Genomic DNA, 57,671 nt, shown 5'->3' with positions numbered 1-57,671 from the left:
TTCTATCAGTTTTTCTTTATTCTCTTTAATATAACCGATGATCTTTTGATCTTTCCGGATATTGGCAATATCGTTATCCGATAATTTATTTCTATCACCCTTTAAAATCAGTTTCCCATTATCCTTAATTAAAGAAAAATTCAGCTTTCCTAACGTCTCGATAAACTCTTTTACTTCCATTTTATAACTTTTGTTTATATAGAAAAGAGGATATACTATAATTTTTGTTATTTAGAATTCCATAATATCATCCGATGAAGCCTCCTCCTCTCTTAAGAAGCTGTCCAGTTCCTGATAACTGATCTCCCCGCCGAGTCCGTAATCAGACGGGGTATGCACGCCACCGCGTGTGACCATCTCCGTGCAATGGTCTATCAGCGCCATTAAATGAATCAGGTACCGGTTGCTTAACCGCTCTACCGTTGCCCGGTCATATTGTGCATTGCTGTAGCTCCAACCCAGCACAAGCTGTCCTTTCCTGATCATCCCATTCACTACCAGCTTCTCTTCCGGCTCATATCGTTCGCTTACCTCTCTTCCAATACCTTCTACCGCCTGTCGTAATACCAGCTCACCAGATGTAGCCTCGGTCGATATATTGTCCATCTGCCCCAGGTAATTAAATACAATATCCCAGGGTTGACGGCCGCTTAAAGCAATTTCTTCGCGCAGGTATTTCAATACGCCATAACCCATACCCCGGTCAGGGATTCGCCGAAGGTCTTCTTTAACTCCTTTGATCAGGTCAGCATGATCCAGGCCTTCACCCTTGCGTAGTACCACCGGATATATATTCGTAAACCAGCCCACTGTTCTGCTTACTTCCACACGCATCTGTTCAGCCATCCCCGGCAACTCTTCCCGGCCATGACCTTCCAGTCCGATCGTCAACTCCTGTTGCCCGCTCCATTCGCTTAACGTCAGCAACAAAGCCGAAAGCAACAAATCGTTGATCTCCGTATGATAAGCACCTGCGCTTTCCTGCAACAGGCGCCGCGTCCAGTCTGCAGCCAGTATTACCCGGCAACCGCCAACATCAGTCCCATTCGCCGGGCCGGACATTTCACGATCCACCGGCAATGACCGGTATTTATCTGTTATCTGTTTCCAATACTCCAACTGTGCAGTCACACCTGTGCTATTTCCATACACCTCCAGGGCACCGTACCATTCCCGGTATGAACTTCCCTTGCGGCCCGGCTGCATTGATGTCTTACCGCTTAACAGTTCCCGCAGATCTTCTACCAGCACCCGCCACGATACTCCATCCACGACCAGGTGATGGCATATCAGCAGCAAACGGTTATGCGCCTCATAACCCGGCAGCAGCAGCAGCACCGCCCTGAAAACAATGCCTTCATTGATCGACAGGCTACGCTGGTAGCTATCCCCGCAAGCCCGGATCGCTTTTTCCAGCCCGGGGCTTTCTACCGTCCGAAGGTCTGCTACTTCCACTACCCCTTTCCGGTTGCCGTAGCGCTGTTCCCATTTACCATTGTCATTCCTTGTATATTCAAATCGTAAAGCATCGTGATGGTCTGTTATCCCACCGATCGCTTCCCCCAGCTGTTCTGCACTTACCCACTTACTTACCTCCAGCAACATTCCCTGGTTAAAATGCGACACCTCTGCGTGGTCTCTACCGAGGTACCATTGCTGTATCGGCAATAACCCGCTTGTACCTTCCAGCTTACCCTGCTCGCCGGCTGAGGTTTCCCGGTCAGAACGCTCCCGCATTATCTGCGACAACAAGCCCACAGATTGATACGTGAATATATCTTTCGGACGAAGATCATAACCCAGCTTCCTTAAGCGGCTAACCACCTGAATGGTGATGATCGAGTCTCCGCCCAGTTCAAAAAAATTATCGTTTATGCCTATCTGCTTTACCCGCAGCAAATTCTGCCACACGGCTACAAGATGTTCTTCCAGTTCATTGCGCGGCCCGGCATATTCTTCCCCTTCCGGTATACCTGCTTCAACCTGTGGCAACGCCCTTCTGTCAACTTTCCCGTTTGATGCCAGGGGTAACTGCTCCAGCTCTATATATGCGGATGGCACCATGTATTCAGGTAAATGTTGCCGCAGCCAGTCCGACAACAACTCACGGTTCAGCCTGTTCGCCGGTACCACATAGCAAACCAGCCGCCGGTGACCAGCCGCATCCTCCTGCACTACCACCACACTCTGTTTCACCTGGCCGCTGCGGAGAACCGCTTCCTCTATCTCCCCCGGTTCGATACGAAAGCCACGAAGCTTTATCTGTCCATCTGAACGTCCAATAAATTCGATAATACCTTCCGGTAACCAGCGGCCCAGGTCACCTGTGCGGTACAATCTTTCACCCGGCTTAAAGGGATGGGCTATAAACTTTTCCGCTGTCAACGCTTCATTATTCAAATAACCGCGGGCCAGGCCTTTGCCGCCTATGCAAATTTCTCCCACCACTCCTGCCGGCATCAGCCTGTTCCTGCTATCCAGCACATACACTTCCACATTGTCGATCCCTTTCCCTAATGGTAATATCGTACCTTCTCTGTCGGCGCCAGCTATATATACCATGGCCGTCACGGTAGTTTCCGTTGGTCCATAGGCGTTATAAAAATCAACATAATCCCTCCACTGCTTCGCCAGCTCCCGGCGACAGGCCTCTCCACCCAGTACCAACCGCCTTAAGCCACCATAACATCCCGGTTGCAATAGCTCCAGGAAGCCTGGCGTGACATCAAGATGGGTAATCTGCTGTTCCACCAGAAACCGCTCCAACCCTTCCTTGTCAAGTAACAGCGACCGGGCAGGCATAACAACCACAGCGCCGTTGCACAACCCAAGAAACAGCGTTTCCACAGACGCATCAAAACAATAATTGGCAAATTGCAGCACCCGTTCATCATTGCCCATGCGGTATTGCCGGCTGCCCCCTTTGATGAGATTGAATAATCCTTTATGCTCTACCAGCACGCCCTTCGGCCGACCCGTAGAACCTGATGTATAGATCACGTACGCCAGATTGTTTCCGCTCACTGATCGCGGTAACCGGCCGCTCTCCTCTTTGGCAATCTCCACCCATTCTCCTTCTATGTTTATTATCGTTACATCTTCTTTTACTATTTGTGATATCTTTTCACGGTTTTGTGTATCCGTTAGCAATACTTTCATTCCCGTATCTGCAATCATGTACCCGATGCGGTCCTCCGGATACTCCGGATCTATCGGAACATAAGCGCCTCCCGACTTTAGTATGCCCAGTATTCCAACGATCATTTCCAAACCCCGCTCCAGGCAAATCCCTACGAGACTCTCTTCGCGTACACCCAACCTGCGCAGATAATGAGCCAACCGGTTCGACCGCTCCGCCAGCTCCCCATAGTTCAGTTGCAATCCTTCATACACAACTGCTACACGGGTCCGGTATCGGGCTTCCACCTCTTCCAGCAAATCCAATATCGTTTGCTCATCCCCGTACTCATAGCGTTCTCCCTGGCATTTCTCCAATAACATCCGCCGCTCTTCCACATTAAAAATTTCAAGGTCAGACAGTCGCTTCGCCGTGCCTCCTGCTATCTGTTTCAACACTTCCACAAAATGACGACCTATTCCCTCAACATATTGTTCTTCCAATAAGTTTGCATTATAGGTAACCTGTATGCTTTTACCTCCTCCCACTATCGTCAGGCTCAACGGATAGTTCGTCTGCTCTTTGATCTCCACATTGCCCATCCGAAGCTGCCGCTGACGGCCGGGTTTTGCCTCCTCGCTAATCGGATAATTTTCAAATACCAGCAAGCTGTCGAACAACTCTCCCTGCACCTCACTCCAGTGCCGGATCTGCGACAATGACACATACTGATACTCCCGGCTGCGGATCTGATCTGTCTGCAATCGCTGTAACCATGTCCCTATCTGCTCTTCCTCATTAACCTCCACATGCAGGGGCAGCGTATTGATGTATAAGCCCACCCGGCGCTCAACACCCGGTAAATCTTCAGGGCGGCCCGATACCGTTACGCCGTACGTCACTTTCGACTGACCCGTATACCGGTGCAGCAGGTACGCCCATACTCCCTGCACCAGCGTATTGAGCGTCAGCCGCTGACGACTACAATACAATTCCAGTTCCTTTAACTCCACTTCACCAAGCCGTATCTTATTCTCCTTATAGATACCCATCCCCTTGTTCCGCTCAGCTCCCACTGCGATGAAGGGCAGCAAGCTGCCGCTTTCCATTCCTTTCAAATATCCCCGCCAATAAGCCTCCGCCGATCCTTTGTCCTTGTGTTCTATATAACGGATATAATCTTCATATTTATCTTCGTTCAATGGTTCCGGTTCTTCTCCCCGCTGCAGTTGTTCGTATGTGCGGTGAAGCTCCTCCATCAACAATGGCAGCGACCACCCGTCGAGCAGGATGTGATGATGCCGCCACAACATCCGGTAGCGATGTTCATCCATGCGCACCAGCGTCCATCGCATCAGCGGCCACCGGCTCAAATCAAAGCCACGCCGGCGTTCCTCTTCGAGGTATGCCTGCACGCTTAGATCCTGCTCTTCTTTGCTCAATTCCCGGTAGTCCAGTTCTTCCACTTCCACCTGTGCCTCACGACATACACCCTGCACCGGCACACTGAAACGGTCATGGAAAAACACACTGCGCAATATGCTGTGGCTATCCACGATCCGCTGCCAGCTGCGGCGGAACAGGTCTGCTTTCACATCACTCAGATCGCAGTTGAATACTTCCAAATATGCGCCGGTTCCCTCCTCGTATAAATTATGGAATAGCATTCCCTCCTGTAAACCGCTTAACCGGTACAGCCGCAGAATGCCTGGTTCTTCACTTAAAAAACGGTCAAGTTCCTGGTAACTGACCTCTTCACCGAGTCCAAAATCAGACGGAGTATGTACGCCTCCGCGTATAGCCATCTGCGTACAATGGTCAATCAGTGCCTTTAAATGAGCTACGTACCGGTTGCTTAACTGCTCTATAGTTTCGCGCTCAAAGTGTGCGCTGTTGTAACTCCAGTATAAAACCAGTTCACTGTTCCGCACCAACCCATTCACTCCCAGCTTATCGGGCGACCTATATTGTTCACTTATTGGTCTTCCAATGCCTTCCGCCGCCTGCCGTAACACCAGCTCACCGGATGTAGCGTCCGTCGACATATTGTCCATCTGACCCAGGTAATTAAATACTATATCCCAGGGTTGACGGCCGCTTAAGGCAACTTCTTCGCGCAGGTATTTCAATACGCCATAACCCATACCCCGGTCAGGTATTCGACGAAGGTCTTCCTTTACGCCTTTGATAACATCCGGAAGGTCCGATCCCGACCCTTTGCGCAATACTACAGGATACATGTTCGTAAACCAGCCCACTGTTTTGTTTACTTCTACCCGATCCTGTTCAGCCATCCCCGGCAGTTCCTCCCGGCCATGACCTTCCAGACCGATCGTCAGCTCCTGTTGTCCGCTCCATTCGCTCAGCGTCATCAGCAAAGCCGATAGCAGCAGGTCATTGATCTCAGTATGATAAGCTCCTGCGCTTTCCTGCAACAGGCGCCGCGTCCAGTCCGCGGCCAGCACTACCCGGCAACTGCCTGCTTCTCCACTAACTGAACCGGATACCTGCCGGTCTGCCGGCAATGAGTGATAATTATCCGTTATCTGCTTCCAATACTCCAACTGTGCAGTCACACCTGTGCTATTTCCATACACCCCGAGTGCGTTATACCATTCCCGGTACGAACTACCCTTGCGACCCGGCTGCATTGACGCCTTACCGCTTAACAGCTCCCGCAGATCTTCTACCAGCACCCGCCACGATACTCCATCCACGACGAGGTGATGACATACCAGCAGCAGCCGGTTATGCGCCTCATAGCCTGGCAGCAGCAACAACACTGCTCTGAACACAATACCTTCTGTTATCGACAGGCTGCGCTGCCTGCTATCCCCGCAAGCCCGGATCGCTTTTTCCAGCCCGGGGCTTTCTACCATCCGAAGGTCTGCGACTTCCAGAACCCCTTCCCGGTTGCCGTAACGCTGCTCCCATTTCCCGTTCTCCTTTTTCGTATATTCAAATCGTAAAGCATCATGATGATCTGTTAGTTTCCGAATCGCTTCCCCCAGCTGTTCAACACTTACTCCCTTACTTATCTCCAGCAACATTCCCTGGTTAAAATGCGACACCTCTGCATGGTCTCCACTTAGGTACCATTGCTGTATCGGCAATAACCCGCTTGTACCTTCCAGCTTGCCCTGCTCGCCGGCTGAGGTTTCCCGGTCAGAACGTTCCCGCATTATCTGCGACAACAAGCCCACAGATTGCCAGGTGAACATATCTTTCGGACGAAGATCATAACCCAGCTTACGTAGGCGGCTCACCACCTGGATGGTGATGATCGAATCTCCGCCCAGTTCAAAAAAATTATCGTTTATGCCTACCTGCTTTACGCCCAGCAGGTCCTGCCAGATGGTAACCAGCTGTGCTTCCACTGCATTGCGTGGCCCTTCATACGCATCTCCGTGCTGTTGTCCCAGGTCTGCTTCCGGCAATGACTTCCTGTTTACTTTGCCATTCGAGGTCAACGGCAACTGATCCAGTTCCATATACGCCGCCGGCAGCATGTACTCTGGCAGGTGTTGCCGCAGGTATCCGGTCAACGACTCCCGGTCAAAACTGCCTGCCGGAACCACATAACATACCAGCCGCCGGTTGCCGGTTACATCCTCACGTACCACCACCACGCATTGCTTCACCGCTCCACTTCTGTGCACCACATGCTCTATCTCTCCCAGCTCTATCCGGTAACCACGGATCTTCACCTGCTCGTCCTTCCTTCCAAGATACTCTATCTCTCCTCCGGGCAGCCGCCTCCCCACGTCTCCGGTACGGTATAACCGCTCCCCGTTACGGAACGGATGGGGTATGAATCTTTCTGCCGTCAGTTCACGCCGGTTCAGGTATCCGCGGGCAAGACCCGCCCCTCCTACATATAATTCACCGCGTACTCCATAGGGTGTCAGACGGCCCTGCTCATCCAGAATAAGCAAATGAAGCGTGGGTATCGGGTGACCTATAATACTGATCCTGTTATTTATTTGCGCCAATCCAATCTCCTGGTAGGTTACATGAACCGTCGTTTCGGTAATTCCATACATGTTGATCAACCGGCAACTGTCTCCATACAACTCATACCATGGCCTTAACCTGGCGGGATGAAGCGCCTCTCCGCCGAATATTACATACCGCACAGCAATCTTCGGCGCCTTCGCCGTCAGGTATTCCTGCAGTACGTAAAAGGCAGAGGGCGTTTGGTTCAATATCGTTACCGATTCTTTCAACAGCAATTCTCCAAAGCCGGCACTGTCACGAGCCACTTCTTTGGGTACAACTACCAGACGGCCTCCGTAAAACAAGGCCCCGTACATCTCCCATACCGAAAAATCAAAGCAAAAAGAATGGAACATTGTCCATACGTCATTTTCGGTAAAGACAAATAAAGGCTTATCGTTTTTGAACAACCGGACAACATTGTAATGAGTCACCAGCACGCCCTTCGGCCGGCCTGTTGAGCCTGATGTGTAGATCACGTACGCCACATTATCGCCCTTCACCGATTGCGGCACCCGGCCACTCTCTTCCTTGGCGATCTCCGCCCATTCGCTTTCTATGTCTATTATCCTTACATCTTCACTTACTATTTGTAATATCTTTTCACGGTTTTTCGTATCCGTTAGCAATACGTTCATTCCTGCATCTGTTACCATATAACCGATCCGGTCTGCAGGATAATCCGGGTCTACCGGAACATAGGCGCCTCCGGCCTTCAATATGCCCAGTATCCCAATGATCATCTCCAGGCCCCGCTCCAGGCAGATCCCCACCAGGCTCTCTTCCCGAACACCCAACTTTTTTAGATAATGACCCAACCGGTTCGACCGCTCCGCCAGCTCTCCATAGCTCAGCTGCAATCCCTCATGCACAACCGCAATCCTTTCCCGGTGCAGAGAGGCTGATTCCTCCAACATATCCAGTATCGTTCCGCTTACTTCGTAAACATCATCCGCTCCACTGAACGCCTGCAATTTCTTTTCCTCTTCTTCTCCGATCATCACGTAGTCATCTATCCGTTTAGCGGGATCTTTAACGATCGCCTCCAGCAACCGCTCATAATGTGTGATCATCCGGCGGATCGTTTCCTCTTCATATAAATCACTGCAATAATTGATCGCCCCGCTCAAGCCATCTTTTCCTTCCCTGACCTCCACATTCATATCGTATATTGACGTATCATGCCTGAATGACCCGGGCGACACTTCTACCTCTCCTAACCGCAGCCGGCCACCGCCTGGCGCATTCTGCAACACAAACATCACCTGGAACAATGGCGAACGGCTCGTGTCCCGTTCCTTCACCAGCAGCTCCACCACTTTGGCAAATGGCACCTGCTGGTGATCATACGCCCCTAATGTGCGGCCCCGTACCTGTTCCAGCAACTCAGTAAACTGCGGGTTGTTATCCATATCGCTGCGAATAACCAGCGTATTGACAAAAAATCCTATCAGCCCTTCCAGTTCCTGGTGCTGCCGGCCCGCTACCACTGTACCAACTGAGATATCTGCCTGACCACTGTAGCGATGCAACAATACCTGAAAGGCCGACAATAGCGTCATGAACATCGTTGCCCCCTGCTGTTGCGACAGCCGGTTCAATTCTTCCTGCAGCTTGCCGCTCAGCCTGAACCCGACCACCCCGCCCCGCTTGCTTTGAACTAACGGTCGCGGATAATCTGTTGGCAATTCCGTCACGGCAGCACCCCGCAGCTCTTTCTCCCAATAATCCAATTGCTCCTGCAACACGGCGCCCTGCAAATAGGCCCGCTGCCACATCGCATAATCTGCATATTGTACAGGCAATGGAGGCAGCTTCGCCACTTCGCCCGCTTCGTAGCTGCGGTAAAACGCCTGCAGCTCCTCGCGCAGGATCCCCTGCGACCAACCATCCGACGCTATATGATGCACTACTACCAATAATATATGTTCCTGCTCTTCCAGCGCCACCAGGTGCGCACGCAATGCATGATCTTTCGACAAATCAAATTGACGACCCGATAAATCTGCCAGCAATGACTCTAATTTTTTCTCTCCATTCGGCTTCCATGCAAGCTCATTCAACGCCCACTGCTCTTTTTCCATTACACGCTGCCAGCCCCGCCCTTCTTCTTCCCATATCACCGTGCGTAACACTTCATGACGGTTCACGATCTGCCCGAACGCGTAACGCAGTGCTTCCACATTCAACATGCCCTTCAACCGCCACGCCCACGATATATGATATTGCTCACTGCCTTCCAGCTGATCGATAAACCATAACCGCTCCTGACCAAACGACAGCGCTGTTCGTTCATTCTCCTTCCTGTTATACGGCCTGATCTCCTGTTCCACTGCAGAACCATGATATTGGCTATCGCTTAACAAGGTTCTTATAGGATCTCCATATTTTTTTAATTGTGCAATAAAATCTGCTTCAACAGGTTTTTTAGGGTCTGCTTTATACTTGAGCTTATCCCCATCGAGAAAGAGGAATATACCTTTCCTTCTTGCGCTTTTAATAACTTCAATTGCTTCACTTAAAACAGGTGAGTTCATCGTGGTAATGTTATTTTATATTTTCCCTGAGGACAATAAATTATAACTCGTACACTTCGGATCCGGCATTGTCCGAAGCGTCCCCGGTCAAATGCAGGGCTTCTATATAGGAGGATAATCCGGCTATGTTGCTGAGTTGAAATATTATCTTTAATGGCACGTTCAGTTCAAAATTCTTTTTAATACCTGATGCCAGCCTGGTGGCCAGCAATGAGTCTCCGCCCAGTTCAAAAAAATTATCGTGTATACCTACCTGCTTTACGCCCAGCAGTTCCTGCCAGATGGTAACCAGCTGTGCTTCCACCGCATTGCGTGGCCCTTCATACGAATCTCCATGCTGTTGTCCCAGCTCTGCTTCCGGCAATGACTTCCTGTTTACTTTGCCATTCGGGGTCAACGGCAACTGATCCAGCTCCATATACGCCGCCGGCAGCATGTACTCCGGCAGGTGTTGCCGCAGATATCCGGTCAACGACTCCCGGTCAAAACTGCCGGCCGGAACCACATAACATACCAGCCGCCGGTTGCCGGTTACATCCTCACGTACCACCACCACGCATTGCTTCACCGCTCCACTCCTGTGCACCACATGCTCTATCTCTCCCAACTCTATCCGGTAACCCCGGATCTTCACCTGCTCGTCCTTCCTTCCAAGATACTCTATCTCTCCTCCGGGCAGCCGCCTCCCCACGTCACCGGTACGGTATAACCGCTCCCCGTTACGGAACGGATGGGGGATGAATCTTTCTGCCGTCAGATCTCTCCGGTTCAGGTATCCACGGGCAAGACCCGCCCCTCCTACATATAATTCACCGCGTACTCCATAGGGGGTCAGACGGCCCTGCTCATCCAGAATAAGCAAATGAAGCGTGGGTATCGGGTGACCTATAATACTGATCCGGTTATTTATTTGCGCCAATCCAATCTCCTGGTAGGTTACATGAACCGTCGTTTCGGTAATTCCATACATGTTGATCAACCGGCAACTGTCTCCATACAACTCATACCATGGCCTTAACCTGGCGGGATGAAGCGCCTCCCCGCCGAATATTACATACCGCACAGCAATCTTCGGCGCCTTCGCCGTCAGGTATTCCTGCAATACGTAAAAGGCAGAGGGCGTTTGGTTCAATATCGTTACCGATTCTTTCAACAACAATTCCCCAAAGCCGGCACTGTCACGGGCCACTTCTTTGGGTACAACTACCAGACGGCCTCCGTAAAACAAGGCCCCGTACATCTCCCATACCGAAAAATCAAAGCAAAAAGAATGGAACATTGTCCACACGTCATTTTCGGTAAATACAAATAAAGGCTTATCGTTTTTGAACAACCGGACAACATTGTAATGAGTCACCAGCACGCCCTTTGGCCGGCCTGTTGAGCCTGATGTGTAGATCACGTACGCCACATTATCGCCCTTCACTGATTGCGGCACCCGGCCACTCTCTTCTTTGGCGATCTCCGCCCATTCGCTTTCTATGTCTATTATCCTTACATCTTCACTTACTATTTGCAATATCTTTTCACGGTTTTTCGTATCCGTTAGCAATACGTTCATTCCTGCATCTGTTACCATATAACCGATCCGGTCCGCAGGATAATCCGGGTCTACCGGAACATAGGCCCCTCCGGCCTTCAGTATGCCCAGTATCCCAATGATCATCTCCAGACCCCGTTCCAGGCAGATCCCCACCAGGCTCTCTTCCTGAACACCCAACTTTTTTAGATAATGACCCAGCCGGTTCGACCGCTCCGCCAGCTCTCCATAGCTCAGCTGCAATCCTTCATGCACAACTGCAATCCTTTCCCGGTGCAGAGAGGCCGATTCCTCCAATATATCCAGTATCGTTCCGCTTACTTCGTAATCGTATTCTTCTCTCTGATACGATTCCATTTGCATCCGTCGTTCTTCCGCATTAAGAATATCCAGGTCAGAAACCTGCTTCGCCGCTCCTCCTGTCACCTGCTTCAACACCTGCACAAAATGGCCGCTTATGTCTTCAACATACCCGCCTTCCAGTATATCGGAGTTGTATATAAACTGTATGTTCTGACCTCCTTCCAAAACTGTTATGCTTAACGGATAGTTCGTCCGGTCTTTGATCTCCACATTCCCCATCCGAAGCGCCCGCCGGCCTGATTTCACTTTCTCACTTACCGGATAATTTTCAAACACCAGCAAGCTGTCGAACAGCTCTCCCTGCACCTCAGTCCAGCGGCGGATCTGCGGTAATGATACGTACTGATATTCCCGGCTGCGGATCTGATCTGCCTGCAACCGCTGTAGCCATGTCGCTATCTGCTCCGCTTCATTAACTTCCACATGCAGGGGCAGCGCATTGATGTATAAACCAACCCGGCGTTCCACTCCCGGCATATCCTCAGGACGGCCTGATACCGTTACGCCGTACGTCACTTTCGACTGACCCGTGTACCGGTGCAGCAGGTACGCCCATACCCCCTGCACCAGCGTATTGACCGTCAGCCGTTCACGACTACAATATTGTTCTACCTGCAGAAGTTCTTCCTTACTCAATCGCACTGCCGTTCTATTGTACTTTCCCTTCCCTTTGTTCCGCTCAGCTTCCGCTGCGATGAAGGGCAGCAAGCTGCCGGTTTCTATTCCTTTCAAATAACCCCGCCAGTACGCCTCAGCCGACCCTTTATCTTTGCGTTCTATATAACAGATATAATCTTCATATTTATCTTCGTTCAATGGTTCCGGTTCTTCTCCCCGTTGCAGTTGTTCGTATGTGCTGTGAAGCTCCTCCATCAACAATGGCAGCGACCAACCGTCGAGCAATATGTGATGATGTCGCCATAACATCCGGTAGCGATGTTCATCCATGCGTACCAGCGTCCATCGCATCAGCGGCCACCGGCTCAGGTCAAAGCCACGCCGGCGTTCCTCTTCGAGGTATGCCTGTACGCTTAGATCCTGCTCTTCTTTGCTCAATTCCCGGTAGTCCAGTTCCTCCACTTCCACCCGTACCTCACGACATACACCCTGCACCGGCACACTGAAACGGTCATGGAAAAACACACTGCGCAGTATGCTGTGGCTATCTACTATCCGTTGCCAGCTACGGCGGAACAGGTTTACTTTCACATCACTCAAATCGCAGCTGAACACTTCCATATATGCGCCGGTTCCCTCCTCGTATAAACTATGAAATAGCATTCCCTCTTGTAAACCGCTTAACCGGTACAGCCGCAGAATGCCTGGTTCTTCACTTGAAAAACGGTCAAGTTCCTGGTAGCTGACCTCTTCACCGAGTCCATAATCAGACGGGGTATGTACGCCTCCGCGTATAGCCATCTGCGTGCAATGGACAATCAGGGCCTTTAAATGAGCCACGTACCGGTTGCTTAACTGCTCTATTGTTTCGCGCTCAAAGTGTGCGCTGTTGTAACTCCAGTATAAGATCAGTTCACTGTTCCGCACCAACCCATTCACTCCCAGCTTATCGGGCGACTTATATTGTTCGCTTTTTGTTCTTCCAATACCTTCTGCCGCCTGCCGTAACACCAGCTCACCGGATGTAGCCTCTGTCGACATATTGTCCATTTGGCCCAGGTAATTAAATACTATATCCCAGGGTTGACGGCCGCTTAAGGCAACTTCTTCGCGCAGGTATTTCAATACGCCATAACCCATGCCCCGGTCGGGTATTCGACGAAGGTCTTCCTTTACGCCTTTAATCAGGTCAGCATGATCTAAGCCTTCACCCTTGCGTAGTACGACCGGATACATATTTGTAAACCAGCCCACCGTCCTGCTCACGTCGACCAGTAGTTGATCGTTCAATCCCGGCAATTCCTCCCGGCCATGACCTTCCAGACCGATCGTCAGCTCCTGTTGTCCGCTCCATTCGCTTAACGTCAAAAGCAAAGCCGACAGCAACAGGTCATTGATCTCCGTATGATAAGCTCCTGCGCTTTCCTGCAACAGGCGCCGCGTCCAGTCCGCGGCCAGCACTACCCGGCAACTGCCTGCTTCTCCACTAACTGAACCGGATACCTGCCGGTCTGCCGGCAAGGGCTGGTATTTATCAATCACTTTTTTCCAATAGTTTAACTGTGCAGTCACCTCTGCACTTTTTCCATACGCTTCCAGGGCGCTGTACCATTCACGATATGAACTACCCTTGCGGCCCGGCTGCATTGACGCCTTACCGCTTAACAGTTCCCGCAAATCTTCTACCAGCACCCGCCACGATACTCCATCCACGACCAGGTGATGGCATACCAACAGTAACCGGTTATACTCCACATAGCCCGGCAGCAGCAACAGCACCGCCCTGAAAACAATACCTTCATTGATCGACAGGCTACGCTGGTAGCTATCTCCGCATGCTCTGATTGTTCTTTCCAGCTCCGGACTTTCCACGAACCGAAAGTCTGCTACATCCAGAACCCCTTGCCGGCTGCCGTAGCGCTGTTCCCATTTCCCATTGTCATTCCTTGTATATTCAAATCGTAAAGCATCATGATGATTTGTTAATTCCCGGATCGCTTCCCCCAGTTGCTCTGCACTTACCCCCTTACTTACCTCCAGCAACATTCCCTGATTAAAATGCGACACCTCTGCATGGTCTCCACTCAGGTACCATTGCTGTATCGGCAATAACCCGCTTGTACCTTCCAGCTTGCCCTGCTCCCCGGCTGACGACTCCCGGTCAGAACGTTCCTGCATCATCTCTGATAAAACCCTTATGCGTTGGTGCAGGAAAATATCTTTTGGACGAAGTTCGTATCCCAGCTTCCTTAAGCGACTCACCACCTGGATGGCGATGATCGAGTCTCCGCCCAATCCAAAAAAATTATCGTTTATACCTACCTGCTTTACTCCCAGCAGGTCCTGCAAGATAGTTGTCAGTTGCTTTTCCAGTTCATTCCGAGGCTCTTCATACCCCTCTGCAGGCAGTTGTTCCGGCTCTACCGCCGGCAGCGACTTCCTGTCTACTTTCCCGCCCGATGTCAGCGGCAACTGCTCCAGCTCTACATAAGCCGAAGGCATCATGTACTCAGGCAGGTGTTGCCGCAGATAGTTCAACAATGACTCACGGTTCAGGGTGTTCGCCGGCACCACATAACACACCAGCCGCCGGTGACCAGCTGCATCCGCCTGCACCACCACCACACTTTGCTTCACCTGGCCGCTGCGATTAACTGCATCTTCGATCTCACCCAGCTCTATCCGATAACCACGTAGCTTCACCTGACTGTCTGAACGGCCAAAATATTCAATCACTCCTTCCGGTAACCAGCGACCCAGGTCGCCTGTGCGGTATAACCGCTCTCCCTGTTTAAAGGGATGGGCGATAAACTTTTCCGCCGTCAGCGCTTCATTATTCAAATAACCACGGGCCAGGCCTTTGCCGCCTATGCATATTTCCCCTATTACTCCCACCGGTACCAGCCGGTGATTGTTATCCAGCACATACACGTCTACACTGTCGATCACTTTGCCTATGGGCAACATCGGCGCTTCCTTATTGGCAACAACTTTATATAACGTGGTCATCACGGTAGCTTCCGTTGGTCCATAGGCATTATAGAAATCAGCATGCTCCATCCAACGCTCCGCCAGCTCCCGCCGGCAGGCCTCTGCGCCCGAGACCACCCGTTTTATACCTCCATAACGCCCGGGACGAAGCAATTCCAGAAAACCGGCTGTCGCCTCCAGATGGGTAATTTCCTGTTCCATCAGGAACCGCTCCAGCCCTTCCTTGTCAAGTAACAGCGACCGGGTTGGCATCACCAGCGCAGCACCATTGCATAACGTCACAAACAGCACCAACACAGATGGATCAAAACAATAATTGAAAAATTGCAGCACCCGTTCGTCATTGCCCATGCGGTATTGACGGGGAAGCTGTTTAATAAGATTGAATAATCCTCCGTGCTCCACCAGCACCCCTTTGGGGCGGCCTGTAGAACCCGATGTGTAGATCACATACGCCAGATTATTCCCTTTCACCGATCGAGGTACCCGGCAGCTCTCTTCCCTGCTAATCTCCGCCCATTCTCCTGCTATGTCTATTATCTTTACATCTTCATTTACTAATTGCGATATCTTTTCACGGTTTTGTGTATCCGTTAGCAATACTTTCATTCCCGTATCTGCAATCATGTACCCGATCCGGTCCTGTGGATACTCCGGATCTACCGGCACATAGGCGCCTCCTGACTTTAATATCCCCAATATCCCGATGATCATCTCTACACCCCGCTCCAGGCAGATGCCTACGAGACGCTCTTCGCGAACACCCAACCTGCGCAGGTAATGAGCCAGCCGGTTCGACCGCTCCGCCAGCTCCCCATAGTTCAGTTGCAATCCTTCATACACAACTGCTACATGGGTCCGGTACCGGGTTTCTGCCTCTTCCAATAAATCCAATATCGTTTGGCCGTTCCCGTACTCATGGCGTTCTCCCTGGTACTCCTCCAACAACATCCGCCGCTCTTCTGCATTAATAGTATCCAGGTCCGAAAGCAGTATACTGCTATCCTGCACACAAGCCGATAAAATTTTCACGTAACGCTGTAGCAAAGAACTACCCACCTGCCGATGGTCCTCGTCAGCCCGCCATTCAAGCCGCAAGCGCACGCTTTTGATCCTGTCTAAAACAAATAAAAAGATATCGCTTCGCCTATCGAGGGTAGAACGGAATGCAGGCCCTGCGCACTGCTCCATACCATAAAAATCGCCTCCCCCCTCTATCCGCTTCAGCATATTGAATGTAGCCTGGAATAAATGGTTCAAACCGCTTTTATTCTTCTTCCCCAATTCCCTTCTCAATTCATCATAAGGAATGCTGTTTTCAGCAGCAAGAATAAGCTCTTTATGTACAGTTTGAAGAAGATTGCCGATCTTATCTTCTTCATTCAACTCTAATATGTTCACCTGCCTATCGGCAAACAGGCCAATAACGCCATAATTCTGCCCTCTCCCTTTTCCCCGACCGTTTACAATATTTCCCACGCAGATCTTTTGCTGCCGTGAGTATTTATGCAATAAGATAAAATAGGCGAGTTGAAAAACGGAAGAATAAAGCACTCTGTTCCTTAAAGCGAAAGTTTTAATATCCTCTATCAGGTCTGCAGGAATGTCGAACTCTTCAACATATAAGCGGGATGCCGTGGTGGCGCTATAGAGTCCCAGATCAAGAGCCGGCAAATCACCGGATAGCTTATCAAGCCACCAGGCCTTCCTGGCATTATGCTCAGGTAATTTTGCAATACTATCCGCTTCGGTTGAAAAATTAATATATTGTTTGGGCAAGGAAGAAGGCATGCTACGCTCCAAGCCCTGAAAAGAATTATAATAGCCTACCAATTCACTCCAGAATATGCGGTTCGATACGCCATCTGTTACGATATGGTTGATGGAAGAAATGAGAATGACCCTATCTGAAAACTTCAACACCTTGAATTTTATCAGCGGCCCCGTTTCCAGGTTAAATTCAAAATTCGAAATCCTGAACACTTCGCCGTCTATGAAGTCACCCATATCAGAACCCGCCTCCTCAAAATCTTCATATTCGAAAATATCATCTATAGACATTTCCTCCTGAACAACCTGGCACAATTTATCATTGTATATGGTAAAATTAGTTCTAAGGGAAGAATGTCTTTGTACTACGGCCATAAGCGCATGTTTCAATGCAGCCACATTCAGCTCGCCCTTATAAGATTTTGCCCGGTAAAGATTCCAGCACGAATTATTGAAAATGGCATCAAACCAGATCCCTTCCTGCTGAACAGTTGCCGGAAACATCTTTATTTGTTCGGTCATCATAATGCTATTTTTTTAGCAGCGGCCTATAATTATTTATTGATAACTGCGTTGAAATGATCTCCATTATTTCAACGGGATAATTATAAATAAAGAAGTGCTTTCCCGGCATTTGTCTGAAATCCACTTTATATATCGTCTCTTCCTGCCATAAATAAATATCCCGCATCTCCATATCTTCTTCCGTGCCTGTAATAACCGTGAAAGGTATACGCATAGGGTCTTTCTTCTGATAAACATAACTTTCACTCATTTTGAAATCGGCACGCAATACCGGCTCAAAGTATTCGAGCAGCTCTTCATTTTGCAGAAATAAATTAATACTATCCGTTTCATTATACTCCTTAATTACTTCGAAAAACTCCGTTCTTCCAAGCGCATGCTTCGGGTCAGCGCCTCTCGATGTTGCCGAGGGCCCCGTAGTGCCGGTGATAAATATCCGAAGAGGACGCTTATGCCCACATTCAAGGATCTTTCCGGTTAACAGCCATGCCAACAGGCCGCCGAGGCTATGACCATACAAAGCGTATTCTCCCTCATTCAACCTGTCACTGATCCTGTTGTAAAGGTCAGCTACCAATTCATGTGGGTCTACAATCAATGGCTCGTGTACCCGACGTCCCCTTCCCGGATATTCGAGGGGTATCACATTTAAAAAAGGAGGCGCCGCTGCCTCCATTTTTCGATACGAAAATTTATTGCCTCCCGCAAAGGGCAGACAAAAAAGATTGATCTTACTATTCACACTGGTATAAATGTATTTTTATCAAACCTGAAGATCTCTTCCCTGATACCAATCTTTTCTCCGGTGAAAATGATCCTGCCGGCATTGGTATTCTCCCTGGAAAGAAAATAATTGTGCTTGTTCATTTTTTTATAGCTCATGCTGGAGTCTGTATTCTTCAGACTGTCATTCTTCGTATTTGGAATGGCGTTATTATACTTCGGATCTTTTATTGATTCATAATTTAATCCGAACAGATGAAGCCGTTTAAGTATATCCAGGTCCTGGTAACCCATTGGCAGAAATGATTCGTCATAGCCGCCTATTTTAAGGAAATAGTCTTTTCGCAATCCGATACGGCCGAAACTTCCATCGCGGTAAACGCCACTGAACTGATGCAAAAGGAGAGTATTGCCGAATCTGTCAAATTGCTCCAGCACGAATGCCCCGCCTCTTTTACCGGTATAATTGTCACAATCCAGGTTCACCACTACTTCTCCATTTGAAAAATAATGTGCTGTATTTTTAGCGATTGAAGCATGCCAGGAAACCAGGGATTCTGTATATAAATAATGTAAATAACCCGACTCCAGCTCTTTGCTGAAATTAGACAGAACCCATTCTTTAAGCCCATCTTTACTTCCAAAATCGACCAGAATAAATTCTATGTCATTTTTATCCGTCAGATTATCGGATAAATTAACAGGTAATGTCTGTGATATCTGGTGAAACCTGTTCTTACAGGTAATGCAAAAAGAAACCTTCTTCATAAAGCTACATTTGAGTGGGCACCAATATCCCTCTCTTCTCAAACAATCTAACCCTTGGCCGGATATCAGGAGTTGTTGATTCAGAACCGGTTTGCTGTGCGGCCATCGCCACGGCAAGTTGAGTTATCACAGCCGCAATACGCCCGGGCCGTCTAAAGGCCTTTAAGATATACTCATCTTCACCGGTTAAAACTTCTTCTTTTACCCGGCGGCTATGCATGTCGGGATAAACAAAAACTGTATACACATTTCCTTCAGCAGGACTGGCTTCAAGGATTGTTTTCATGACACTGATACTACGGTTTCTGTAAACAGTAAAAATCCGGCCCTTCGGGTGAAGCTGTACGTTTTCATCCGCATCAACACCCGAAACCGCCGGGGAAGTCTGCATTTCGTCGAAATACAGGAAACACTTCTCCAGGTTTAGTTTGAACAATTCATATTCATGTAATGCTTCAATCATATTCAACTCTTCTGCGCTGAAGATTTGTTTATATCTATCCAGGCATTCTATAAACCTTCCCTTTTCACAAAAAACTTCAAACGCGGGAATTTCAAAAGCCCCCCCTTTCCCTTCGATGACATCTTTTATTGTAAAAACAGTGAAATTGAAATAATGCAACATGTTCCTCTTATCTATCCCGGATAATTGCATACAGATAAAAGGGTAGATGCGAACATGCCTGTCAATATCGTTATGCCCGCCGGGAAGCACAGTTTCGAGGGAGAAATATTTTTCTGAAAGAAGATATAAGGACCGTAAAAGTGGAGTTCTACACCCGGCCGGTACAGCTTTCCCCATCTCAATATGTTTTGATAAAATGGAGAGCAGGCTGATCAACAAAGACTCGTGTTTTTCGATAAGCAGATTATTACCGGTTTCCGCACCCGCCAATTTGAAAATCCTCAGTCTCATGCTCACCACTTCAACATACGAAAGTACAGCTTCGATTGTTGAAGGGCCTTTACCGGTTGCCATTAATTCTGACAGGCTTTGAAAACAGGAATGCGCGATAGGATCTGTAAGATCAAGGACCGGTACTGTTAAATGGATCAGGGAATTGTTACCAAAACACCGGCCGAGTTCATGAAAGGCAAGACAGTATGCATATTGCAGATGAATAAAAGATATTTCATCCCGGATGCAGCCATCGACCCAGAACATTCCCTCCTTATAAACGCGCAATTCGCGTATTGCTTTTCCGATAAGCATATTGATCTTGTCCAGCACATCCGTTTGTCCGGTAGCATAATAAAGAGCAACAAGCCCTCTTAAAAGTGCGGCCTTTTCGATCGCAGAAGCCCGGCCGGAAAATGCATTTTCATACTGCTTCTCTGCCGTCGACAAAGCAACAGTCAAATGATATTTGTTCCCGTTTGCTTTATCGAGCTCTAACAACATCGGCATTAGTCCGGCATCCGACGGGAGATCCGTTTCATTTAATTCCCTCCAAATGGTTTCAAGGGCCTGATCAATATTCAAATCCTGTAGTATCATTGCCAAGTTTCTCCTTAACTGATTGTGCCAGTATCTTTCCAACAAAATCTCCGTAAAGTAACCCCTGATCGGTCAGTTCCAGCTCTTCCCTGTTACCGGTAATATATCCCTTGCTTACAAGTTCGTTTATCACATCAGGGATCAATTCAAAATAATCAAAACCGAATTTGTTGATAAATTCTTTTTTTCTATAAGAACGCAGCCTGGCGCCACATAGCAACAATTCCCTTACGATCATATCTTTAAAAGTCAGGGCATATGTTCGGTATACAGGCAGGCTGTTATTGTTGATCTTATCGTAGTATAGCTTTGTGTTATTCATGTTCTGATAGCTCAGCGTTCCGATCTTGCCGAATGAGGATGCACCATATGCGATGAGGTCCTGCCCTCTCCAGGTATTCTCTGCATATATATTCAGGTCTTCATCTCTGGTAAAAGCAAATGTGCTCCACTGTTTGTATCCGGCCCCATTTATTTTTTCCAACGCTCTTTTCATGAAAGCGACCTCTTCCCCGGCCGAAGGAAGCTTTATCTCGGAGCCATGCACCCCTTTTTTGAAAAACATCGTGTTTGCATAGGCCTTCATTTTATAAATGGTAAGCATACCCACCTGTTGCCCGAGAGCAGTGTCTACCGATTTTTCCCACGAATCCATATACTCGCCGGCCAATCCGCTCAACAGGTCGATATTCATTTTGAATCCGCCTTCCTCCTGCACCATTTTGATGGAATTTATTGCCTGTTCAGCAGTATGCTTCCTGCTGCTCATCTGTATAATCTCATCACTAAATGATTGAACACCCATGCTGATCCTGTTCACCCCGCTTTCTTTGTACCATTTTAGTTTGTTCTTACTGAATGTTCCCGGCTCAGCTTCAAAAGAAAACTCAGGGTTTTCCATCCGGTGATATTTATGAAGTGTTTCAATAAGCTTTTTAAACTGAGGTTCTGTGAGCACGGAAGGTGTACCTCCGCCGATGTAAATTGACTTCACCTCTCTATTGCTTAATCCAAATGTTTCACTCACCAATTTTATCTCTTTGCATAGATTATCCACATACTCATTTACCTGGTCCTTTGATTTTATAAGCTCCTTCATGTAAAAACAATAATCGCAGATCTGAATGCAAAAGGGAATATGGATATAAATGTTCACATATTCAGGGCCCGATAACCTGTAATTATTTTCATTGGTCCAATATTTATAAAAAGGATAGTTGGTATAGAACTCCTCTCTGGTGGGAGATTCCGTTTTACCATTTATATTTAGCATGATATCCTGAACATCAGACAGCGGTTCGTTTGGAAGAATAACATCTTTCATCGCTTTTGCATTTGATTGTATAAAATAGGTAATTGCCGCAATAACTCTTCGAGGCAGGAGTCGTAATCAGTTGCCTCGGTATCTATTATTATCTCAGGAAATACAGGTGGTTCAAACACATCGGTAATCCCCGTAAAATTAGAAACGGTTTTTCGCCTCGCTTGTTTGTATAATCCCTTTACATCCCTTTTTTCACATTCTTCGATGGAGCATTTTACATACACTTCGATAAATTGAAAGCCACTTAGCCTTTCTCTGGCATCAGCCCTGTCGTCCCTGTATGGAGAAATGGCTGCGATTATAGGAACAATGTCCTCTTCCGCAAACAACCTGGCTATTTCGGCGATACGCCTCACATTTTCCTTCCTGTCTTCTCTGGTAAACCCCAGATCTGCATTGATACCTTTTCGCAATACGTCGCCGTCGAGCAGGTAAGCGCGGATACCGTGGCTTAAGAGATGCTGCCTTAATCCGGTAGCCAATGTCGTCTTTCCGGCTCCGGACAATCCGGTCAGCCAGATCACGCATTTTTTATCCATATTGTTGTTATTATTTTTGATGGACTTAGTTGAAATACTCCTTCCAACGCGTTCCTGAAAAAGCCTGTTTCAGATCGTTGAAGTTCTCAATCACTTCTTCCATAGGGAAGATGATCTGCTTTTTTAATATTGTTTCTGCATTCTTTTTCTCCAGGTTCAAAAACCGGAAGATCCTGCCCATTTCATTTACCCTGTCTTCGACAAGATCTTCATACGTGACTTCAATGACATCATGTCCCTGATATATGGAGGTAACTGATTGCTCACAGGTTTCAATCTTATTGAAATAATTACGGCATTCCTCAATACCAAGATTCAAAACCGTTTTATTACGTTCTGCTGCCGACCAGTGCATCCATTCGCTGGTTGCATAAGCTGTTTTAAGGGAAACCAGTGTATGTAGTTTGTTCCTGCGTGTGAGATGGATAATTTTCAGATCCTTATCTTCCACCAGGAACTGCCTCGCTTTTTCAAACCTGGCAAACATTTCACCGGGCGAACTATGCCACCTGATAAACTCATCGAGTTTACGGAACTTCATTTTCATTTTTTCTGTGGCCAGTTCCGTATTCACCAGCTTGGTGAAATAATCTTCCGTCAGGTGGTCATAAAATAATTTAAATCCTGCCAGCGTTTTTCCCTCTGGTAAATGGTCGTATATTTTTTCCTTCAAATAAACTACGGGATCTTCGAGCACCTTTTTCAGCTCATGCTCCGGCAGCCTGTCAAGATTAAAAAGCTCTCCATATATCTTGATCTTCTCATGAGCGCTCAAAAGTGACATTAAAAGATTGGACCCGGTTCTGGCTGTACTTAAAATAAAAAACCTTCCACCAGGTGTATCCACATGATTGTTCATACAATTAAATTTTTTCGGAGGCTAAACAGTTATTCAGGTATTGGTCAATGCAGGCGGCGGCAAGATCATGAGGAGCATTATCAGGAACCGTTTCGCATAACGCTTTTATGCGACCGAAATATTGTTGATAGCTATCGTTGATCCGACGGATAGCATTCCGAAGCGCCTCTCCCGATATCCTGTTAACAGGTATATGAATGCCCACTCCTAATTCCTCTATCGTATTGGCCGTTATTTGTTGTTCGGGGATCCCGGGAATAACGATTACGGGTGTTAATGTGTACATCGCCTCCTGGATGCTGGCCATTCCGCCGCGTGTAATAAAAACGGTGCTTTTTTTCAGTATATCGACCTGGTCGCAGAACGCCACTACATTGATAAATGATGGCAAGGGACCGAATTGCCGGGGATCGATATTTCGCCCGATGGCGATCACAGTTTCCATCCCTAATTTTTTTACAACTTCAATGATCAATGCAAATATGGAAAGGTCTTTATTTAATACCGTGCCCATTGATACATAGATCAGCCCTTTTTGAGGCCGGCACGTTTGAACTTCGAGCGGAAATCCTATGAATTTATACCGATCGTCGAGTAAATGTTTTTCAGGTTGAAAACCCTGCAAAATAAAAGACAGGTTCAATGCTTCTTTGTTCACGTAAACATCCCATATATCGGGTAGGCCTTCGGGATCAAACTTCTTACATATTCCCTGCAATTTCCTGTATAGTTCCAAAACATCATTAATATGCCCTGAAGGAGATTCCGTGGATGATTTCATTTTTCTGAAAAAGGGCAGCATGATCCTTTCATCCATGATAAATGTTGTAAATAGACCAACGGCAGGCAGCTCAAAACGCCTGGCTATCCATTTGCCCCAGGTTGCCAGATGTGAATGGAGAATAAAATCGGGCTTTTCTCTTTCCACCTCATCACATAAAAAATCAAATAAGGCAATAGCGGTATCGGTCAGTATCTCAGCAAATTGAAAATAAGAGGTTCCTTCATCGATCCTATTGGTATCGTACCCTTTTTCATAATCGGGGTAAGCCCTGAACCTGAGCCCATGATGAACCTTCGACTGAAATGCCTCTGTATTGTAGTAAATGATCTCAAATTTTTCTTTAGGCAGCTTATCAATGACAGGCGTCAATGTTTTTGTAACACTTATAGAAGGCAGGCTGAAAAAAAGACCTTTTCGCATAGTCCCTGTCCTATTTAATAGTTTCGGTAGCGTTGGCTTTTCCGGTTTTAGTCATGATGAATTCTGCGAGGCTGTTCAGATTACTGAACAGTTTTGAATTGATTTCATTGTCTTCAAAACTAATATTGAACCTGTTTTCGATACGAACGATAAAATTCACGATCACTATGGAATCAAGACCTATTCCGTCTTCATACAGCGAAGTATCATCTTCTATTTCTTCTATCGGAATATTGACATTAAGATCTTCCACAATGATCTTTTTTAGCTTAAGCTTTATTTCATCCATAATTTCAGAATGCATAATTATCAGTTTATAATTTTTAGCCAGCTTGCTTCTGTCGGGCTTACCGTTTCCAAGCCTGGGCATTTTTGAAATAAAGTAGAATTCATCGGGAATTAAATGGCGGGGCATCTCAGACACACAGGCTTTTTGGGCAGTTTCTTCATTTAGTTTTTGCCCTTTGATCAATTCACAGAGGGCAATCAGCGTTGTTCCGGACATGGTGCTTTCATTACCCGTCACTGTTATTACCTGATTTATCTGAGGAAAAATGCGGCTAAGAAGCCCCTCTATTTCCTGTAAAGGGATCAGGAATCCGTTTCTGTTGATACAGTAATCGATGCGGCCAATTATTTTATAGCAGGCATTCCCCATGTCAACACCGAGGTCGCGTGTGCTGTACCAACCATCATTTGAAGAGGCGGCAGGAATTGCGATGCCCTTCTTATCTATATAATAGTTGAATCCTGCATTATGCTTCACCAGCATTTCTCCCTCCCTTTCGTGGCCCTGCACTTTTACCTGCACACCATTCAAAGGCTGGATAATATCTGCGAGATCGTTTTCCAAAGGAAGCCGGTCTACAGGTGTTGTACCAATTACACCCATTTCAGTACACCCATATAAGTTGATCAAAGTCCCGTATTTTTCCCTGAATTGCAATATAGTCTCAATATTCAGCCTTTCTCCTGCGCTTATGAACCGCCCGGTGCTTTTGAAATTTTTATTAATGGCAAGCACCATTCTGCAAAGGGTGGGTGTAATAAATGTAAGATCAGGCTGCACATCGCTAATGGTTTCGATCAACCTGATCACATTACTCTTATTGATAAGCGAAATATCTGCACCTGTGAGCAAAGCAGGCAAAAGCCCTGCACCGAGCCCATACATATGATTTACCGGCACAGGCACCAGCACTTTTGTATCGCTTGCTAACCGGAACCTTTCAATACAATTTTTAGCATTATGGAGTAAATCAGCAGACCGGAAGCAAACATATTTGGCAGTACCGGATGTTCCGGAGGATGAAAAAACTACAGAACCAGATCCGGCTGCAACCCTTCCCGGTTCATCTGTAAAGCCCGTATTATTGGTGATTTCCCCGAAATCAGGCAGTGTATCTGTTGATGGACCTTCTTTCTTCATACGCAGCACCCTATCACAAAAAGCAGGTACTGCTGAACCAGCAGCCTGTTGGGGAAGAAGGAAAAAATTAATGTCCTTTAGCAGAAGATACAAGATCACCAGCACACCATTTACAGAATTGGAAAGGTCAACGGCTATACAATAAGTATCCTTCGCGCCATGATCGAAAAAATAACGATCCAGTTCTTCCATTTTAGCCGGCAGATCAGCATAACTTATCCTGGAAAGGCCTTCACTGATGAAGCGCTCTTTGCTTAATTCTGGTAACAAATCCTTCAACTGTTTCATAACCTGGCTATCGACTCCTGGTTAAAAAATTCAACGATATGCCCTATATGCCGTTCACCAATCCAGTAATCATAACTTTTACGCCACAACGAGGCATGTTGTACATTTAAAAGATTGGAAATATCCCTGTCGAGAACCAGCCTGACCGAAATATTCAACTTTTTAATCTCATTCCCGTTATTCAGCATTTTAAATACCCTGCCAATGGGTAAATCTTTTTGAATGAGCATTGCATATTCCTCTGGTGTCAGTTCCCCTTTTTTGAAATAGCTCTCGCAATAAAGGGCCGGCCTATCGGGAAAAGTAAAGAAGAGCTTAACTATTCTTCGTAAAGTACTTCGATCCTCTGACTGATCATCAGACTGTGACTCTACAGCAACCTTAAGATTCATCCCCTTTACTTCTTCCAAAAAGAATGTAGTGGAATCTTTCAGATTGATAAGGTCATTGATCACGACATTATAGTCGATCAATCGCCCATCAAATCCGTTAGGATCCCTGGTGACATTGTTCATAATATAAAGTGAGGGTAAAGCTGTCGCTACTGCCTGTAACAGGCAAGATTCGGTTTAAAAAATTTCTGCATAGGAAGTCGCAGAATCTGAAGCTTTAATAAACTAAAATTATTGATTTAGAAAATAACGGCCAATATGCTTAACCGTATTTCTTATTCGGTTACTACGAAAACTTAGTCATGAAACACACAGCACAATCATTTCTAATCGAATATAATATTTATTTTTTTTAGTTTCTTTAACCTAACATTAAAATTGATAACTGTGCAAAAAACGGCCATAACTGTGTCGATTTGATGAATAAGTGCGTTATTCATCACGTTATTCCGCATAACCATTTATGATAGCTCAGGCAGAGCATTAAAGAAACAACGAAACGATTTGCACCCGGGCTTCGGGGCATTCAGCGTTAGTTGGAGTTACACAAAAAGGGTACCGATATGTGACCTATGATTTACCCTGCCACGTTATCCTGATCCGATTCATCTTTTGGTTCCCAAAGTTCAATAATGTTCCCTTCGGGGTCAAGCACATGGATGAATTTGCCATAATCATATTCAGCAATTTCATCAACAATGGTCACGTTGTTCTTTTTTAGTTCATCCACAAGCTCAACAAGGTTTTCAACCCGGTAATTGATCATAAATGGCCTGGTCGACGGATTGAAATATTTGGTATCCTGCGGAAACGTGCACCAGGCTGTGGATCCTTTTTTCGACGGATCATCGGCCTGCCGCCACTCAAACGTTACGCCATATTCACTGGTAGGCAATCCCAGGTTTTTTGTGTACCATTCGTTCATACCTTTCGGATTATCGCATTTAAAAAATACGCCGCCAAGGCCCGTTACTTTTTTCATAATAGTCAAAATTTGTTATTACCTATGCGCATGCAGTATTTAACTTAGGAATATTTTAAGTATAAGCGCCGCATAAGCGATATTACGAAATTCATTGAACCATTCATCATGATTTCCCCTGTTTTATTTTAGGTAGCCCGAAGCGGAGAATCACTTGCATTGACCTTATTTTTTACCGGCCGGAATTTGGCGTGTTGTTAACAGGAGTATGCCTTGTTCGGCATACTCCTGTTGAAGCCGGTTATCTATCCAATAACTTTATAACTTTTGCCAGTCTGCGCACCCAGAACGCTTTTAATATATGCCTGGGTTACCCTATGCATGGTTACAGGAATGCGCCCGGGAAAAAATGGAAAATAAGCAGGAGATTCTTCAACCACATCAGGGCCTACAGAGTTGATCCGGACTTCATTTTTAAGTTCTATTGAAGCGCCGCGTACAAATCCATCTATTGCTGAATTAACGGCACTGAGCGATGCCCCCAATACAACAGGGTCTTCTCCAAGACTCCCGGAAGTTAATGTGAAAGAACCATTCGGATTAATAAAGTGTTGCCCGATCAGTACAAGGTTCACCTGCCCCATCAGCTTACTGTTTACACTTATTCTGAATTGGGCATCGGTCATTGTTTGCAGGGGGCCAAAGTGGCCATCTCCTGCTACGCAAACCAGTGCATCAAAAGGCCCTGCCTGTTCGTACATCGCTTTGATCGAATCAGGGTTGTTCATATCAACCTGCAGATCGCCGCTTTTAGTTCCTGCTTTAATGATCTGGTGATCCTTTTCCAATGCCTTTGCTACGTGTTTACCAATGGTGCCCGTAGCTCCAATGAGTATGATCTTCATTTTGTAAATTTTGTTGCCAAAACTATCCCATTACTTTACTTTTGGCAAGTAGTTACCTTTTTGTCAAGTAATGACCAAAAGGTTGTAATTATGAATCCTGTTGAAATATGGAAACAAAAAAAATTCAAAATAATTTTCATGGAGCAGAGGAATGCCCTATAACCGCCACCATCGAAGTAATCGGGGGAAAATGGAAACCACCGATCATTTGGCTGTTGTTGAAAGGACCCATGCGTTTTGGAGAACTAAGCAAAACAATGCCGGATATTGCACTTAAAGTATTGTCGAGGCAATTAAAAGAACTGGAGGCAGATGGCATTATCGTTCGTAAAGTTTATCCTGAAGTTCCCCCAAGAGTTGAATATTCGTTGAGTGAAAAAGGTGCTTCCCTTAAGGATGTGATGTTCTTATTATCGGATTGGAGCAGAAAGCATATTATGGGGAAGAAAGAAGTAAAGATGTAGCCTGCAAACTTATCCTCCATTGATATGGCGACTTATTTTCAGTTATCGCATTCATACGCAACGTAACCCCTTATTTTCAAAAGTTAACCTGCCAGCTATTCAACATACAATTAACGAATTATCGTAATCCAATTAATACTAAGAAACAGTTTCCCCCAACGGTTCATTTTTACACAGTTTTGATCTGTTACCTATAACAAAAATCCGTTACCTGATGAAATCCGTTGTTCAAAAATGCCCTTTCAAATGCTTCCTGTTTACGGTTATATGGTGTATAGTGATATTATCAGTAAATACCATACAGGCTCAAAATTGTCCGCCACCCGTTACCACTACTATAACTTCTAATTCTAATACCTGGTATCCGGGACAGGCAACGGTAAGCGCAGGCAGTACTTCAGTTGCCATAGGTATGGCCATTTATGGAATAACCCCTATTAGTGCGGGTGATGCTTTATTGATCATTCAAATGCAGGGTGCGCAAATCAATTCAGCCAACGACAACACCTACGGTGATGGGGTAAACGGCAGCGGTTACCTGAATAATGCTCAATTATATGCCGGAAATATGGAATATGTAATAGCAGCCAATTCCGTTCCGATTACCGGTGGTACGTTAATGCTGCAGACAGGAACGGTTAATAATTATAAAGATGCCGCTTTTGGAACCGATGGTCAGTACACTTACCAGGTAATTCGTGTACCTGTGTATTACAACCTCATTTTAAACGCCGACATTACGCCGCCTAACTGGGATGGTGCTACCGGCGGGGTAATAGTGATGGCGGTGATGAACACCCTTAACATGAACGGGCATTCGATCAACGTTACCGGCGCTGGTTTCCGTGGCGGCAGCGGCGTACAGCTGGTTGGCGGCACGAGTACCACCCGTGACTTTGTCGTAGTGTCGCCCACCAATGCCGACATTAGTGCCAGGGTTGGCAACCATGCTTCGAAGGGAGAAGGGATTGCCGGCACACCGAGGCTTATTAACAGCAACAATTATGGTTCTCTGCTGCCCAATACAGCAGAAGGATATCCCGGCGGAAGTTTCGGCATGGGCGCCCCCGGCAATGCCGGTGGAGGCGGAAGCGATGATAACACTCCGATCAATGCCAACAACAGTGGCGGTGGTGGGGGTGGTAACGGCGGCGCAGGCGGAAAAGGCGGCAACAGTTATGGAACAAGTGGGCCGTACGGCGGTTATTCCGGCGCTCTATTCGCGCAGGGAAGCGCGTTGCGGCTGGTGATGGGCGGCGGCGGCGGAGCCGGCGACACTAACAACGGTACCGGCGCCCCGGGCGGCGGATTGGCATCCGGCGGCGCCGCGGGTGGAGGCATTGTTATTATAAGCGCCGGTTCTATCATTAACCCCGGGTTTGTATTTGCCAATGGTAATAACGCAAATACTACTATTACCAACGATGCATCAGGCGGTGGGGGCGCCGGCGGCAGCGTATTGATTAACGCCCGCAGCGGTCATTCAAACCTTACAGTATATGCGAATGGCGGCAATGGCGGCACTAATAATTGGACTGGCCTATCTCCGCACGGGCCCGGCGGCGGCGGTGGTGGCGGTGTTATATATTCCGATGGAACACTAAATGCAGCCTCTTCAGTCAGTGGAGCAGCACCCGGCACTACAAATAGTGCATCGGGCACTATCAATTATGGCGCCCGGCCAGGTGCTGCAGGTGTATTAGTTACAGGCCCGGTTATGGCGTTCCCGCCTGGCTGTATGGTTTTACCCATGCAATTCCTGTTTGTAAATGGAATAAGGAACGGGGCGCAGGTGTTGATCAACTGGGAGGCAACCAATGAAAAAAATACAACAAACTATATCATAGAAAGAAGCAACAATGGATACGATTTCTTTACAGCCGGCATAGTAAGTAAGAAGCCGGGTATTGGCAATATCAGCAGGTATACCTTTTCAGATGAATCAGCCGCTAAAGAAGCGACTAGCTTTTACAGGATTAAAGCTCAGGATGCAGACGGGCAAAAAACTTTCAGTAAGGTTATTACCATGCAAACTGTTTTGGATGAATCGATAAAATTAAAAGAAACAAATAACCTGATCATGTTCCCTAATCCATTTACTGATTATATTTTTCTGAAAGTGTATGCTCACCAAAAAACGTTACTCCGCATAACCATTTATGATGGTTCAGGCAGGGCATTAAAGAAACAACGAAACGATTTGCACCCGGGCGATAACCATATTATTGTTAGCGGATTGCAGACCCTTTCAAAAGGTAGCTATATTTTAAAGACCGAAGACGGTATGCAAACCTTACAGTACAAACTCATTAAGTAAAGGTCAAAGCTTACAACGAGCCCGGCTTATTTGACTGGCTCTTCTCGCGGAAGCGGCAATAAGTGCGCATTCTCTGCCGTAGGGTCAATCATTCAACGTATATTTGATTTTTGCAAATCACCCGTATATGGCAAATAAGCAACCGAAAACCCTGGAGGAGTTTTACAAAGGCATCGACATCAATATTCCCGATAGCATCAGCAAAGCAGTTGGGCATTTTAATGTGTTTAAGATCGATGAGGTGCTTGCCAGCCTCCGCACTAAAAAGGGTGTTATGCCTTATAACCGGCGTAATTTTTACAAGATCAGTTTGATAAACGGACGCAACCACGTAGAGTATGCCGACAAGGTGATCAATATTGAGAAAAATGGCTTATTGTTTGCCACACCCCGCATCCCCTATCATTACGTGCCGCAGGACGACAACCAGCTGGGCTATTTCTGCATATTTACAGATACTTACTTTACATCGGGCAAAAATGGGATCGAATTGAATGAGTTGCCCATTTTTAAACCTGGTGCGTATCCGGTATTCCGGCTTACCAATGAGGAGTATGAAGAATTAGCCGCCATTTTCCGTAAAATGATCAAAGAACTATCGTCTGATTATACCTATAAATACGATCTGTTACGCAATTACCTGATGGAGCTGATCCATTACGGACAAAAGCTACAACCCGCTTCTACCCTGCAAACACCGCACAAAGCGGCCGACCGGGTCACTTCGCTGTTCATTGAATTGCTCGAAAGGCAATTTCCTATCGCATCGCCCTACCAGAAGCTGGAGCTGCGAACCGCCAGTGATTTCGCCGGCAGGCTATCGGTTCACGCCAACTATTTAAACAAAGCATTGAAAGAATCAACCGGCAAAACCACTACTGAGATTATCGGTCAGCGTGTATTACAGGAGGCAAAGATCCTGCTGCGGCATACCAACTGGAACATTTCCGAAGTTGCCTGGTGCCTGGGTTTCGAAGAAGTAGCACACTTCAGTAACTTCTTCCGTAAACATACCAGCGTATCGCCCAATGCTTTCCGTGGAGAATTAGAAAAGATTTGATTTTTGCAAATATTGGTTTGTTGCCTGCAACTCCCCTGCCTGGTTCCCATGCTACCTTTACACTTCAATTAAACGAAGTAAAAAGTAATCGAACATGAAACCAAACAGTAAAATACTCGTAACCGGTGGCGCTACCGGTATCGGACTTGGGATTGTTGAACGTTTATTAAAAGACGGCCACAGGGTAATAGTTTGCGGTCGCCGCGACAATGTATTAAAGGAATTAACGGCCACGCATCCGGCTGTTATTACCAAAAAATGCGACCTCGAAAGTGCTGTCGATAGAGAAGCGCTGTACAAATGGGTGGCTGCTGAGCATGCCGATCTGAATGTACTCATCAACAATGCCGGTATTCAAAACTGGATGTCGCCGGCAGATGATGACTTCTTCACCAAAGCCCAACAGGAAATTGCCATCAATATCGAAGCGCCCCTGCACCTGATATCGTTGTTTATAAAGCTGCCTGCATTGGATACCATTATGAATGTTACCTCAGGACTGGCATTTTCGCCCTTTGCCAAAGTACCCGTGTATTCGGCAACCAAGGCATTCTTCAGATCCTTTACCCTGTCATTGCGTTATTTATTGAAAGATCGCAACATCAATGTAGTGGAAATAGTTCCTCCGGCATTGAAGACCGATTTAGGCGGAAAAGGATTGCATAACCATGCACCTGAAGTAGGTCCTTTTGTTGAAAGCATTTTTGAACAGCTGCAGCAAGGTAAAACCGAGCTGACCTATGGCACCAGTGCCGACAGAGCGAAAATAGGCGCAGAAGAACTGACCAGGGAATTTGCCAGATTACATCCATAACAGGCATATAGCGATGAACGTTAGGCCATCACGGTTAAACCGGGATGGCTTTTTTACCGTTCCCCGACACATTACAACCACTCATTCCGCGACCAGGGACCTGTAGTACAATTGCAGGGGTACAAAAATTGCTCACCAGCCAAATGTGTTGGATATTTGCTGCCTATGCTTCCTGTTTCATCACTTGTTTTCGGTTACCCTCACCCAATCAACCAGCATCCTGCTTTTGCCTTCCTTTATAGCCTGCAACGTTGCGGCCGATAGTCCGTAGTACGGCTCTTTGATGCCGTTTATTTTAAATGGATAAATACCGCCTACTGCGAAATTCAGAATGAGGTATTTGGGATTGTCAAATGCCCAGGGTCCAAAAAATGCAGTCATTGGTTTGGTTACCCTGAACATAGTGATGCCATCGTATTTGAAGATCAGGCTGTCGGGTTTCCAGTCAACCGAGTAAATATGCCATTTTGTGGCATCGTTGCTATCGGCAAAATACAACCGGTTAACCAGGCCGGCATCACCGCTGTATTTAGGTCCGTGTACGGCGGCGCTTGCCCAATTTTTTTCACCCACATATTCCATAACATCTATTTCGCCTGTTTCGGGCCATTGCCCTGTTCCCAATATCCAAAAGGCCGGCCATAATCCTGCTCCTTCCGTAAGCTTAATTCTTGCCGATACCGTTCCATAGGTAAACTCTGCTTTATTTCTTGTATTGATACGGCTTGAAATAAAATCAAATTTGCGGCCATCGCCTGTTGTGTATCCCGGCACAAACCGCGGCGTAAATGATGCCGCTCCGTTTTCGGCCCCTTCCCCTTTGGCTCCGCTCACAAACTGCAACACATTCACAGAGTCTGCATAGGCCTGTAATTCGTTATTGAAATGCATGCCGGTGATCTCTACATTCCATTTTGAGGTATCGAGGCCGGGGCCCGAAAAATCATCAAAGAATATTTCCTTACGTGCAATCTTTACCGGTTCACTTACTGCCGATCTGCCGGTTGCTTCTGTACAATGCGAAAACAGCGCCCATGCAGAAAATGTAAAAACAATTCCTATGAGCCTATAACTTAACAATTTCATCTGTGTGTGTTTTTCTATTTTATTCTGGCCTTGATAAATTATTTACTGGTAAACTCTGATGTAATCAATTTCCATGGCAGCCGAAGTAAATGCGGCATCAACCGGCCCGCCAAAGTTGCCGCCCATGGCTACATTCAGGATAATAAAAAAATTCTGGTTGAATGGTAACCCACTATTGTTGCTCACCGTATGGAAAAGCTGGTTGTCGACAAAGAACTTTATCGAAGTGGCCGACCATTCAACTGTGTAAATATGGAACTCAGTAGTAGCATTCGAAATAGTAACGGTGTTGCCAACACCGTTACTGCCGGAGTGATCGGGATAATGCACCGTTCCATAAATTTTATTCAAATCCCTTCCTACGTGTTCCATGATATCTATTTCACCGCAGGCCGGCCATCCTGCCGTGGTGATGTTATTTCCCAGCATCCAGATGGCAGGCCATGTGCCCACCCCTGCCGGTAATTTTGCCCTTGCTTCGATCTTTCCATATTTGAAAGAGAACTTGTCTTTCGATAACAACCTTGCAGAGGTATAAGCGCTGCCACTGTAATTTTCGGCTTTGGCAATGATTTTCAGGGTGCCGTTCGATACCACTGCATTGTCGGTTCTGCTGGTGTAATATTCTAATTCATTATTACCCCAGCCGCCGGCGCCCAGATCGTACCCCCATTTTGCGCTGTTGGGCGCTCCGGCTGTATCAAATTCATCTGACCAAACAACAGATAGTGCAACGGCAACAGTAACCTGAATTGATTTTGATATGGTTTGCCCGCCTGCACTTTTTGCAATTACATTCACCGTATAGGTGCCCGAAGCAGTATAGCGATACGTGACAATGCCCGATGGCACCAGTTGAAACACGCCGTTGCCAAAATCAAAATCATAGGATACGGCGTTCGTGGCGGCAGCGGTAAACGACACATTGCCGCTGTTATCGGTACTTACCGTTGCAATAACCGATAGGTTAACCGGAGGGTTGCCGGTTCCGTCATCCCCTCCCTTTTTGCCGCATGCAAGGGTTGATACAAAAAGAAGCGAACAGCCGATTGCTTTTACAATTTTCATTATCATCAGGATTTCACTTTTAGTTTTTGATACCATGCATTTCCATCAACTCCGATATTGCGCAAATGGATAGTAGATTCGGTTACAGACAGTATTTCATATTTCGTTCCACCGGTACCAAAATTAATGATGCCATTGCCCGGAACAATAAACTCAATTTGCCTTGAATTGGCCGATGTTGAACCCGAGGTAGCCGTCATAAACGACAATTGTTTGGTGCCGCCGGTTGTAAGCGAATAACAATCATCGCCGCCGCCCAATCCATAGAATGCCGTGGCAGCGCCTATTGAGAAAGAAGCCCCTTTGTTATCAACGGTCATGAACACCCTGCCGGCCGCATCTTTTGAAAAGGTGATCTCATCATCATAGGCGCACGCTTCCCTCGAATTGGGTGTAGCCGCATACCATATGGGGCTAAATTCAGTGTTGGGCCCCACGCCAAAATGACCCGCAACATCGTGATCTGTTACCCAAATACGACTGCTGCCATTGGTGAGATCCTGCATAATATCGGCAGGCAGTGAAAAAGCTACAAATACAGTGACCTGTTTGCTGATCGTAGTCATGGCGCCGGCGGTGCCAATGGCTTTTACTGTTATGGTATAGCTATTGGTGCCTGTAGTTGTGTACTTATGGGTTACAACACCCGATGGTTCCAGACTATTTGTTCCATCGCCATAATCAATTTTATAGGAAAGTGCATCGGTGGCGGTGGCTGTTATCGCTACACTGCCCGAACCGTTGCCGTTGGGGTTACCTGCATCAGCGCCGGTAACTATCGCGGCAACATTCAAACCGGTTGGTGTTTTAATGTTGCCCAATGAATAATCTGTTTTATGACAGCCGGCAACTGCTGTTATGATCAGCAGCACGCCTGTTAGTAATTTAATTGAATGTTGCATAATAATATTTTTTACGGTTACATTAACCTGATATCATCAATAGCCTTTGTTTTGTGCTAAACCACCATCCGCTTCGGTCTGTGGTATGGGAAACACTTCGTGCTTGCCGGTTACAAAACCAATGGGCCCCAGCACTGTTGATGCCCTGCCTGTTCTTACCAGGTCAAAAAAACGTTCTCCTTCCATAGCCAGCTCCAGGCGTCTTTCGTTTAAAATAGCATCGTATAAGGCAGTACTGCCGGCCGTTATATCGTGCAACTGATCGCCAAAAGCCCGGCGCCGCACAAGATTCAGATAAGTCCTTGCTTTTACATCGTTAGCGGTTGTTGCCTTGTTGTTGGCCTCGGCTGCCATCAGCAATACATCGGCATAACGAATGGTCCTGTAATTATTGAGATAGTTTAATTCAACCTGACCCGATGTTTCACCTTTGCGCGGAAGATACTTTTGATTATACAGGCCGGTATTCTTGTAGGGCGCCACCTGATAGGTGATGTTGAAAGAAGGATTGGCTGCCTTATAGGCTTCAATATCAAGAATGGTTACCGCTTTTCGCTGATCGCCGGCTTCATAAGCTTTTGCAAGATTTTGTGTTGGCAAATTGGTACTCCATCCGGGCGCATAGGGCATGCTGCCTGCGCCATTCAATCCCCTGACACCGCATTGCTGAACAGCATAATTCCCCTGCCCTCTTGTTACATGATTCCAGTCGTAAGTGCCTTGTCCGTTTGAGTATTGAATTTCAAACACCGATTCGGGGCCATTCTCTCCACTCTGTAAAAAAATAGCGCCGAAATCACTCACCAGTGTAAAGGCATTGGATGTAATAACATTTTCGAGCATCGAAGCGGCCTCGGTATATTTGTTCTGGTACAGGTATACTTTACCCAACAGCGCCTGTGCGGCATATTTGGTAACTCTCCCCTTTTCAGATTGTACGGCCGGTAATACGGCAATGGCCGTGGTTAAGTCCTGTTCAATCTGTTTATATACTTCTGTTTTGTCGGCTCTTTTCAATTTTCGTGAATCAGACAGCGTTAGTCTTCTGTCGGTGAACAAGGGAACATCGCCGAACATTTTTACGAGCGTGAAATAAAAATATGCTCTTAAAAAATATACCTCGCCATACAGCGCTTCTTTACCGGCAAAGTTCACGGCTTGGCCTGCCAGATTTTTTTCTTTATACTGATGTAAATAGTTCGCACGATTGATGCCTTCATAGCTTACCTGCCACAGATCAGCCAGTGTTGAATTAACCGGATAGTAAGTAAAATCATCTATTTGCTGAAGCGATAATACATCGGCTGCACTTTCGCCCCCCGATACCGCATCGTCCGACGCAATATCACTTACCGGCACTACCTGGTTCAACCATTGCAACGGCGAATAAACGCCAACAACCATGGCGCGGTAATCGGCCTCCGATTTAAGGTAATCTATCTCGGTAATTACAAAGTCGTCGTGCGGATCATACTCAACCCATTTCTTACATGAGCCAAGCCCCATCAGCATTATTGCTATATATATTATACTAAACTTTTTCATCTGTTACATTTTAATAGAGAAATTAAAATTTGATATCAAGCCCAATGGTATAAGACCTTGCCTGCGGGTAAGCGCCCCGGTCGATACCTGTATCTAAAAGGCCCGAGTTGGGGATTTCAGGATCGTAACCGGCGTATTTCGTGAAGGTAAAAGCATTCTTTACCTGTGCATATACGCGAAAACTTCTGAACAGTTTAGTAATGGGTGTTGATGGCAAAGTATAACCCAGCAGTATGTTTTTGATCTTTACAAATGAACCATCTTCCACATACCGGTCAGATACCCGGCTGTTATTGTTGGCATCTGTAAATGAATACCGCGGATTATTGGCATCATTGGTGCTTCCGGGGCCTGTCCATCTGCCTAATACGGCCCGGTATTTATTGGTATAGTTATCATTTCTTTCAAAAGCCCTGTACACATCATTGCCAACCGAAGCATAAGTAAATGCGCTGAAGTCGAAGTTTTTGTAAGTAACGCCAACCGAAAGCCCCATGGTAAAATCAGGGAAAGGGTTTCCGATAATGGTTCTGTCGGCCGCATCAATTTTTCCATCGCCATTGAGGTCGGCAAATTTTATATCGCCGGGTTGGGCCCCTGTTTGAGTGGGTGATTTTGCAATTTCGTCCCAGGTTTGAAACAGCCCATTGGTTTTGTAACCATAATATGCAGCAGGCGTTTTACCCGGTGCAAATACGGTAACAGACTGCGATTGACCATTGAAGTAATTACCACCTGTAACCCAGGAGCTATCTTCGGAAGTTTTGATTACCCTATTGGTGGCTTTGGTAAAGGTGATCGATGAAGTGAACCTGATATCTTTTGTAATAGCCGTGTTAAAGCCTGCGGTAATGTCGATACCGCTGCTTTTGGTGCTGCCAATGTTGGCAATTGGCGCAGGGATAGTACCCAGATAACCCGATGCAATAGGCGTAAACAACAAGCCTTCGGTCCTTTTTTCAAAATAATCGGCACTCAGGTTAAGTTTATTGCTCAGGAACGCCGCATCAAAACCTGCATTCCATTGTTTTTGTTTTTCCCATTTCAACGCATTGTTGGCCACTGAAGCAACGGTAGCTCCGGGATAAAAGGTATTGCCAAACGTATAGCCGATACTGTTACCGGCTCCGTAGAGCGAAGAAAGATAATCTGTTTGAATGGTTACCAGTACCTTTTTGGGATCGAGGTTATTATCACTGCCCACAGCACCATAGCTTCCTCTTATTTTCAGATTATTAATGAACCCAACTTTAAAAAAGGGTTCGTTGGTCACTACCCAGCCAACTGAACCTGAGTAAAAATTACCAAACTTATTTTCGGTTCCAAATGCATACGAGCCGTCTCTTCTTCCGGTAAATGAAACAAGGTATTTATCCCTGTAATCGTAATTCAGCCGTGCAAAACCCGATGCATGCCTGTTTACATATTGATAATAATACCCCCGCAGGCCGTTCGTGTTATTGTTGGCGGTAGTTCCGGTGGCAGCGGTAAAGTCGGCAAACTCCCAGGAGTTATAGGGTACATCCTGCCTGCTTGCTCCTGCTGCATTCCCTATGCCTTTATTAAGGTTAATACCGGCTGTTATGTCGAAATTATGGCCGTTAGCCAGCTGAAAATTGTAGTTGGCAAAGCCTTCATATACCAGTTGCGAAGCAGTTGTTTTGTCGTGTGTTACACTGTTATGAAATCCGGCAATGGTAGTTCCATCGGCATTTAAGGTATTGCCTGTATTATTCAATCCCCAGAATACGAGCGGGTCAAAACTCTTTGCATTGCCGTCATACTTTGTGTATCCCAGGCGGGCAGTAAGCTTTAAATTCTTTATCACTTCATATTGCAGCTCAAACTTGCCATACAGTTTATGACCAATATTCTGGTTCCAGGTGTTTTCGAGTTTGGTAAGCGGATTATAAATTTCACGGGTAATTATAGTACTGAACCCGTATTGCCCAATGGTGTTTGGTACGTTATTGTATACCGGAACGGTGGGATCATAATTCAATGCGCTGCCGATGATGCTGTTAAAAGCATTTTCCTGCACACCCTTGCTGTTCAGGTTCAGGTAAGTGGCATTGACGATAAATTTGAGTTTTGACGAAAGATCAAAGGAAACATTAGAGGTAAAATTGAGCCGGTTAAAACGCGACTTATCATAACCGCCAACAATACCTCCCTGCGATAAATAACCGGCGGAAAGAAAATAAGTCATCTTTTCACTGCCGCCCCGGGCAGATATGTTATGGTTTTGTATGGGGGCCTTTTTAAAAATTTGCTTTTGCCAGTCGGTACCGGCGCCTAAGCCCGAGAGGTCCTGAAAAACAGTATTTCCGCCCGACAGCGTGCTTCCTTCATTCAGCATAGCCGCGTATTCTGTAGCGTTTAATACGGGAATCGTGTTGATCACCTCCTGACTGCTGTAACTGCTGTTGAGGTTAAATTCTGTTTTTTGATTTTTGCGGCCCGATTTGGTGGTAATTACAATCACACCGTTGCCACCCTTTACACCATAAATAGCCGTTGTTGCTGCGTCTTTCAATACCGTTACGCTTTCAATATCACCCGGGTTAATAGAGTTCAGGTCCTGTAAAGTTTGTTGAATGCCATCTACAATAACCGTTGGGTCGGTACCACCGAGGTCGGGAATGCCTCTTATCAAAACAGTTGGTTTAGCGCCGGGCGAACCGCTTTGAATAACATTTACACCCGATACATTACCCTGCAATGCTTCTTCAACACGAACAGGTTTCAGCTTTTCAATTTCTGCAGACTTTAATGTAGAAATGGCGCCGGATACCTTTGTTACCTTTTGGGTTCCATAGCCTACAACGACAACATCTTTCAGGGAAGTGGCAACCTCTTCCAGCACAAAATACAGTTCATCGCTTCCCGAAACCTGTTGCTCCTTCGATTCAAATCCTACATAAGAAACCACAAGGGTTGAACCTTTTTGCGGAACTGATATGGAGAAAATACCTCCGGCGCCAGTAGTAACGGAATTATTTGCACCCTTAACCGATACCGTTGCGCCTTCAAGAGGCACACCCGCTTTACTGCTGACTTTTCCCTTTACAGTAATGCTTTGGGCACACACCACACCATATAATAATATAAGTGCAGCGCTAAGCCAAAACTTTAGTTTTAGTCTCATACACATTGTTATTTTATATTGTATAAAATCAGGTATGTTGCTTAACCAGCAAGCCAGACTTTTTGACACTTTGTGCAGCCAGATTTTAAAAATTGCTATATGAACCGGATGGCAATGGAAGGATTGTTTAAACAGGTTGGGGCAACCTTGAAAAAGAGGGAATGATAATAATCTTCTCATAATGGCAGCAATCGTTAAAAACTGTAATGTTAAAACTGTATGTAACTCCTGGTAAGTTTAACCTTCAGTAAAGGTATTTTGCCTGCCCGCCCTGTCAAATTTTTAGCCTACATCAGCACTACACAATCTTTTTTAAAATGTTACATTTGAGCATGTAGTACTACATCTGTACTACATCTGCCATATGAAAATGATAAAACCGAACAGATGTACCTGGTTTGGGCTTGTTTTAAAGCTGCTGCTGTTTTTTGCCACACAGAGCAAAGGCCAGTCGTTTATTGGACAAAGAGAAATGGTCAATTTCTCAAAACAGGAATATAATGGCGGTACACAAAACTGGGCGATCAAACAGGATGGTAAAGGCAGGATATATGTAGCCAATAATGAAGGATTGCTGGTATATAATGGTACAATATGGCAGCTTTTTCCTGTTCCCAACAACACTATATTAAGATCAATAGAGTTTGGTAAAGACGGTAAATTATATGCCGGCGCCCAGGATGAACTGGGCTATTTTGCCCCCGACCATGACGGAAAACTTGTTTACACGTCATTAAAACACCTGCTTCCTGAAAGCGAAAAAACATTTGCAGACGTATGGGATATTGTAACCCTCGGCGATGAGGTTTTCTTCCGTACTACTTACAAAATTTTCAGGCTGTCGAATAACCGGCTTATTGCACACCCTCCCATTTCTTCGTGGCTTTCTTTGCACAAACACAACAACCAATTGATAGCCCATGATGAAAAAGCGGGTGTGCTCACTTATAAAAACGGGCAGTGGGAAATCATTATACGCAGGGAAAGCCTGCCTGCCGATTTTTTTATTACTGATATGATCCCTTTTGGGAAGGATACCAGCCTGATTTCTACACCTAAGAACGGATTATATTATTTATATAACAATGTGTTGCAACCGTTCAATTTAAAAAGTACAACGATCGGGCAGCAGGACTTCACGGCGTTAACACCCATTGATGCGAACCATTTTCTGGCAGGTACCTATTTCAATGGGGTTTATCTTATTAACAAACAAGGACAGGTGCTTGAAAACATTTCGGCGAAAAGCGGATTGCAAAACAATACTATCCGCCGGCTGTTTTGCGATGCAACCAGCAACATTTGGCTGGGCCTTGATAATGGCTTAAGCTTTATTGCTTTTAGTAATGCCATAAAACATATCAATCCGGCATCTTTTAATAACGGTGGCGGCTATGGAGTAAAAGCATTGGGGAACAACCTGTATTTTGCTTTGTCGACCGGTGTACTGCGACTGCCCTTTCAGCAAACGAATGACTTTACTACTTTACCCGATAACCTTCAACAATTGCTTGGCGGCCAAACCTGGAATCTGAGTGTATTGGGAAATGATATCCTTGCCGGCCGGGATGATGGATGCTGGCGTATTTCGGGTGACGGCGCCCGTTTGATGACGGCAGAAACCGGTTTCTGGACCTTTCAACAACTTCCGGCTTCAGCCAGTCAATTGATTGCGGCCGGTAACTACAGAGGTGTTCGCTTATTTGAGAATAATAACGGAAACTATATTGAAAAAGGCATCATTTCTACATTCAATGAATCGGCCCGGTATCTCGAAACCGATGAAAAAAATATATGGGTCTCCCACCCCTACCGCGGAGTTTATAAGATCAGCCTGCCGGATTATTCCATTAAGTTGTTTACCGATAAAGACGGTTTGCCTTCTTCATTAAACAACCATGTTTTTAAAATTAAGGGAAAGATTGTGGTAGCCACTGTAAAAGGTATTTATGAATATGATGAAAGATCAGGCACGATGTTTCCTTCCCCATTGTATGCACATGTGTTTGGCAACAGACCAATCAGATACCTTAAAGACGATGCCAAAGGCAACATCTGGTTTGTGCAGGATAAATTACCAGGCGTAGCGGATTATAGTTCCAAAGAACCGGTTATTATTTATATCTCTGAATTAAAGAACAGGATATTAAGTGGTTTTGAAAATATTTATCCGCTCAACAACCAGAACATTTTTATAGGAGCTGAAAATGGTTTTTATCATATTAATTATGAAAAGTACCGGCAAAACATCCGTCCTTTTAAAGTGTATATCACGGCAGTAAAAATATTTGCCGGTAAAGACAGTGTTTTATATGGAGGTTACGATACCCCTGACAGTACCGTAAAAGCGAAAACAGCTGCTGTTTCGTATACATGGAACTCTTTTCATTTCTCTTATTCTGCTTCGTTATATGGACTGCAACCGGGTATTGAATACAGCTATTATCTGGAAGGTTTTGATAAAGGCTGGAGCGAATGGACAAAAAAGTCCGAAAAAGACTATACCAACCTGCCGGCGGGTTCATACACCTTCCGGTTAAAAGCAAAAAATAACAGTGACAATATATCAAATGAATGCAGTTATTCATTTGCCATTACGCCACCGTGGTACAGAACCATATGGTCGTATATTTTATATGCCCTTATCATTGTGTTATTGCTTTATTGTTTATTCAGGTATCAGGCCCAAAAACACCAGGTAAAACAGGAGCAACGCCGCTTAGCCGATCAAAAAAAATACGAGGAGGAGCAAAAACAAATGGCCTATCAGCACCAGCTGGAGTTAGAAAAGTCGGAGAAAGAAATAATACGTTTACAAAATGAAAAGCTCGGGAACGAGATAGCTCATAAAAATGCTGAGCTCGCTTCATCTGCCATGAACCTTGTTCAAAAGAAAGAGTTTATTCTGAAGCTAAAAACAGAATTACTGCAACTGCAAAAATCAGGCAAAGCTGCAGAAGAAATGCCGGAATTAAAAAAGATACTTAAAGTATTAGGTGAAGAGGAAAAGCTCAATGATGAATGGGAACAGTTTTCGCATCATTTCAACCATGTTCACAGCGATTTTTTACATGTGCTGAAAGAAAGGTATCCATCGTTAAAACCGCATGAATTAAAATTGTGCGCCTATTTGCGTATGAACCTTTCAACAAAAGAAATTGCCCAGTTGATGAGCATCTCAGTAAGAGGTGTTGAAATAAGCCGCTACCGGGTAAGGAAGAAACTTGAATTGCCTACCGAGACAAACCTTGTTGAGTTTTTGTTTGATATAAATCCATCCAAAAAATAAAAGCCCCCCCGATGTATCGGCGACAGTGTGTTCGGTTGGCGATGACCGCCAAGATAAGTTCAGCTTCATTCGTGTGATTTTCGCTCCTGGCGTTGTTTCACAGAATGATTGCCGTTATCGTTTAATATTCTATATTTGATTTATCACATTATTTTTATTTAATTCCCGATGGCACTTCCTTTTCCTTCTGAATCCTTATTCAGCTTTCTCAATAAGCGCTCCATTCAAGGTTTAATCAGCTTACTTTGCGTATTGGTATTTGCCCAACAGGCACAAGCCCAGTTCACCGAAACCATATTTTACGATACTGTAAGCAAAGTATCAAAGGATGGTTTTATTACCGGTGGTTATAGCGAAGGAAAGTATATATATCTTACAGGGGGCTCGTTTTCGAATCAAAAACCAATTCCGTCTGTAACCAAAATAGATACTGGCGGAAATGTTATCTGGACTGCCATTGATCCGGAAGTGACGGGGGTGTTAGGTAAACAACCTGCTATAGATCTTATTACCGGTACAACCTCCCATTTGTTGAAAGATGGCCATCTGCTTTTCACTGCCTGCAGAAACGAACGCCTCTGGTGCCTGAACGATAGCAGCGGAGCTTTGATCTGGAACATTCAAACGCCCGGCGATCTGGTATTAAAAATTATAAACTTCAACGCCTCAGAATTATTAATGCTAACCGGCCGTAATGGTTTGCAATATCATGTCATCAATAAACAAACCGGAAAAATTACTTATACCCGCCAGCTTTTATCAAACAGTTGGGTATATAGTGCAGAAATGATGGTAGATGACAATCACAACATTTTAATCAGTTGGGGAGATACCTGTTATAAATATCGCGATCCGCAACTGAATCAACTGGCATGGAAATCAAGTGTGCCTTATTATTCCAATAAGTCTGTTACCCGCATCATACAGGACTCTGCACAGTATATACTTTCGGGGTTGAATAATGTACGCGCGGTGGATACGCTTACGGGTAACACTATCTGGTACACGCGTGTTTTCGTTGGCCAGGTACCTCTTGTACAATCAGGCGATGATGGCAACCCTAAGAAAATAATCGTGCGCGACTCAATGATCTACATTTCCTGGGTATCACCTTTTGTGGGCGGATTGGATTTGAAAAGATCATTTACACTGACCTGTGTTAATAAGAACAACGGAAACATCAGATATAATGTAGCTTATGACTTTACCGGTATACCTGCCGATCCGCCACCGGGAACTACCCAGGAAGAACTGGACTGGCCCATGGATTTTTGCCAGGACCCCAATGGCAATTTTTACCTGACCGGATCGTATGACCGGAGCGCAGGTCCGGAAAATCCCGGCAACTGGGGCATTATGAAGATCAATGGAGCCACAGGTGAAAAAATGTACGAGGCTACTATTACATCCGATTCTCTCAATCGCGGTTATAACTCCCAGGGACTGTTTATCGATTTTAAATACGGCAAACTGTATGCGGCAGGCAATCTGGCAAAAGGGAGCAGCAGCTATGATGAAACAAAGCCGGTTTTGGTTTCATTCGATAGTAGCGCCACATATAACGAGCGATTCCGTATTTCTCCATTTTATACAATAAGATACCCGTCGTCGCTTGTTGGTATGGAACCGGTAAGCAGTTCAAAAATGGCGTTACTGAAAATGGTTGGCCGTTCGGCAACCATAGAATTGAGAAGCGGATACAATCAACTGATATGGAGCAGGAACTTTGCCAGCAGTACAAAGTTCATGATTCCACAAATGATAAGAAACCTGCATGATACGGCTATTGCCGCTTCTTTTCTCCTTTTTAACGAAGAACCGGTTACCAAAATCATGACAGCAGCGCCCGACTCAGTGATCTTTGTTTGCCTCGATACATCAGGCAATGTCAAATACCTGCAACAAATAGCTCATATCTCAACCGATTCAATAGCTCCTGAACCAGTTGAGATATATACCGATGCCTACAACAAAACCAATTTTATTTACAGGAGAAGGTATTACAATGATTATTTATCAAGGTATTTTCCCATATACTATGGTTTTACGATGGGAGGATCGCAAAACAGCTGGAGTACTTTAACCGGTGATCCATTACCGGAAGAAGTATCAACAGAGATGATAAGAAAAAGCGTTGCATCGCATTATGCTGCTGATACCATGGTGGTGTTTCGCACCCCTTCCGGAATTTACAGCAGTGGACATTTTTGCGCAACCACGCAATATCCTTACCCCACCGGATACAAGGGATATTATACAAAAAGAGTGAACCGGTTTAAGACCATTTATTCTTCTATTACGGTTGATTCAACAACGCAGGTTATTTTTGGAAGAGACAGCAGCGATCAGATGCTTGCAGCACGCTACAATTTTCATCAACCCAATCCTGTTATCTGGAATTATGTGCAGGCTGCCGGTTCCTTTTATACCGCAGACACATCCTCAACGCACCTGTATGTAACAGGCAGACAGCAATCTGATAATTCACTGGTAATTTCCAAAATAGATAAAACGACAGGCGTTCTTAGCTGGAATTTTCAAAGAACGCCTCCCGTTAATACAGCCCTGATGCCTCTGGACTTCCGATACGACAGGTTCAATCAACAATTTACAGTAGGCGGCTGTATATTGGACTCTTCATCAGGCCAGATCAAAAGCAGTTATTTTTACATCACTCTCGACTCAAATGGTTCAATTGTTAAAGATATCGTACGGCCAGGCGACCTTTTCGGTACTACAAGGATCAATGTGATAAACACTTTACAAAGCGGAAGCCATTTTTACGGCGGACGGCTGGCCATTACTCAACAGGGCGTTGTTGGTTTTTACAATGCTGATTGTTTTGCTAATATATTTATACCATCGGTGAGTATAAGTATAAGCACACCCACCAGCACTATTTGTGCCGGAGCTACCGTAACCTTTACGGCTACACCGGTAGCAGGCGGTACGCAACCTCAATTCCAATGGAAAGTAAATGATGTAACGGTTGGGAATGGCAAAGATACTTTCATTACAAATGCACTTAATAATAACGATCGGGTAAGTGTTCAAATGACCAGTAATGCAGGTTGCCTTCAAACTAACAGTGCTACCAGCAATATTATCAATATTGCCATAATAAATCCATCGTATCCGACCATTCAAATATCAGGGAATACCACTTTGTATCCCGGCAAGTTTGCGCTGATCAGTACGACGGTCACCCCTACCAGCAGCGATGCCGTATACCAGTGGCAGGACAGTACCCAATCACATAACTGGCTGAATATACCTGCAGCCAGTGCACCAACCTTATTGTATACACCACTTGCTACAGGTGATAAACTGCGATGCGTGCTGATGAGCAATACGGAGTGTGCCCCCAACTACAAAACTACAAGCAACGTTTTACCGTTCGTTTTGGATGCGACCACTGCGGTAGGTACTGAACCTGCGATCACTAATGGCATACGTTATTACCCCAACCCGGCAAATGATATGCTTGTTATAGACAGCCTGAAAACTGCAGACATGTGGCAGACCATTGAGATCATTTCAACCAATGGAAATACGATTCAAACATATCCGGTTATTCCAAACCAGCATAAAATATATCTGAATGTAAGTGAACTGCAAAAAGGGGTTTACATAGCCATATTACGAAGCAGGAAGCATATATCCGTTTATATGAAATTTGTAAAAATGTAAAGAGTGCGCATAATTACAAAGGCCCCGGCTTCTATGTCGGGGTTTACAAGCCAGTATATCAAATTGATAATCAATCAAATGCAATGCACCCCTGCGGTGTTAGCAATAGTCTTTATACAAGCTTAATGATTAACTCCCAATAACTCCTAAATTTGTAAAAATTAGGAGTTATTATGAAAGTTCCTCAAAGACCTCCTTACACCGGCAAATCAGAGTGCCCGCCATCATACAGCAATATTTACACGAATTTGATATAAATTTAGTTGGTTCGCTGCAGAGCGACAACATAATACCATCACAGGAAAGAGACAGGTATTTAATCAGCTCGTTGATGGAAGAAGCAATTGCCTCCAGTCAATTGGAGGGAGCAGCCACCTCCAGGAAAGTGGCAAAAGAAATGTTGGAAAATAACCGGAAGCCACAAAATCATTCAGAACAAATGATTTTAAATAACTACCTGGCTATGAAATGGCTTGTTGAACATACACAGGAAAATTTCACCCCGGCAAATCTTAAGCGATTACATCATATTCTTACCGATAAAACATTGCCCGATGAAAATGAATCAGGTAGATTCCGGCAAGACAACGAAATTAAAGTCGTGGATACGCAAACGGGCGACATCTTACATAACCCGCCGTCCTTTGAGCAACTTGAAAAACTTATGGAACAGTTTTGCAATTTTGCCAATGATAAGGATAAAATTTCTTTTTTTATCCATCCTATTTATAAGGCAATTATTTTACATTTCCTGATAGGCTACATTCATCCATTCGTAGATGGAAACGGAAGAACGGCACGAACTGTCTTTTACTGGTACCTTCTTAAAAAAGGATACTGGCTGATCGAATACCTGTCTGTTTCGCGGATTATATTGTCGTCAAAAACGCAATATGCAAAAGCTTATTTATATACTGAATTTGATAACAATGACCTCACTTATTTTTCGATCTATAATTTACAATGCATACATCGGGCGTTAGAGGATCTGAAAAAATATGTGCAAAGGAAAAATTCAGAAAAGCAGCATGTGATAGCTATGATGCGGAATACGGATTTCAATGATCGCCAGATAGCCATCATTCAGGATATAATTCAAAATGACACAACTGTATTTAATGTGCAGCAAATTGAGAACAGGTTTAATGTAAGTAATCAGACTGCGAGAAACGACCTGAATGATCTGGTAGAAAAGAAAATTTTACAAACCCGCAAGAGCGGACATAAAATTCAATTCTTACCGGTAAAGCACTATTTAAAGAGGTTGGGTATAAAATAGTAAACAACAGTCACACAAAATCCGCAATTAGACTACAAAAGTCCTCAATTAGATTACATACGGCAGGCGGCGCCTCCTGATTTTTGCCTTATCAAATAATTGAAAAGAAAAGGAACATGAAAAATCAAAAAAATAGTAAAGTTTGGTTCATTACCGGAGCTTCGCGCGGCTTTGGACGCGTTTGGGCGGAGGCCGCCCTGAAGCGTGGCGATAAAGTTGCCGCAACAGCACGCAACGTAGATAGTTTAGCCGCACTTAAAGAAATGTATGGCGAAAGCGTATTGACCCTGGAATTAGACGTGACCAGGCCTGGTCAGGCAGCAACAGCCGTAGCCCAGGCGCATGCCTGGTTCGGGAGGCTGGACATTGTGCTGAACAATGCCGGTTATTCACTGGTGGGCACTATCGAGGAAGCGAGTGCGGAGGATGTTAAGGCGATGTATGAAACCAACGTTTTCGGGGCGCTTGCTGTTATCAAGGCTGCGTTACCGTTGCTTCGGAAGCAAGGCGGCGGACATATACTTGGTACTTCAAGCAACCTTGGCCATGTAACACTGCCGGTAATTGGCTACTACTGCTCGACAAAATGGGCATTTGAGGCTATTCACGAAAGTCTGTTTACAGAGGTTAAAGACTTTGGAATTAAAGTGACCATTATCGAACCGGGCGCATACGCTACGGAATTTGGCAGTCAGGAGTCTTTGAAATTTGCGGCCGGCATGGAAATATACTCGGATTTTAAAACGCAATTTTTCGGACAATTAAAAGATATGGAAAGAGGGGATCCGAATGCCACACCACAAGCGCTTTTTCAGATCGTAGATGCGGAAAATCCGCCGTTACGGTTCAATCTGGGCAGTCAAAATTTACCATGGGTACGTGCTGCTTATGAAGAACGTTTGGCTCTTTGGGAAAAATGGGACGCCGTTTCCAGTTCAGCCCAGACTTTATCTAAATAAGAACCGATCATAACCGGTAACTATAAGGGTTGCCGGTTATGATTATATTTGTTTTTAAATGAAAAAAGACGAGAAAAGTCCGCACAAATTTGAGACACTGTCCGATGCTCATCGCGCCTTTGGCCTGCCTCAACCAAAGCATCCATTGATCAGTATGATCAATGGGGCGCCTTCCTGGTCGGAACTACAACAGCCGTCACACCATCATGTATTAGGATTTTACAAAATTTCTTACAAGCCAAAACTTGGCGGTAAATTAAAATATGGCCAGGGTTATTATGATTTCGATGAAGGAGGCTTGCTGTTCGCTTCGCCCGGTCAGGTGATGGGTGGCGGAGAAAACGAGGGAACAGTATGTTCTGAGTATACCTTGCTGATTCATCCGGATTTCTTTTTAGGTTATCCCATAGCTAAAAAGATCAGTCAGTACGGATTCTTTTCTTATGCAGCCAACGAAACGCTGCACCTTTCTGAAAATGAGAAGGCCACCATCATGTCTATTTTCAGGATCATGGAAGAGGAACTGAACAGCCGGATAGATGACTTCAGCCAGGATGTGGTTATATCCCAGATCGAGTTGTTGCTGAATTACGCCAATCGCTTCTATAAGCGCCAATTCATTACCCGTAAGATCGTCAGTCACGATCTTTTGCAAAGACTGGAAGACCTGCTGGCCGGTTACTTCAGCAATGAACATTCTTTAAGCAAGGGTATTCCTACCGTTCAGTATCTTGCCGAAAACCTGCATTTGTCGCCCAGTTATTTAAGCGATATGCTGCGCGCACTGACCGGTCAAAATGCGCAGCAACACATTCATAATAAACTGATCGAAAAGGCAAAGGAAAAACTTTCTACCACTACGTTATCGGTGAGTGAAATAGCCTATGCGCTTGGTTTCGAACATCCGCAGTCGTTCAGTAAGCTATTTAAAACAAAAACCAACCTTTCTCCACTCGAGTTCAGGCGGTCGTTTAACTGAGCGGTGTCACTTTTGCTACTGGCGTTGCGATAAAGTTGTCAATAGATTTTCGAGGGTTTGCATGCTCATTGCGTATCCTTCTTTGAAGCCCATTTCAATCATCTTTTCCAAACGGGCAAGCGATTCATTATAAATACTAATACTGACTTTTGTTGTTCCCCCCTGGTCGATAAAATTATAATCCCAATCAGAACCCGGCAATTCAGGGTTTTCATTTTCGTCTGCAAAAGCATTGAAAAATTTGAAATTGGTTTTCGGTGTAATGGAAGTGTATTTCTGAATTGCCCAACGCTCCTGTCCTTCCGGGCTTACCATCGCATAAAATCGTCGCCCACCCACTTCAAAGTTCATGTGTTTTGTTTTTGAAGTCCAGGGTTTAGGTGCCACCCATTGGTCAAGAAGTTCCTGTTTGGTAAAAGCATCCCATACCAGCGAAAGTTCGGCATCAAATTCTCTGGTTATGAACACTGTTTTTGTTGCTTTGTCAACGGTAAAATCAAATTGCAAATTGGTTGTCATTTTTTTTGTTTTTTAATTGTTGCTAATACTTTGTCAAGTTGATTAAATTGAGTTTCCCAAAGCCTTCTGAATTGGTCTAACCATTTATCAACCTCTTTCATTTTTTGAATTTGAAGTGAGTAGTAAATTTCCCTGCCTTGTTGTTCCTGTTTTATCAGTTCGCACTCTGTTAATATTTTAATATGTTTTGATACAGCCTGTCTGCTTGTATTAAAATGTTCGGCAAGGGCATTGGGTGTCATTGCCTGCAATGCAATCAGGGCGATGATTGCCCGCCTGGTCGGGTCGGCAATTGCCTGAAAAATGTCTCTTCTTATTTCCATCTTTGGGTAATTTGCAACTATGTGGTTGCAAATATAAATGCAATTATCTGGTTGCGCAAGTTTTTTTTTCCAGGTTGAAGAAAAGCAATAATGAGGCTATAAGTGTTTAGCTATGGATTACGTTTATGGACAATCTGAGATAATTCAAAACAAGATTTCTACATGCAGCAATAACTGACGAAAAATGATATAATGTCGAAAAAAGAATTGTAATTTTTGCAACTGTTTTGTAGATCCTATTTCAATGGCAACATTCAACCAGTCCCGCACCAATATTATCCGTCTTATCCTAACCAGCGTATTTATTATTATGCTGGCGCAATTATTTAACCTGCAGGTGCTCTCGGGTAATTATCGTCAACTTGCATTAAACAACGCTGTATTTCCAAAAGTAAAATACCCCGACAGGGGCATTATTTTCGATCGTAAGGGTAAAGCCATATTAAACAATGCCATCATGTATGACCTCGTGGTAATACCAAAGGAAGTCAGGGCGGTTGATACTACAGAGCTTTGCGCATTACTGGGTATCGACAGTAAAGAATTCAGCAAACGCATTCACGATGCCCATATCAGGAATGGAGGTTACCGTCCCTCGGTATTCGAGCCGTTATTGTCTGAAGCTGTACACGTTCGTTTAGAGGAAAATATATGGAAGTATCCTGGTTTCACTTTAGTTGAACGACCGGTGCGTGTTTATCCATACAATGCCGGCGCCCATATTTTAGGTTATATAGGAGAAGCTGATTCGGCTATCATCAGGCGTTCAGGAGGTTTCTATAGAATGGGTGATTACGTTGGACGCAGTGGTTTGGAGAATACATATGAAAGCGTACTCATGGGACGGCGGGGTGTGGAATACTTACTAAAAGATAACCTGAACAGGCTGGTGGGTAGTTATGAGAAGGGAACTCATGATACTGCCGCGGTTGCCGGGCGTAATCTGCATACGTATCTTGACATAGAGCTACAAATGCTGGCCGAAAAGCTCCTGAAGGGGAAGGTGGGCGCCATTGTTGCACTCGACCCCAAAAACGGAGGCCTGCTGGCTATGGCATCCAGTCCCAATTTTAATCCCAATGACCTGAGCGGTTCATCGAGGCAAAAAAATTATTCGCGGCTGGTGCTTGATGTAACAAGCCCTATGTTAAACAGAGCGATCAAAGGGCAGTATCCTCCGGGTTCAACTTATAAACCGGTGGGGGCATTGATTGGCCTTGAAGAAGGCCTGATCACGCCTGCGAGTGGTTATGACTGTCACGGCACTTATTACGGTTGCAGCCGCGCATTAAATTGCGTGGAAAAGTGGGCAGGACATGCGACCAATCTAAGGATGGCAATTGCCTGGTCATGCAACTCTTTTTTCTCAGAGGTTATTAAAAAAACAATCGATAACCCGGCTTATCATAATCCGCGTAAAGGATTAACAGCGTGGAAAAAGTATATGTCAGCTTTCGGTATGGGGCATCGAACAGGAATTGATTTGCCGAGCGAAGACGGCGGCAATGTGCCGGATACAAGTCAATATGATAAAGCGTATCACGGCTTGTGGAACTCGTGTACAATGACAGGCGGAGGATTAGGTATAGGACAGGATAAGATGCTGGCCACTCCCCTGCAAATGGCCAATGCGATGTGTATTATTGCCAACAAAGGTTATTATTATATTCCGCATCTGGTAAACAGGATCGAAGCTGAGAATGCGAACGATACGCTGCTGAAAAAATACCGTGTAAAACACGAGGTACTTACCCACATTGCAAGTGATGAATATGATGTGGTGACTGCCGGCATGCAGGATGTTGTTGAAGTGGGAACTGCAAAAACGGCCCGTATTCCCGGCATTAACCTGTGCGCCAAAACAGGCACTGCTCAAAATATGATTGTACTCGACGGCAAACGCTATGAATTAAAGGAGAACTCGACATTTGTTTGTTTTGCGCCACGGGAAGACCCAAAGATTGCTATAGCAGTTGTTGTGGAGAATGCAGGAGCCGGCGGTACATGGGCCGGCCCCATTGCATCGCTTTTAGTAGAAAAGTACCTGCGGGATACATTATCTCAGGAACGGTTGAGAAAGGTGGAAGAAATCGCGGGTACTAATTTGATGCCTGCTTACTTTGAAAGAGTACAGTACAAGGCTGATTCAACACGTGCGTTTGAATGGTTCAAAATCACTAAAGACAGCAGCTATATTCGAAATTATTTAAAACCAGGCCGCCCTTTTGTTCCACCGGTTCTGCGAAAAAAACGTTGATGCAGGAAAGACCTAAAACTTTTTACATCTTTTCCAGGGGCGCATAACACAAATAATGACCAAATTAAGTACAAAAGTTCGCATCTTTATAAGAGCATTTCTTTTAACCACGAAACATGAAAACAAAATTAAGCCTGATTGTATTTGTTATTTTTTTGCTGTTGCAATTTCCCCGCTCATTGTACGCCGGCTCCCCTGCTACCGCTTTTAATGATTCTGTTACATTAAAAATTGATTTAATTGATGAATTTAAAGGGCAAGGAACAGGAAACGGCGCGATTTTTCCTGCCAGTGGATACAAATTTGTGGCAGTACATGTTCAGGTTATAAATATTTCTGAAACCAAACAGGAAGTAATTCTGGATGATATTTGTTTGCCCGATACCGTAAAAAGGATAAAATACAGGCCTGAGTTCGTTATGCAGGTAAGCCTGCTCGCCGTGTATAAAAAAAAGTATGCCACTATAAAAAAAGGCGACTCCATCTATAGAAGACTGGTATATGCAGTGCCTAAGGATTTTATAGCCACTGGTGTGTTATACAATAAGAAAATATGGACTATTGAAAAATAGGTTGGAATATTTTCAGGAAGTGACAATTTAAATTACAGGCATAAAAAAAATCCGGGCAACAATTCGAAAAGGCTCTTAATTAGACGAAGGATTCCTTTTCTACGGCACCGGACATTGTAAGGTAAAAGACGAATAAAGTACGTTTGGCGCTCTAACCATTGAGCTATTCCGCAATATTAAAAAATAAATACTGTGGAAACAGGAGTCGAACCTGCAACCTCCCGATTAACAGTCGAAGTAACTCTACTCTACGACACTTACATATTTTGCAAATCCTATAGTTCAATTTGATTGATTTGATCAACTACAGTCGATCCGTTTTCAATATAATAGATCATATCAAATATCTTTTCGCTCCAACCGCTTACCAGCACGGTGTTTCTGTTCTCTGCTTTGGTTAAGCTGTTGCCATATCCTTTCAGGTCTACGCTATACACTTTTACTGCCGGATTGATAGCAAGATATTGTGTCAACAATTTATTGAAGTTATCTCCTTTGTTGCCTTTTGAATCGAACCAGTTGCAACCTGTACCTATCTGGCAGTCTGAGAAGATGATAATCCGGTCAACTATAGTTTTAGAAGATATCAGCTTGTCCATGTACTCAAAAATACCACACTCTGTTGATGGTCCGCATTTCTTTGCTTCGGCATTGATCAGTTTAAAATTTTCAAACAAGTCGGACTTCCTGTTTAATACAGGCTGTATTAAATGGTCACCAAACAAACCGATAGATGTGTTGTTGCTTTTGTTCCAGTACAACACAGCAAACAGGTTGGCTATATCTGCCGTTTTACGGCTGCTCATAGCAGAGACCAACGACTTACCTGCTGCATCGCCATACATACTTCCCGAGTTATCGGATAATATCACTGTTTTCCCTTCGTTGATATGTATATTATCACAAGCGATCAGCAATGCTTTTTCCAGTGCTGTAGTTGCCTGTTTTATTCTTTCGGCCTGGTCTTCAAATACAATTTCTGCAGCTGATAATTTTTCAATCTCAGTGAAAGCAGATAAATATCTGAATGGCAATTGTTTTGCCTTCTTCACTTTATTTGCGTCTGTCAATATAATCAATGCTTCGGCAAAAGCTTTTGCAGAGCCCTTCGTAAGAATGTTACGCAGGTTACGCAATACGGCCATATAACCAAGCTTTCCGCTCATCACCAGTTCTTCCCATTGCATTGCTATAGCCTGTTGCTTTTCTGCCTCTGTCGCAAACGCTTTTTTACCGAGTTCAGACAAAGCTGTTTCCCATGTATATGGTGTTTGCAACTCATCCTTCACTATTTTATTAAACAATGCCTGCTGCGCTTCGTCTTTCGCTTTTGGATGAACGAGGAACAAGGCATCTTTCATTTTTACTTCGGCAGCAGTATTGTATTTGGCAAACTGGTATTCGTCGAATTTGTTGAATGCCGTAGCCAATCCTTTTTGAACCTGTTTACTCAGTTTGTTTAATTTTTTTACACCCGCTCTTTTATTCGCAACCTGATAATAAGCCAGTATTTCTTTTATTTCATCAGCCCTTTGCACGATACCGTTGATCGTTTGGCTTACCACGTTATTGCCTGATGCAGCCTTTGCCAATTCAACAGCCAATACAACCGGTATTGAACGCAGGTTCATTTCTTTACGTGCGTAAACAGCCAGTTTAGCAACAAACCCGGGTGCGCACTGTGCGATCAGTTGCCTGATACGACCAAGCCTTTCTTCCTGCTTCTCGTAATAAGAATCATCTACCATACAGGTTGCCACTGCTGTGTACAGCTCCATTTCAGGAGTCAGCTTATATGCGGTAGCGCCCATGTAGTTCGTTGTTTCTTTCCCTGCGTTTGCTGATACATTGAATTTCATAACCTGTCGTTTTTGTGATTGACATAGCAAAGATGGCCGCACTACTGCGCACTCAATCTGCGCAGTGGAAAGTTTTTTTCATAGTTTTTTTATTTCTTTTGATATTCAGTGATTTAATCGGAATCTTTTTTTGAAATTGACCGGCTGAAAAATCATCTGCGCAGTTGGATTACGCAGATGATAAAAGCCGGGAGATAACGGTGAATTCTACCCGGCAACTTTATAACTTTTGCCAGTCTGCGCACCCGGAACGCTTTTAATATATGCCTGGGTTACCCTATGCATGGTTACAGGAATGCGCCCGGGAAAGAATGGAAAATAAGCAAAGGAATGTCCTATAACCGCAATGATCGAAGTAATTGGGGGGAAATGGAAACCACCGATCATTTGGCTTTTGTTGAAAGTACCATGCGTTTTGGCGAACTAAGCAAAACAATGCCGGATATTGCACTTAAAGTATTGTCGAGGCAATTAAAAGAACTGGAGGCAGATGGCATTATAATTCGTAAAGCATATCCTGAAGTTCCCCCAAGGGTTGAATATTCGTTGAGTGAAAAAGGCGCTTCCCTTAGAGAAGCGATGTTTTTATTATCGGAATGGAGCAGAAAGCACATTATGGGGCAGAATGGACCTGAAAGAACAGATAGTTAGGGGCACTTCATGATTCGAACCACTGCTTGTTGACCGTTATAAATCAACGTACAAAGGATAATTTCGCATGAACAATGATATTTTTCCCAAAGGAAATGATCCTTTGCTTGCAGGAAATGAGCTTTTACTTACATGAAATGAGCTTTTGCTTGCAGGAAATGAGGCTGTACTTACAGGATATTGGTCATTGCTTGTGGAAATTGGATAATTGCTTTGGAAATTGTGGTCTTTGCTTGCTGGAAAAATATCTTTGCATGTAAGTTCCGGACTTTTTCTCATGAACAAAAACCTTTCGCCTATACGCAAAGCACCAATTCCTGAATTACCTGACACCTTGCAACAAAGTTCTGTACCATTGCTAATGGGAAATGATGCTTTGCACATGAGCATCCTTCGACTACGCTCAGGACAAAAAGCTTCGCACAGGAAGCCTGACTGTTATTGCGGAAATCAGACAGTTACTCCTAAAGAGTCTATTCAATAAACTGCGTCATTGAAACACATCACTAAAGCTGTAACCATTTTGCATACGAGTCAAGTTGACCCGTCCTAATATAACTATACAATAAAACAAAAATTGT

General features: G+C 45.1%; 34 protein-coding genes and 1 tRNA gene (1 of these 35 running past the window's edge). 12 read left to right on the top strand and 23 right to left on the bottom strand.

Annotation, left to right across the window (positions count from 1 at the left end):
- The 14 genes from AC59IL_RS24825 to AC59IL_RS24760 all read right to left on the bottom strand — a co-directional run.
- Positions 1-180, bottom strand: the start of a protein-coding gene (locus AC59IL_RS24825) for an amino acid adenylation domain-containing protein (protein ID WP_496554907.1). 11,793 nt of this gene lie to the left of the window's left edge; 180 of the gene's 11,973 nt are visible here — the first part of the coding sequence; its start codon is at positions 178-180; the stop codon falls past the left edge of the window.
- Between the two features lie 51 nt (positions 181-231).
- Positions 232-9,651 (bottom strand): amino acid adenylation domain-containing protein, encoded by a 9,420-nt coding sequence (locus tag AC59IL_RS24820; RefSeq protein ID WP_496554906.1) that lies wholly within the window; start codon positions 9,649-9,651, stop codon positions 232-234.
- 40 nt (positions 9,652-9,691) lie between these two features.
- Complete coding sequence (locus tag AC59IL_RS24815; RefSeq protein WP_496554905.1) at positions 9,692-17,458, bottom strand: amino acid adenylation domain-containing protein; 7,767 nt, start codon at positions 17,456-17,458, stop codon at positions 9,692-9,694.
- Positions 17,459-17,462: 4 nt separating this feature from the next.
- Complete coding sequence (locus tag AC59IL_RS24810; RefSeq protein WP_496554904.1) at positions 17,463-18,200, bottom strand: thioesterase II family protein; 738 nt, start codon at positions 18,198-18,200, stop codon at positions 17,463-17,465.
- Complete coding sequence (locus AC59IL_RS24805; protein ID WP_496554903.1) at positions 18,197-18,949, bottom strand: glycosyltransferase family 2 protein; 753 nt, start codon at positions 18,947-18,949, stop codon at positions 18,197-18,199. Before AC59IL_RS24805 ends, AC59IL_RS24810 begins: the two co-directional genes overlap by 4 nt.
- A gap of 4 nt (positions 18,950-18,953) precedes the next feature.
- On the bottom strand, positions 18,954-20,447 hold the full coding sequence (locus tag AC59IL_RS24800) for a hypothetical protein (RefSeq protein WP_496554902.1): 1,494 nt from the start codon (positions 20,445-20,447) through the stop codon (positions 18,954-18,956).
- Entirely contained in the window at positions 20,422-21,771 is a 1,350-nt protein-coding gene (hemW, locus tag AC59IL_RS24795; RefSeq protein WP_496554901.1) for a radical SAM family heme chaperone HemW, read from the bottom strand. The genes AC59IL_RS24800 and hemW overlap by 26 nt, the downstream gene beginning before the upstream one ends.
- Positions 21,768-22,331: an adenylyl-sulfate kinase gene (gene cysC / locus AC59IL_RS24790; RefSeq protein ID WP_496555098.1), complete on the bottom strand. Its 564-nt coding sequence runs from the start codon at positions 22,329-22,331 to the stop codon at positions 21,768-21,770. The genes hemW and cysC overlap by 4 nt, the downstream gene beginning before the upstream one ends.
- Positions 22,332-22,335: 4 nt before the next feature.
- Positions 22,336-23,169 (bottom strand): sulfotransferase, encoded by an 834-nt coding sequence (locus tag AC59IL_RS24785; RefSeq protein WP_496554900.1) that lies wholly within the window; start codon positions 23,167-23,169, stop codon positions 22,336-22,338.
- Positions 23,170-23,173: 4 nt separating this feature from the next.
- Positions 23,174-24,373 (bottom strand): nucleotide disphospho-sugar-binding domain-containing protein, encoded by a 1,200-nt coding sequence (locus AC59IL_RS24780; protein WP_496554899.1) that lies wholly within the window; start codon positions 24,371-24,373, stop codon positions 23,174-23,176.
- A gap of 10 nt (positions 24,374-24,383) precedes the next feature.
- Positions 24,384-26,090, bottom strand: a complete 1,707-nt coding sequence (locus AC59IL_RS24775) for an AMP-binding protein (RefSeq protein WP_496554898.1) — start codon at positions 26,088-26,090, stop codon at positions 24,384-24,386.
- The gene (locus AC59IL_RS24770; RefSeq protein WP_496554897.1) at positions 26,087-26,605 is read right to left on the bottom strand and encodes a hypothetical protein; all 519 of its coding nucleotides are present in this window, start codon (positions 26,603-26,605) and stop codon (positions 26,087-26,089) included. The genes AC59IL_RS24775 and AC59IL_RS24770 overlap by 4 nt, the downstream gene beginning before the upstream one ends.
- A 454-nt stretch (positions 26,606-27,059) precedes the next feature.
- The gene (locus AC59IL_RS24765) at positions 27,060-27,464 is read right to left on the bottom strand and encodes a VOC family protein (protein ID WP_496554896.1); all 405 of its coding nucleotides are present in this window, start codon (positions 27,462-27,464) and stop codon (positions 27,060-27,062) included.
- Between the two features lie 245 nt (positions 27,465-27,709).
- Positions 27,710-28,309: a short chain dehydrogenase gene (locus AC59IL_RS24760; protein WP_496554895.1), complete on the bottom strand. Its 600-nt coding sequence runs from the start codon at positions 28,307-28,309 to the stop codon at positions 27,710-27,712.
- Between the two features lie 107 nt (positions 28,310-28,416).
- Here AC59IL_RS24760 and AC59IL_RS24755 point away from each other — a divergent pair, with 107 nt between their 5' ends.
- The 4 genes from AC59IL_RS24755 (at position 28,417) to AC59IL_RS24740 (ending at position 32,964) form a co-directional block, all read left to right on the top strand.
- Positions 28,417-28,773, top strand: a complete 357-nt coding sequence (locus AC59IL_RS24755) for a winged helix-turn-helix transcriptional regulator (protein ID WP_496554894.1) — start codon at positions 28,417-28,419, stop codon at positions 28,771-28,773.
- Positions 28,774-28,987: 214 nt separating this feature from the next.
- Positions 28,988-31,090, top strand: coding sequence for a T9SS type A sorting domain-containing protein (locus tag AC59IL_RS24750; protein ID WP_496554893.1), 2,103 nt, complete (start codon positions 28,988-28,990; stop codon positions 31,088-31,090).
- Positions 31,091-31,217: 127 nt separating this feature from the next.
- A complete protein-coding gene (locus AC59IL_RS24745; RefSeq protein ID WP_496554892.1) occupies positions 31,218-32,150 on the top strand; it encodes a helix-turn-helix domain-containing protein in 933 nt (310 codons plus the stop codon).
- A 94-nt stretch (positions 32,151-32,244) separates the two neighbouring features.
- Positions 32,245-32,964 carry an SDR family oxidoreductase gene (locus tag AC59IL_RS24740; protein ID WP_496554891.1) on the top strand — a complete coding sequence of 240 codons (720 nt, stop codon included), beginning with the start codon at positions 32,245-32,247 and terminating at the stop codon, positions 32,962-32,964.
- 180 nt (positions 32,965-33,144) lie between these two features.
- Here the strand turns inward: AC59IL_RS24740 and AC59IL_RS24735 are convergent, their stop codons facing one another.
- Genes AC59IL_RS24735 through AC59IL_RS24715 form a run of 5 tightly spaced genes read right to left on the bottom strand, consistent with a single transcriptional unit; the run spans position 33,145 to position 40,713 of the window.
- The gene (locus AC59IL_RS24735) at positions 33,145-34,050 is read right to left on the bottom strand and encodes a glycoside hydrolase family 16 protein (RefSeq protein WP_496554890.1); all 906 of its coding nucleotides are present in this window, start codon (positions 34,048-34,050) and stop codon (positions 33,145-33,147) included.
- A 42-nt stretch (positions 34,051-34,092) separates the two neighbouring features.
- Positions 34,093-35,118 carry a family 16 glycosylhydrolase gene (locus AC59IL_RS24730; RefSeq protein WP_496554889.1) on the bottom strand — a complete coding sequence of 342 codons (1,026 nt, stop codon included), beginning with the start codon at positions 35,116-35,118 and terminating at the stop codon, positions 34,093-34,095.
- A 5-nt stretch (positions 35,119-35,123) separates the two neighbouring features.
- Entirely contained in the window at positions 35,124-36,020 is an 897-nt protein-coding gene (locus tag AC59IL_RS24725; protein ID WP_496554888.1) for a PKD domain-containing protein, read from the bottom strand.
- A 36-nt stretch (positions 36,021-36,056) separates the two neighbouring features.
- Positions 36,057-37,565 carry a RagB/SusD family nutrient uptake outer membrane protein gene (locus AC59IL_RS24720; RefSeq protein ID WP_496554887.1) on the bottom strand — a complete coding sequence of 503 codons (1,509 nt, stop codon included), beginning with the start codon at positions 37,563-37,565 and terminating at the stop codon, positions 36,057-36,059.
- A 22-nt stretch (positions 37,566-37,587) separates the two neighbouring features.
- Positions 37,588-40,713: a SusC/RagA family TonB-linked outer membrane protein gene (locus AC59IL_RS24715; RefSeq protein ID WP_496554886.1), complete on the bottom strand. Its 3,126-nt coding sequence runs from the start codon at positions 40,711-40,713 to the stop codon at positions 37,588-37,590.
- Positions 40,714-41,077: 364 nt separating this feature from the next.
- Here AC59IL_RS24715 and AC59IL_RS24710 point away from each other — a divergent pair, with 364 nt between their 5' ends.
- The 5 genes from AC59IL_RS24710 (at position 41,078) to AC59IL_RS24690 (ending at position 50,909) form a co-directional block, all read left to right on the top strand.
- Positions 41,078-44,002, top strand: coding sequence for a ligand-binding sensor domain-containing protein (locus tag AC59IL_RS24710; protein WP_496554885.1), 2,925 nt, complete (start codon positions 41,078-41,080; stop codon positions 44,000-44,002).
- Positions 44,003-44,170: 168 nt separating this feature from the next.
- Positions 44,171-47,692 (top strand): T9SS type A sorting domain-containing protein, encoded by a 3,522-nt coding sequence (locus AC59IL_RS24705; RefSeq protein ID WP_496554884.1) that lies wholly within the window; start codon positions 44,171-44,173, stop codon positions 47,690-47,692.
- Positions 47,693-47,906: 214 nt separating this feature from the next.
- On the top strand, positions 47,907-48,971 hold the full coding sequence (locus tag AC59IL_RS24700; protein ID WP_496554883.1) for a Fic family protein: 1,065 nt from the start codon (positions 47,907-47,909) through the stop codon (positions 48,969-48,971).
- 116 nt (positions 48,972-49,087) lie between these two features.
- Complete coding sequence (locus AC59IL_RS24695; RefSeq protein ID WP_496554882.1) at positions 49,088-49,930, top strand: SDR family NAD(P)-dependent oxidoreductase; 843 nt, start codon at positions 49,088-49,090, stop codon at positions 49,928-49,930.
- A 58-nt stretch (positions 49,931-49,988) separates the two neighbouring features.
- On the top strand, positions 49,989-50,909 hold the full coding sequence (locus tag AC59IL_RS24690; RefSeq protein WP_496554881.1) for a helix-turn-helix domain-containing protein: 921 nt from the start codon (positions 49,989-49,991) through the stop codon (positions 50,907-50,909).
- A 15-nt stretch (positions 50,910-50,924) separates the two neighbouring features.
- On the opposite strand, the gene AC59IL_RS24685 is transcribed toward AC59IL_RS24690, so the two are convergent.
- Together AC59IL_RS24685 and AC59IL_RS24680 are read right to left on the bottom strand one after the other, a co-directional pair.
- Positions 50,925-51,428, bottom strand: a complete 504-nt coding sequence (locus AC59IL_RS24685) for an SRPBCC family protein (protein WP_496554880.1) — start codon at positions 51,426-51,428, stop codon at positions 50,925-50,927.
- Positions 51,425-51,751 carry an ArsR/SmtB family transcription factor gene (locus AC59IL_RS24680; RefSeq protein WP_496554879.1) on the bottom strand — a complete coding sequence of 109 codons (327 nt, stop codon included), beginning with the start codon at positions 51,749-51,751 and terminating at the stop codon, positions 51,425-51,427. The genes AC59IL_RS24685 and AC59IL_RS24680 overlap by 4 nt, the downstream gene beginning before the upstream one ends.
- Positions 51,752-51,995: 244 nt before the next feature.
- Here AC59IL_RS24680 and mrdA point away from each other — a divergent pair, with 244 nt between their 5' ends.
- The gene (gene mrdA, locus AC59IL_RS24675; RefSeq protein WP_496554878.1) at positions 51,996-54,008 is read left to right on the top strand and encodes a penicillin-binding protein 2; all 2,013 of its coding nucleotides are present in this window, start codon (positions 51,996-51,998) and stop codon (positions 54,006-54,008) included.
- A gap of 116 nt (positions 54,009-54,124) precedes the next feature.
- Entirely contained in the window at positions 54,125-54,580 is a 456-nt protein-coding gene (locus tag AC59IL_RS24670; protein WP_496554877.1) for a hypothetical protein, read from the top strand.
- 190 nt (positions 54,581-54,770) lie between these two features.
- Here the strand turns inward: AC59IL_RS24670 and AC59IL_RS24665 are convergent.
- Both AC59IL_RS24665 and AC59IL_RS24660 read right to left on the bottom strand, forming a co-directional pair.
- A tRNA-Ser gene (locus tag AC59IL_RS24665) sits at positions 54,771-54,833 on the bottom strand.
- Between the two features lie 22 nt (positions 54,834-54,855).
- A complete protein-coding gene (locus tag AC59IL_RS24660; protein WP_496554876.1) occupies positions 54,856-56,439 on the bottom strand; it encodes a TROVE domain-containing protein in 1,584 nt (527 codons plus the stop codon).
- A gap of 369 nt (positions 56,440-56,808) precedes the next feature.
- Between AC59IL_RS24660 and AC59IL_RS24655 the strand changes: the two genes are divergently transcribed.
- Positions 56,809-57,090 (top strand): winged helix-turn-helix transcriptional regulator, encoded by a 282-nt coding sequence (locus tag AC59IL_RS24655; protein ID WP_496554875.1) that lies wholly within the window; start codon positions 56,809-56,811, stop codon positions 57,088-57,090.
- Positions 57,091-57,671: the final 581 nt, after the last annotated feature.

The sequence above is a fragment of the Niastella sp. sgz303648 genome (assembly GCF_059587045.1).
The sequence above is the reverse complement of the archived record's forward strand: the minus strand, read 5'-3'. Positions and strand labels throughout refer to the sequence as shown.

What these genes read in the sequence shown, in the direction of transcription:
- AC59IL_RS24715 (WP_496554886.1), bottom strand. Translation starts at nt 40,713, where the DNA reads ATGAGACTAAAACTAAAGTTTTGGCTTAGCGCTGCACTTATATTATTA.
- AC59IL_RS24740 (WP_496554891.1), top strand. Translation starts at nt 32,245, where the DNA reads ATGAAACCAAACAGTAAAATACTCGTAACCGGTGGCGCTACCGGTATC.
- AC59IL_RS24735 (WP_496554890.1), bottom strand. Translation starts at nt 34,050, where the DNA reads ATGAAATTGTTAAGTTATAGGCTCATAGGAATTGTTTTTACATTTTCT.
- AC59IL_RS24760 (WP_496554895.1), bottom strand. Translation starts at nt 28,309, where the DNA reads ATGAAGATCATACTCATTGGAGCTACGGGCACCATTGGTAAACACGTA.
- AC59IL_RS24805 (WP_496554903.1), bottom strand. Translation starts at nt 18,949, where the DNA reads ATGAAGAAGGTTTCTTTTTGCATTACCTGTAAGAACAGGTTTCACCAG.
- AC59IL_RS24755 (WP_496554894.1), top strand. Translation starts at nt 28,417, where the DNA reads ATGGAAACAAAAAAAATTCAAAATAATTTTCATGGAGCAGAGGAATGC.
- AC59IL_RS24750 (WP_496554893.1), top strand. Translation starts at nt 28,988, where the DNA reads ATGAAATCCGTTGTTCAAAAATGCCCTTTCAAATGCTTCCTGTTTACG.
- hemW (WP_496554901.1), bottom strand. Translation starts at nt 21,771, where the DNA reads ATGAAAGATGTTATTCTTCCAAACGAACCGCTGTCTGATGTTCAGGAT.
- AC59IL_RS24745 (WP_496554892.1), top strand. Translation starts at nt 31,218, where the DNA reads ATGGCAAATAAGCAACCGAAAACCCTGGAGGAGTTTTACAAAGGCATC.
- AC59IL_RS24785 (WP_496554900.1), bottom strand. Translation starts at nt 23,169, where the DNA reads ATGAACAATCATGTGGATACACCTGGTGGAAGGTTTTTTATTTTAAGT.
- AC59IL_RS24725 (WP_496554888.1), bottom strand. Translation starts at nt 36,020, where the DNA reads ATGCAACATTCAATTAAATTACTAACAGGCGTGCTGCTGATCATAACA.
- AC59IL_RS24775 (WP_496554898.1), bottom strand. Translation starts at nt 26,090, where the DNA reads ATGAAACAGTTGAAGGATTTGTTACCAGAATTAAGCAAAGAGCGCTTC.
- AC59IL_RS24815 (WP_496554905.1), bottom strand. Translation starts at nt 17,458, where the DNA reads ATGATGACCGAACAAATAAAGATGTTTCCGGCAACTGTTCAGCAGGAA.
- mrdA (WP_496554878.1), top strand. Translation starts at nt 51,996, where the DNA reads ATGGCAACATTCAACCAGTCCCGCACCAATATTATCCGTCTTATCCTA.
- AC59IL_RS24690 (WP_496554881.1), top strand. Translation starts at nt 49,989, where the DNA reads ATGAAAAAAGACGAGAAAAGTCCGCACAAATTTGAGACACTGTCCGAT.
- AC59IL_RS24730 (WP_496554889.1), bottom strand. Translation starts at nt 35,118, where the DNA reads ATGAAAATTGTAAAAGCAATCGGCTGTTCGCTTCTTTTTGTATCAACC.
- AC59IL_RS24685 (WP_496554880.1), bottom strand. Translation starts at nt 51,428, where the DNA reads ATGACAACCAATTTGCAATTTGATTTTACCGTTGACAAAGCAACAAAA.
- AC59IL_RS24680 (WP_496554879.1), bottom strand. Translation starts at nt 51,751, where the DNA reads ATGGAAATAAGAAGAGACATTTTTCAGGCAATTGCCGACCCGACCAGG.
- AC59IL_RS24780 (WP_496554899.1), bottom strand. Translation starts at nt 24,373, where the DNA reads ATGCGAAAAGGTCTTTTTTTCAGCCTGCCTTCTATAAGTGTTACAAAA.
- AC59IL_RS24820 (WP_496554906.1), bottom strand. Translation starts at nt 9,651, where the DNA reads ATGAACTCACCTGTTTTAAGTGAAGCAATTGAAGTTATTAAAAGCGCA.
- AC59IL_RS24655 (WP_496554875.1), top strand. Translation starts at nt 56,809, where the DNA reads ATGGAAACCACCGATCATTTGGCTTTTGTTGAAAGTACCATGCGTTTT.
- AC59IL_RS24695 (WP_496554882.1), top strand. Translation starts at nt 49,088, where the DNA reads ATGAAAAATCAAAAAAATAGTAAAGTTTGGTTCATTACCGGAGCTTCG.
- AC59IL_RS24705 (WP_496554884.1), top strand. Translation starts at nt 44,171, where the DNA reads ATGGCACTTCCTTTTCCTTCTGAATCCTTATTCAGCTTTCTCAATAAG.
- AC59IL_RS24720 (WP_496554887.1), bottom strand. Translation starts at nt 37,565, where the DNA reads ATGAAAAAGTTTAGTATAATATATATAGCAATAATGCTGATGGGGCTT.
- AC59IL_RS24710 (WP_496554885.1), top strand. Translation starts at nt 41,078, where the DNA reads ATGAAAATGATAAAACCGAACAGATGTACCTGGTTTGGGCTTGTTTTA.
- AC59IL_RS24765 (WP_496554896.1), bottom strand. Translation starts at nt 27,464, where the DNA reads ATGAAAAAAGTAACGGGCCTTGGCGGCGTATTTTTTAAATGCGATAAT.
- AC59IL_RS24670 (WP_496554877.1), top strand. Translation starts at nt 54,125, where the DNA reads ATGAAAACAAAATTAAGCCTGATTGTATTTGTTATTTTTTTGCTGTTG.
- AC59IL_RS24800 (WP_496554902.1), bottom strand. Translation starts at nt 20,447, where the DNA reads ATGATACTACAGGATTTGAATATTGATCAGGCCCTTGAAACCATTTGG.
- AC59IL_RS24660 (WP_496554876.1), bottom strand. Translation starts at nt 56,439, where the DNA reads ATGAAATTCAATGTATCAGCAAACGCAGGGAAAGAAACAACGAACTAC.
- AC59IL_RS24770 (WP_496554897.1), bottom strand. Translation starts at nt 26,605, where the DNA reads ATGAACAATGTCACCAGGGATCCTAACGGATTTGATGGGCGATTGATC.